44 protein-coding genes, 2 tRNA genes and 1 pseudogene (2 of these 47 running past the window's edge) are annotated in these 57,671 nt (G+C 39.3%); 16 read left to right on the top strand and 31 right to left on the bottom strand.

What is annotated here, in order from left to right:
* Window positions 1-1,374, top strand: the final stretch of a protein-coding gene (locus HG267_RS06925) for an NACHT domain-containing protein (protein WP_045874430.1). Its footprint begins 3,087 nt before the window's first position; the window shows 1,374 of its 4,461 coding nt (coding positions 3,088-4,461); its start codon lies beyond the left edge, outside the window; its stop codon occupies window positions 1,372-1,374.
* A gap of 214 nt (window positions 1,375-1,588) precedes the next feature.
* On the opposite strand, the gene HG267_RS06920 is transcribed toward HG267_RS06925, so the two are convergent.
* The 13 genes from HG267_RS06920 to HG267_RS06860 form a co-directional block, all read right to left on the bottom strand.
* The gene (locus HG267_RS06920; RefSeq protein WP_017653080.1) at window positions 1,589-1,807 is read right to left on the bottom strand and encodes a type II toxin-antitoxin system HicB family antitoxin; all 219 of its coding nucleotides are present in this window, start codon (window positions 1,805-1,807) and stop codon (window positions 1,589-1,591) included.
* Window positions 1,800-2,027, bottom strand: a complete 228-nt coding sequence (locus tag HG267_RS06915; protein WP_045874429.1) for a type II toxin-antitoxin system HicA family toxin — start codon at window positions 2,025-2,027, stop codon at window positions 1,800-1,802. The genes HG267_RS06920 and HG267_RS06915 overlap by 8 nt, the downstream gene beginning before the upstream one ends.
* A 149-nt stretch (window positions 2,028-2,176) precedes the next feature.
* Window positions 2,177-3,451, bottom strand: coding sequence for an IS1096 element passenger TnpR family protein (locus HG267_RS06910; RefSeq protein WP_045874428.1), 1,275 nt, complete (start codon window positions 3,449-3,451; stop codon window positions 2,177-2,179).
* Entirely contained in the window at window positions 3,444-3,752 is a 309-nt protein-coding gene (locus HG267_RS06905; protein WP_052335451.1) for a hypothetical protein, read from the bottom strand. Before HG267_RS06905 ends, HG267_RS06910 begins: the two co-directional genes overlap by 8 nt.
* A gap of 59 nt (window positions 3,753-3,811) precedes the next feature.
* Window positions 3,812-4,630 (bottom strand): TniQ family protein, encoded by an 819-nt coding sequence (locus tag HG267_RS06900; RefSeq protein ID WP_052335223.1) that lies wholly within the window; start codon window positions 4,628-4,630, stop codon window positions 3,812-3,814.
* Window positions 4,620-5,285 carry an AAA family ATPase gene (locus HG267_RS06895; protein WP_411863266.1) on the bottom strand — a complete coding sequence of 222 codons (666 nt, stop codon included), beginning with the start codon at window positions 5,283-5,285 and terminating at the stop codon, window positions 4,620-4,622. The genes HG267_RS06900 and HG267_RS06895 overlap by 11 nt, the downstream gene beginning before the upstream one ends.
* An 88-nt stretch (window positions 5,286-5,373) precedes the next feature.
* Complete coding sequence (locus HG267_RS06890) at window positions 5,374-5,748, bottom strand: hypothetical protein (protein WP_263420014.1); 375 nt, start codon at window positions 5,746-5,748, stop codon at window positions 5,374-5,376.
* Entirely contained in the window at window positions 5,739-8,468 is a 2,730-nt protein-coding gene (locus tag HG267_RS06885; protein WP_045871115.1) for a TnsA endonuclease N-terminal domain-containing protein, read from the bottom strand. Before HG267_RS06885 ends, HG267_RS06890 begins: the two co-directional genes overlap by 10 nt.
* A 134-nt stretch (window positions 8,469-8,602) precedes the next feature.
* Window positions 8,603-9,880: a restriction endonuclease subunit S gene (locus HG267_RS06880; protein ID WP_263420033.1), complete on the bottom strand. Its 1,278-nt coding sequence runs from the start codon at window positions 9,878-9,880 to the stop codon at window positions 8,603-8,605.
* A gap of 35 nt (window positions 9,881-9,915) precedes the next feature.
* Window positions 9,916-12,681, bottom strand: coding sequence for a type I restriction-modification enzyme R subunit C-terminal domain-containing protein (locus HG267_RS06875; protein WP_235623078.1), 2,766 nt, complete (start codon window positions 12,679-12,681; stop codon window positions 9,916-9,918).
* Window positions 12,682-12,995: 314 nt separating this feature from the next.
* Window positions 12,996-15,632, bottom strand: coding sequence for an AAA-like domain-containing protein (locus tag HG267_RS06870; RefSeq protein WP_063749837.1), 2,637 nt, complete (start codon window positions 15,630-15,632; stop codon window positions 12,996-12,998).
* Window positions 15,633-15,635: 3 nt separating this feature from the next.
* Complete coding sequence (locus tag HG267_RS06865; protein ID WP_045871741.1) at window positions 15,636-17,264, bottom strand: AAA-like domain-containing protein; 1,629 nt, start codon at window positions 17,262-17,264, stop codon at window positions 15,636-15,638.
* A 54-nt stretch (window positions 17,265-17,318) separates the two neighbouring features.
* Window positions 17,319-17,747 (bottom strand): MerR family transcriptional regulator, encoded by a 429-nt coding sequence (locus HG267_RS06860; protein ID WP_045871740.1) that lies wholly within the window; start codon window positions 17,745-17,747, stop codon window positions 17,319-17,321.
* 74 nt (window positions 17,748-17,821) lie between these two features.
* On the opposite strand from HG267_RS06860, the gene cas12k reads away from it, so the two are divergent.
* Window positions 17,822-19,960 carry a type V CRISPR-associated protein Cas12k gene (cas12k, locus tag HG267_RS06855; protein ID WP_045871798.1) on the top strand — a complete coding sequence of 713 codons (2,139 nt, stop codon included), beginning with the start codon at window positions 17,822-17,824 and terminating at the stop codon, window positions 19,958-19,960.
* A gap of 1,047 nt (window positions 19,961-21,007) precedes the next feature.
* On the opposite strand, the gene HG267_RS06850 is transcribed toward cas12k, so the two are convergent.
* From HG267_RS06850 to HG267_RS06840, 3 genes are all read right to left on the bottom strand, one after another.
* Window positions 21,008-21,080 (bottom strand) — tRNA-Arg (locus tag HG267_RS06850).
* Window positions 21,081-21,257 carry a hypothetical protein gene (locus tag HG267_RS06845; protein ID WP_155539395.1) on the bottom strand — a complete coding sequence of 59 codons (177 nt, stop codon included), beginning with the start codon at window positions 21,255-21,257 and terminating at the stop codon, window positions 21,081-21,083.
* A gap of 104 nt (window positions 21,258-21,361) precedes the next feature.
* Complete coding sequence (locus HG267_RS06840; RefSeq protein WP_045871739.1) at window positions 21,362-22,528, bottom strand: cysteine desulfurase family protein; 1,167 nt, start codon at window positions 22,526-22,528, stop codon at window positions 21,362-21,364.
* 282 nt (window positions 22,529-22,810) lie between these two features.
* Here HG267_RS06840 and HG267_RS06835 point away from each other — a divergent pair, with 282 nt between their 5' ends.
* Window positions 22,811-23,047 (top strand): hypothetical protein, encoded by a 237-nt coding sequence (locus HG267_RS06835; RefSeq protein ID WP_228045672.1) that lies wholly within the window; start codon window positions 22,811-22,813, stop codon window positions 23,045-23,047.
* 681 nt (window positions 23,048-23,728) lie between these two features.
* Here the strand turns inward: HG267_RS06835 and HG267_RS06830 are convergent.
* Entirely contained in the window at window positions 23,729-25,555 is a 1,827-nt protein-coding gene (locus HG267_RS06830) for an ATP-binding protein (protein WP_045871737.1), read from the bottom strand.
* Window positions 25,552-26,607: a DEAD/DEAH box helicase gene (locus tag HG267_RS06825; protein ID WP_235623081.1), complete on the bottom strand. Its 1,056-nt coding sequence runs from the start codon at window positions 26,605-26,607 to the stop codon at window positions 25,552-25,554. The genes HG267_RS06830 and HG267_RS06825 overlap by 4 nt, the downstream gene beginning before the upstream one ends.
* Before the next feature lie 250 nt (window positions 26,608-26,857).
* On the opposite strand from HG267_RS06825, the gene HG267_RS06820 reads away from it, so the two are divergent.
* Window positions 26,858-27,679: an ISH3 family transposase gene (locus HG267_RS06820; RefSeq protein WP_263420032.1), complete on the top strand. Its 822-nt coding sequence runs from the start codon at window positions 26,858-26,860 to the stop codon at window positions 27,677-27,679.
* A gap of 482 nt (window positions 27,680-28,161) precedes the next feature.
* On the opposite strand, the gene HG267_RS06815 is transcribed toward HG267_RS06820, so the two are convergent.
* Entirely contained in the window at window positions 28,162-29,535 is a 1,374-nt protein-coding gene (locus HG267_RS06815; protein ID WP_071989434.1) for an HNH endonuclease domain-containing protein, read from the bottom strand.
* A 114-nt stretch (window positions 29,536-29,649) separates the two neighbouring features.
* Between HG267_RS06815 and HG267_RS06810 the strand changes: the two genes are divergently transcribed.
* The 4 genes and pseudogenes from HG267_RS06810 (at window position 29,650) to HG267_RS06795 (ending at window position 31,689) form a co-directional block, all read left to right on the top strand.
* Window positions 29,650-29,871, top strand: a complete 222-nt coding sequence (locus HG267_RS06810; RefSeq protein WP_045871736.1) for a hypothetical protein — start codon at window positions 29,650-29,652, stop codon at window positions 29,869-29,871.
* Between the two features lie 147 nt (window positions 29,872-30,018).
* Window positions 30,019-30,435 (top strand): annotated as a pseudogene (locus HG267_RS06805) (XisH family protein).
* The gene (locus tag HG267_RS06800) at window positions 30,423-30,758 is read left to right on the top strand and encodes a XisI protein (RefSeq protein ID WP_045871735.1); all 336 of its coding nucleotides are present in this window, start codon (window positions 30,423-30,425) and stop codon (window positions 30,756-30,758) included. The pseudogene HG267_RS06805 and the gene HG267_RS06800 overlap by 13 nt, the downstream one beginning before the upstream one ends.
* Window positions 30,759-30,780: 22 nt before the next feature.
* Complete coding sequence (locus HG267_RS06795; protein ID WP_045871734.1) at window positions 30,781-31,689, top strand: DUF4351 domain-containing protein; 909 nt, start codon at window positions 30,781-30,783, stop codon at window positions 31,687-31,689.
* Between the two features lie 60 nt (window positions 31,690-31,749).
* Here HG267_RS06795 and HG267_RS06790 read toward each other — a convergent pair whose 3' ends face one another.
* The 4 genes from HG267_RS06790 to HG267_RS06775 form a co-directional block, all read right to left on the bottom strand.
* The gene (locus tag HG267_RS06790) at window positions 31,750-35,274 is read right to left on the bottom strand and encodes a hypothetical protein (protein WP_045871796.1); all 3,525 of its coding nucleotides are present in this window, start codon (window positions 35,272-35,274) and stop codon (window positions 31,750-31,752) included.
* 17 nt (window positions 35,275-35,291) lie between these two features.
* Window positions 35,292-36,203, bottom strand: a complete 912-nt coding sequence (locus HG267_RS06785; RefSeq protein ID WP_194007898.1) for a DUF4007 family protein — start codon at window positions 36,201-36,203, stop codon at window positions 35,292-35,294.
* A gap of 540 nt (window positions 36,204-36,743) precedes the next feature.
* Window positions 36,744-36,816 (bottom strand) — tRNA-Trp (locus tag HG267_RS06780).
* A 70-nt stretch (window positions 36,817-36,886) separates the two neighbouring features.
* Window positions 36,887-38,041 (bottom strand): murein hydrolase activator EnvC family protein, encoded by a 1,155-nt coding sequence (locus tag HG267_RS06775; protein WP_228045702.1) that lies wholly within the window; start codon window positions 38,039-38,041, stop codon window positions 36,887-36,889.
* 372 nt (window positions 38,042-38,413) lie between these two features.
* Here HG267_RS06775 and HG267_RS06770 point away from each other — a divergent pair, with 372 nt between their 5' ends.
* Window positions 38,414-38,737, top strand: a complete 324-nt coding sequence (locus HG267_RS06770) for a hypothetical protein (protein ID WP_045871733.1) — start codon at window positions 38,414-38,416, stop codon at window positions 38,735-38,737.
* Window positions 38,738-38,914: 177 nt separating this feature from the next.
* On the opposite strand, the gene hpnH is transcribed toward HG267_RS06770, so the two are convergent.
* The 3 genes from hpnH to HG267_RS06755 form a co-directional block, all read right to left on the bottom strand.
* A complete protein-coding gene (gene hpnH / locus HG267_RS06765; RefSeq protein WP_045871732.1) occupies window positions 38,915-39,931 on the bottom strand; it encodes an adenosyl-hopene transferase HpnH in 1,017 nt (338 codons plus the stop codon).
* A 238-nt stretch (window positions 39,932-40,169) separates the two neighbouring features.
* Window positions 40,170-41,159: a hopanoid-associated sugar epimerase gene (hpnA, locus tag HG267_RS06760; RefSeq protein ID WP_045871731.1), complete on the bottom strand. Its 990-nt coding sequence runs from the start codon at window positions 41,157-41,159 to the stop codon at window positions 40,170-40,172.
* Window positions 41,159-43,972 (bottom strand): efflux RND transporter permease subunit, encoded by a 2,814-nt coding sequence (locus tag HG267_RS06755; protein WP_263420031.1) that lies wholly within the window; start codon window positions 43,970-43,972, stop codon window positions 41,159-41,161. Before HG267_RS06755 ends, hpnA begins: the two co-directional genes overlap by 1 nt.
* A gap of 14 nt (window positions 43,973-43,986) precedes the next feature.
* On the opposite strand from HG267_RS06755, the gene HG267_RS06750 reads away from it, so the two are divergent.
* Both HG267_RS06750 and HG267_RS06745 read left to right on the top strand, forming a co-directional pair.
* The gene (locus tag HG267_RS06750; RefSeq protein WP_096622342.1) at window positions 43,987-44,358 is read left to right on the top strand and encodes a hypothetical protein; all 372 of its coding nucleotides are present in this window, start codon (window positions 43,987-43,989) and stop codon (window positions 44,356-44,358) included.
* A 129-nt stretch (window positions 44,359-44,487) separates the two neighbouring features.
* Window positions 44,488-45,204: a phosphorylase gene (locus tag HG267_RS06745; RefSeq protein ID WP_228045535.1), complete on the top strand. Its 717-nt coding sequence runs from the start codon at window positions 44,488-44,490 to the stop codon at window positions 45,202-45,204.
* A gap of 741 nt (window positions 45,205-45,945) precedes the next feature.
* On the opposite strand, the gene HG267_RS06740 is transcribed toward HG267_RS06745, so the two are convergent.
* Window positions 45,946-46,371, bottom strand: a complete 426-nt coding sequence (locus HG267_RS06740) for a hypothetical protein (RefSeq protein ID WP_339374046.1) — start codon at window positions 46,369-46,371, stop codon at window positions 45,946-45,948.
* 942 nt (window positions 46,372-47,313) lie between these two features.
* Between HG267_RS06740 and HG267_RS06735 the strand changes: the two genes are divergently transcribed.
* Both HG267_RS06735 and ggt read left to right on the top strand, forming a co-directional pair.
* On the top strand, window positions 47,314-48,612 hold the full coding sequence (locus HG267_RS06735; protein WP_235623077.1) for a tetratricopeptide repeat protein: 1,299 nt from the start codon (window positions 47,314-47,316) through the stop codon (window positions 48,610-48,612).
* A 120-nt stretch (window positions 48,613-48,732) separates the two neighbouring features.
* Window positions 48,733-50,532 carry a gamma-glutamyltransferase gene (gene ggt / locus HG267_RS06730; protein WP_194007835.1) on the top strand — a complete coding sequence of 600 codons (1,800 nt, stop codon included), beginning with the start codon at window positions 48,733-48,735 and terminating at the stop codon, window positions 50,530-50,532.
* Between the two features lie 44 nt (window positions 50,533-50,576).
* Here the strand turns inward: ggt and HG267_RS06725 are convergent, their stop codons facing one another.
* Together HG267_RS06725 and HG267_RS06720 are read right to left on the bottom strand one after the other, a co-directional pair.
* A complete protein-coding gene (locus HG267_RS06725) occupies window positions 50,577-50,837 on the bottom strand; it encodes a hypothetical protein (protein ID WP_045871792.1) in 261 nt (86 codons plus the stop codon).
* 486 nt (window positions 50,838-51,323) lie between these two features.
* Window positions 51,324-51,917: a DUF1802 family protein gene (locus tag HG267_RS06720; RefSeq protein WP_194007834.1), complete on the bottom strand. Its 594-nt coding sequence runs from the start codon at window positions 51,915-51,917 to the stop codon at window positions 51,324-51,326.
* An 81-nt stretch (window positions 51,918-51,998) separates the two neighbouring features.
* On the opposite strand from HG267_RS06720, the gene HG267_RS06715 reads away from it, so the two are divergent.
* The 3 genes from HG267_RS06715 (at window position 51,999) to HG267_RS06705 (ending at window position 56,703) form a co-directional block, all read left to right on the top strand.
* The gene (locus HG267_RS06715) at window positions 51,999-52,958 is read left to right on the top strand and encodes an aldo/keto reductase (RefSeq protein ID WP_045871724.1); all 960 of its coding nucleotides are present in this window, start codon (window positions 51,999-52,001) and stop codon (window positions 52,956-52,958) included.
* Window positions 52,959-53,711: 753 nt separating this feature from the next.
* Window positions 53,712-54,431 (top strand): hypothetical protein, encoded by a 720-nt coding sequence (locus HG267_RS06710; RefSeq protein WP_045871722.1) that lies wholly within the window; start codon window positions 53,712-53,714, stop codon window positions 54,429-54,431.
* Window positions 54,432-55,089: 658 nt separating this feature from the next.
* On the top strand, window positions 55,090-56,703 hold the full coding sequence (locus HG267_RS06705) for an NAD(P)H-quinone oxidoreductase subunit 4 (protein WP_045871721.1): 1,614 nt from the start codon (window positions 55,090-55,092) through the stop codon (window positions 56,701-56,703).
* Between the two features lie 213 nt (window positions 56,704-56,916).
* On the opposite strand, the gene HG267_RS06700 is transcribed toward HG267_RS06705, so the two are convergent.
* Entirely contained in the window at window positions 56,917-57,606 is a 690-nt protein-coding gene (locus tag HG267_RS06700; protein WP_045871720.1) for a hypothetical protein, read from the bottom strand.
* Window positions 57,607-57,621: 15 nt separating this feature from the next.
* Window positions 57,622-57,671, bottom strand: partial view of a hypothetical protein gene (locus tag HG267_RS06695; protein ID WP_045871719.1) — the 3' portion only. Its footprint extends 601 nt past the window's final position; 50 of the gene's 651 nt are visible here — the last part of the coding sequence; the start codon falls outside the window, past its right edge — the gene reads right to left on this strand; its stop codon occupies window positions 57,622-57,624.

Raw genomic sequence — 57,671 nt, 5'->3', positions numbered from 1 at the left:
TTACAAGGACATACTAGTTATGTAAGAGCGATTACTTTTAGCCCTAATGGAAAAATTATTGTAACTTGTAGTCATGACCGCACAATCAAACTATGGGATATCAACACTGGAGAATGTCTAAAAACTTTGCAGGGACACAAAGATGTAGTTAACTCAATTGCTTGTGATTCCAATGGTAAAATTTTGGCTAGTGGTAGCACCGACCGTACAATCAAGCTATGGGATATAAACACAGGTGAATGCCTTACAACTCTAAAAGAGCATGATAATTGGGTACAATCTGTTGCTTTTAGCCCTGATGGTCAAACTTTAGCTAGTGGAAGTCAAGACCATTCGGTAAAGCTATGGGATGTAAACACAGGCGAATGTATTTACCGTTTTCAAGGATATGCTAATTGGTTAAAGTCGGTTGTATTTCACCCTAACGGACAACTCATTGCTAGTGGTGGACAAGACCAAATAGTTAGATTGTGGGATATCAATACAGGTAAATGTACAAAAGAGTTACAGGGGCATAATGATTGGATACGATGTTTAGCCTTTAGCCCCGATGGTCAAATTCTCGCCAGTGGAAGTGGTGACTTTACAATTAGATTATGGGATGTTCAAACTGGAGAATGTACCAAAATTTTACAAGAAGATACTGGAAAATTATTTTCGATAGTATTTAGTCCTGATGGACTTAAACTAGCAATTGCTTCTGGTCGGACAATACAGCTTTGGGACTTTAATACAAAACAAAATATTTATGAAATAAGAGCGCATACTCGCTCTATAACAAAACTTTCTTTTAGTTGTGATGGTCAAATTATTGCCAGTCTTAGTTATGATGACACTGTAAAACTTTGGGATGTTTCAACGGGTAAATGCCTTAAAACTCTAACAGGAGAGAAAAAGAAAAATTGGTCAAGAGCGGGTGCTTTTAGCTCTGACATAAAAATTGTCGCTACCTGTAGTGATGACTATATAGCAAAGCTTTGGAATATTTATACTGGTCAATGTTTAATGACTTTGGAGGAACATACTGGACAAATCAAGGTATTTGCTTTTAGTTTTGATGGTCAGATTCTTGCTACTGGAAGTGATGATTTAAGTATAAAGCTTTGGAATGTACATACAGGTAAATGTTTAATCACATTGCAGGGACATACTAGAACAATATCATCAATTAGTTTTAGTCCCAAGGGTAAAGTTCTTAGCAGTTGTGCCGAAGATGGCATAATCAAAATTTGGAACATTGAAACTGGTGAGTGTTTAAAAACCTTGAGAAGCGATCGCCCTTATGAACGCATGAACATTACAGGCGTTAAAGGCTTAACTGAAGCTGAAAAAGGCACACTTAAAGCATTAGGTGCGGTGGAAGATGGAGAATAAATCTGGGAGATATGCAAGCGATGTTGAGGCGATCGCACTACCCGTCCCTTTACACTAATACAGTAATAGCGATCGCATTCCCAATTCTGGCACGTTTGTAATGTGCGATCGCACCCCCCATCCTTTTACACTAATACAGTAAGAGCGATGTCTGACGACAAGCCACTGCGTGTCTACGCTTCCCCAATTCTGATACGTATAGTAACAAACTCAATTACGCAACTTGATAAACTGTTGGCTGTGGAAGCGGTTCATTTGTGGCTTCGTAAGCCATAATTAAAGACTCTAACGCTTCAATACCGTTCGCCACAGCTTCCTCATAAGTATCGCCATGAGTGCGCCAACGCTGTCCGGGAAAATCAGGAAATCCAACTAAGAAGCAGTTATCTTCAACAGACCATTGAATTAACATTTGATACTTAAATTTACTCATCTTCCTGCTTCTCCTGCTGTTGTTTCTCCTCTACCTCTTTTATAGCTTGTTGCACATCCTTTTCTTGGTAGGGTTTAGCATCCGAACTGTCTTTCCCTGAAACCGTTAGCTTTCCAGCATATAAGGGATGTATCCAGTTAGTGTGGCTTCCTTTTCCTGGGAGTTCAGTAAAACCTACTTGGCGTAACCATTGTTTTAATTCCCTAATTTTCTTAGGCATTACTTAGATCGACTATCAACTACAGTATATTAACTTCAGTATGCGATCGCAGAAGATGTGCAAGCGATGTTAAGCTTTAAAGCGATCGCATTACCAATTCTGACACGTTTGTAATGTGCGATGCCTGCGGCGGGGCGTAGCCCATCGCATCAGTAAACCTCTTCCTCTTCGCTATACTGTGCTGGTGCTTCACCGTGAAACTCAAGAATTTTGGGCTTTTTCATTTTGGGATTAGCAGGTTCAATATTTTCTAGCTGCAAATCAAACTCCCACTCATCCAATAAATCAAAGATAAATTGCAGATGATTTCCTGTTTTCAGTGGTAATTCACCCAAGCGAAAATCGCTGGTATTTGGGGGAATATCAACAAAGGGATGGGAAAATTCAAAAGTACGTCCTAAATGGTCTTTGTAAATGAATCGGTAGAGGTGATCAAAGTCAAAATCAAATGCTTGAACAAATGCTGCGGCGACTTGATCGAGATTGAAGTTGCTAGGAATGGCTATGCGTCGCCAAGCATCCAGCAGGGTGACTTTAAAAGTATATATTGCCTCGGTAAACTCTCCTTTGGCAATGACTAAGGTTTGTTCCCATTCAGGAAAGTAGGTTTGGAGTGATGGTTTTAATTTTTCAAAAGCGATGTGGAAGTTAAGTGTAATTTCCGCATCTTCTGTGTCTGGTTCAATTTCATCATAAATTTCGGAGATTAAAGCTATCATTGCATCTCCCCAAGGACGGCGTTTTACAGTAGCTATTCGCCATCCTTTAGCAGGTTCGGGCTTTCCTGGGATGAGTTCGAGGAAGCCAAATAAATGAAACAGGCTAAGACTGTGCAAGCCAGGGTAATAGACTAATTTATCTTGTTCTGAGTAACTGTTAATATTTAAGCCTTCATCTGGAATTTCTCGCCAAAATTGCAAGCAGCGAAATAATAATCCAAAGGGGTCTCTGGATTCGCCTAAGATTTCGCTTTCTCCCCAAATTAACCAGGATTCTAAAAGTGTGAAATATTGTTCTGTTGGGTTGAAGCCTTGCCAAATTTTGAGGAGTTGTTCGTCTAATACTAATTTGTTTTTTTTGCCTTGGGAGATAACTTGAGATAGTCCAGAGGTGCGAAGGACGAAGTATAACCCGTAAATGTAGGGATATGATTTTTGTTGGGGACGCTTGAGGTTAGTTTCAATGGGGTAACTCAAGCGGGAATTGAGTTGCTGGAGGTATTTGAGAGAGAATTGATGATAAGTGCTGCTAACTTCAACGCCGTCAGGTTGCAGAAATTCTAGGATGGTTTGAAAGTCCCGCAGAATTGTTCCTGGGGAATCTTGGGTGATGGTTTGCTGTTGGAGAAGTTGCTTTTTGTCTTCCGTGAGGGTGGGGAGTTGTTCGCCCAGATGATTGGGGACGGGGAATAGTCGTTTAATCATCTAATTTCAACTCTAGTTGTGTGGCTGTAGTTTTAGATTTACGGGGTTGCTTGGATTTAATTGTAGATTGACGCTTTGGTTTTTTATCAGCTTCGCGGTTAGCTTTCTCTGCTTTGATGCGTTCTAGCAGTTTTTCGGCAGGTTCGTCGTTGGGATCTTGGGGTACGAGTTTGCCTTCAAATGCTTGTTTTAATATCGTTTGTCGGAGCTTTTCAGCACGTTTGAGGTTAGTTTCTATGGTTTTTTCAATTTCTTCAAGAACGGAGAAACAGAGTTCAACTTCTTCTGTGACTGTAACCATAAGTTTGCCGGAGCGGCAGGTTTATGGTTTCAAACCCCGGAGCAGGTAAGGATGGAAAATTAGTTCTCATTTATGGGTGGCAGGAAATCAGAGGGCGTATTGGCAGCCAAATCATCGACATCATCAAACCACATACACTGCCAGACAAGCTTGTTGCTTTGATGAGAGTGCATAGGAGTAATCAAAAGCTGTCGCCAAAAATCAACGCTGTGAGTTTGTTCATTGGCTAGTTGGTTGAGTTTCTGGCTACCTAACCACAGATGACAGATTGAGCAATACCCTGGACGAGAATACCTGGATAATGGTGGAAATTTTTCGTGACAGTGAGGGCATTCCTCAATCAAGGGCTGATGGTCATGCTCAGGGCATTCCTCAATTGTGTTAACTAACCATAACAGTGGATTGTAGATGACTCGATTGTTGACAAACCAGTGGTCATAACATACGGGACACCAAGCTTGATGCAAACGCAAAATGCTAAACTCGAAAAAAATGCTGGCCCATTTTAATGGCCATAAACAAGATAAATCTTGACGCCAGGTCAATTCTTTTAGAGCTTGAATTAGAGTGGTAGCAATGTCAATTCTTTTTTCGTTGGTAGAGGTGAAAAAATCTTGATCTCTAAATAAATGATTAATGATGTTTATAGAACTAACACTGCTTCTTTTATGCCTCATCAATGGAATAACTTTTGATAAAACTAGTTCTCCGGTAGTTATCGTGTGACAGTCGGCAAGGCGAGCAATATATCCACTCAAGCTTTCGACATAGAGCGTACCGACACCGATTGGTTCGAGTGGGAATAATTGAGAGCGTTCTGGAATTGTTGGTTTTTCTAGAGCCCAAAACTCATCTTCGGTATAATAATTAACTGACATCAAGATTAATTCCTACGGTATCTCTTTTAGCCTGACGTTTTCCCACACGACCTTTCGCTTGAGATGGTTGCTTCACATCTTCATTGGTCAAACTAAGTGCTACGGGAGCAACATCGTTGCGCCATCGCTTCTCTCCAGCTTGTGCTTCCTGTTCTATTTGCTGCCGCCGTGCTTTTGAGTATTCATTTTGTTGAATATACTTTATGTTGAGGGTTGTTGCATTCTCTGCCAAAGCATTTCGTAAAGCTTTTGTTAACCAAGTTTTAAGAAGACCAACACTACCAGATGAATAATCCAACAGATATTCATATTGTTCTACCAAGCAGGGCTCTTCAAGCAAAGGTAAATGCGCCTGAAATGTTCTGATAATCCGCATAAACTCAGCTATATCTTCTTTGTTATCTGTTGAGTAACGAGGTAAATGTATATCATCGCTGCGTCGGCTAACTTGACCACTGAGGTGACAACAGTTAAGTAAATCATAAGTACCAAATAAAATATGTACAACACCAGTGATGTTGGCAAGAGATTTTATCCAATTCATCTGATGTAACATTTGCTTTCCCCCAGCAACCATCAGCAAATGTTGGGCTTCGTCTATCATCAATGCTGTTAATTTATGGTGCCGCATAGATTTTTCTAAAGCACGACGCACCGTATCGGAACTTTTAGAAGCAAAGTATGTAGTAGAAAGAAACCCTGAATAATTTTGATAATTTAATGAACTATTTGTAGCAATTGAATCAAAAGAAATTTTTTTCTAAACATTCTAAAACGCGGAGGTAGTAATCTTTATAATTAAATTTTCCTCCTTCATTAGCAATTGCCTCAATACCTGCAACTGGAATTTGATAAATATGATTTTTCATAGATGCTAATGCACCTTCCATCAACAGTTTTTCAGCCCTTAGTCGTAAAGTGGTCTTACCTACTCCTGCTGGGCCAACAACAAAGAAAACACAAATATCTGTTGGTTGTTGAAGGTTGAGCAATAAAGTCTCTAAAGCTTGTTTTAATCGTAAGTGTCCAATTGTAATTCCTTGAAAATAGTTCAACCGTTCGGTTAATGATTGTTTCAGGAGTTCTTGTGGAAATGGACGGTTATGTTTTACTGCCATAACTCCTCTTGAGAGTAAGCTTGAATTTTTCCTAATTCTATTGCTGAAGTATTTAATTGATGTGTTTGTGATACTTCTTCTGTACTAATAGCTTCATCACTATCAACTGGACACTGAGTAAGAGTAGAGGATGTTTGTTTCCTACCATTTTTATATATTAAGTCTCGCAAATCAGTTGCAGCTAAATCATGAAGTCTTTGTGTCTGTAAAACTTCTTGAGCTTCTGCTGATTCTAAATACTGTGCAAGTTCTTTAGCTCTAATTGCTATTTTTTGATTATACTGATTTTTTTGCTGTCGTAATTCAATACTTATCAGTCGAATTTCTTTTTCAGAATGACCTTGTAAGGATGAATAATATTCAGATATACAGCGTACCCAATTACCTTTGACATACGCATAAGCAGTTCCTACATCAAATGGATCATATCTAACTTGTACTTGAGTACTTTCAACTTCAGGGTTAAGAAATGAATCATCAATTGACCAATAATAGATATAATTAATTTTTATCCCGAGTCTTGGTATTACTTTTGCACTTCCCTTTGCAGTTGAGGGCAAAGTAAAAATTTTAAAGTTTTCATCATCTAAAATTTTTTGTCCATAGCGCATCCCACTCTGATTCACACCTTTTGTAAATGCAGCATTGGGAGACATTCCCAGTGCCGGATGCTCTCTACTGTCATAAATTACATAAGCATATTTACAAAAATATTCATATAATTCTGGCAATGTCCAGACAGCTTGTACTTTTGGGTTATTTGTTTTATTTACCAAGCGTACTTGTTTAGTAATTTGAGTATTGCCTTTAAGGTTGTAAAAAAATTCTGTGTTACTTGTGCCGAAAAATCTTTCAATGAGTGAACCAAATCTAGGACTAGCAGATGGTCTTTGTTTTTTTGTGCAACTAAAGGCAGCTAGAAGTGTTTCAAAGTAAATACTGCCAAACTCTACACCATTATCCATTACTAATGTTTCTGGAAAGCGGCCAAATCTCTGCACACAAATTCGCAATACCATCATGCAGGAACGATACGATGGCGGGTCAAATGTTAAATAGATTGCGAAAATACGACGTGAGAAAGCATCAATGAGAATAGTTGCCCAAGGTCGGCCTAAAGGGCGCCCAGTGCGCGAACAAACTAACTCGATATCTAATTCTGTATGATCAATGTGGCAGATTTCAAATGGCCGACTCCCGTGAATAGGGGTGGAGAGCGTTAATTCGTGATAAAAAGGACTCTTTTGGTAAGCGGCTCTTGACCCTTGCCTATGGCGAGTTTGTCCTACTTTCTCTCGTTGATTAATGCGTTTACAGAAAGTGATCCGGCTAGGGCAAGGGTCTGTTTTTCCAGCTTTTTCCCATTCTCTAACCAGAATACCGTAAGTTGCTAGTTTTCCTCGCTGTTTGAGGTTCTCATAGTGCTGTTCAATAATTTGGTCAATAAACTCCCAAGTATCGGGTGAAAAGCGATCTACCCTGTTCCCTTTCTTGCCACGATTGGGTAGTAAGCCAATATAGCCCCAGCCATAATTATTCAGAGCCTGATGATATTTGGATTTCCAGCTACGAACTGTCCGCTCAGGTACAGAACTATTAATTGGCGGACTGCCATGTAAATATGGTTCAATAACTTTATAGCGGTAATTAGCTACTGCTAAATCCTCAGAACTAGCGCATTTGATCTGTTCCCAAATGTCTGTTGTTTTTGCAGATAATGGTTGAATATGAATGATTTCTTTTTGTGCAATTAGTGCATCAAAGTTTGCATGAGTTAACCCAATCAGTTCATTTTCGCTTTGAAGCGCAATCTTTGTGTCTCCGATTTGAATTACACACCAACTTTTACCATCCCAAACCAGCGTTGAACCAATTGCCACATCAATTCGTTGTCCACTGGCGATACGAGCAGAAGTCTTTTGAGCAATGATTAGATCATAAGTTGATGCCATTTCTTGGCTACTGAAAAGATGAACTTTTTCTGGCTCATTCAAAGCTACTGCTTTCAGGTCTACATATATTTGCTTTGTTCCAATCAAGGCATAGATATCATCTGCCCAATCGGTATTTGTTGATTCTAGTAGTTCTTTGAGGGTTACTCCAGGATTGGCATTAATACACTCAACAACTGTTTTTCTTACCTCTTTTTTAACTGTATTTTCTTGGTTGAAATAACCTTGAAGAAACTGATAGTTCTGGTAAGCAATCCAGTTGATTTCAAGATCTGTACGTAAATAATAGTACAGTCCCATTGCTTGAACTTTCATTTCTGCTGGTGGCGCGTGCCAACGACCTTCTTCGCTTTGCTGATAGCGTGTAGGTTGTTTTCTGGCTAGTATTTTGAGCCGCTCACTAGCTTTCCATTCTTCAAATCCCGCACTATTACGCCTCATTACCCAAAAATCCGGAGTATGAGATGTCACCACACAACGTCCGCTCAGGGAATGAAAAGATAAACTTAGACGAATTGGCTGGTCATAGTACTCTAATACATCTTCATCATTTTCGTACTCTACGATCGCCGGCAGTTCTACTTTATGAGATTCAAACTGAATCGTTTTCCCCATTTTGCGACTTGGATAACTGCCGCAAACATTTTTCGCTCCGCCACCTACCTTCCTCACAGGTTCTGAATTCCGGATTTTTTGCACTAGCTCTTTTGTCGTCTCTGGTAAACAAAGGCGGCGACACCAGTCTTCAAACTCTCGGTCGCTGAGCATAGGAAATACCGTAACTTTCGGCAGGTTTATGCTTGATTTTTATACTTTCGGCAAGCTTATCATTTCAAAACTCAACTTTTTCTATTTGGCTACTAAACGTAATAATCTACTTTTGGGCTATGTCTGCGGCAAGGTTATGGTTTCAAAAACGGCAAACTTTTGCTTACAGTGACATCTTCTATGACTTTCTGCTGTTCCTCAATTGGTAGTAGTGGAATTGCAGTATTACCTACATCTGTTTGATTAATACTAGCTTGGTTGACTGCCCATTTTGCATTACTTATCAAGCGAGATTTTCCAATAACAGAACGTAAGTAATAAGCGGCAAATAAAACCTTATAAAAACTAGATAAGTGAAGGCGCATCATATTTGATTCAAATAGCGATGGAATATGTTTATCGGTAACTACTAAACATTTTCCAAGATGGCTGGGGCTATTCACTCTATTAATAACTAAGTCATCCTCAGATAAGCTATATCTTTCAATATCATCTGTTGTAGCTCTTACCAAATTTAACTCACAAGAACTACGACTAAAATTATCTTGAAAGTCATCTATTCTGAGAATTGGAATACCTGAGCCATAATCTGATTTGGGAAGATATATCCCATTTTGTGGCCCCTGAATTGTCAGCATTTCCATAGTAACCCATACCCACTCATCAGGTAATTCAGGCAAATCTGAGGTATCTGGTGCAGTAGGTTCTTTATATTTCAGCTTCCAACTGTCATCTTTGGGAGTTTTACCCTGCGCTTTCATCTTCGCCAATTGTTCGGCTTCCCACTTCTCCCGTCGCTGATTGAGGATGCGTTCAAGTAACACTGAGGCGGGTTCTAATTCTCCTTGATTCGCTTCCCGCCATTCTTTAGTTAAATTTCCTTCGACTGCGGCTTTTAGCACCGCCTGACGGTAGCGTTTTAATTTGGCTTTTACTTTTTTGAGTAACTCTACCCCTGCATCAAGTTGGGTGAATAGTTCTTCAATTTTGGTAACGATGCGATGTTGTTCAGGAAGTGGAGGTAAGACATAAGGGGCTGAAATTAAAGCACTTTTTGTTAATTTTCTTCTGCCAGTTGTTCCAGTAGTTAAGGGAGTAAATGGATAATACCAAAGTGAGTAATTTAAATAATCTATATCAACACATCCATTACTACGTAAAATATGAGCATGATTATTAACCCATGTTTTACCTGTAATCTTATAACTGAATGGTTTTTCACGACCTACAAAAGTTTCATCCTCTACAACTAAAACAAGAGGTTCATCAAAAATATAATCATCAATATAATCAACTAAGCCATTAGCACCGTAATAGGGAATATTTCCCAACCGTTTTGCTCGTTCTTCTTTGCTAACTGGTACTCGCTGATAATCTAAACATTCAGTAGCTTCTCCAATAGTTGTCCACACCCAACCCTTCGGCAACTCATACAAATCCTTGCCCATTACGCAGCTAACGCCTCATTCAACTCATCCAAAATATCCATTAAATCATTCCCAAACAACTGATAACCCTGAAACGCCTCCTGTGGCATTTCCTGTAAATCCTCTGGCTCAATCCTCACACTGGTGGCTATATGCTCCTTAATTTTTTCCAACCACGCCACTTGCTGTGAGGTAAACTCTTTTCCTGCTAACCACTGCTGAAACTTCTCCTCAACTGTCACCGCGTAGGGTTCTAACGTCTCCGTTTCCCCCATCGCAAAGCGTACCAGAGAAATGATATCTGTCAACAGCTTTTGCACCCCAGCACCCCTGACTTTATCCGCTTGCAACTGGGCATAAGCTTGCCATAACTTCTCTGTTGTCAGGTTGCAGGGTGGACGTTCTAGGGCATTTGCTAACTGCTTAATCTGCTCGTAGGTTAACTGTCGCTGTCCGTAGGGCTGATTATAAAGGATTTGCAGCGCGGTAATTTTATCCTTATTCGCCTCAATACACTGGCGAAAAGTCTCCACTGTCCCCATCGCCTTATCCCTGGTGCTGGTATCAAATCCCGCTTCTAAAACTACATCCTGACTAACTGTATCAATTAGCTGCTCATTATTACTTTTAATATCTTTGAGCAAATTCCGAAACTGGGGATTATCAAAGGGTTGACAAGCAAGGTTGATTAATACCTCTGCCGCTTGCTGCTGTTGTGTTTCCGTGGGTGTTGGGGTTTGAAACTGGGCGATCGCCTGTTCAATTTGCTTGTCTGGATCGACGGCATCGAGTAACTCTCTGGTAATCTGTTGAATAGACTTGCCCCCAGCAGCAGTTTTTAATTCTGTGCGTTCATCAGGATTCAGTTGCTTTTCTAACTTTGCCAAGCGTCCCGCCAAGGACATCAGCGTGTCTTCATCTCGCTGATCCAATGCCACTGCTTGCACTAATTTATCAAAAGGTACACTGCGTTTGCGCTCCAAAGGTCGAGAATCAGTTTTATCCGACTCGCACACCCCCACCGCATCCACAATCACGAATTGTTCTTTAACTTGAGCATCCGGTGTCACTCCCTGAAAATCTGTGGGATTAATTGTGCGGGTTCCCCGTCCTTTCATCTGCTCAAAATAAATCCGCGATTTCACATCCCGCATAAATAGCAAGCATTCCAGAGGTTTGATATCCGTCCCCGTGGAAATCATATCAACGGTGACAGCAATGCGGGGATTATAGGAGTTGCGGAAACTGGCGATTAAATCTTCTGTCTTCTCCCCAGTGGTGCGATAGGTAATCTTTTTACAAAACTCATTCCCCTTGCCAAATTCTAGGCGCAGAATTCGCACAATATCTTCAGCGTGGGAGTCATCCTTGGCAAAAATCAGGGTTTTAGGAACTTCAGTTCTACCAGGGAATATCTCGGTAAATAATCGCTGTTTAAAGGTGCGAATCACCGTGCGAATTTGATCCATCGCCACAACAGAACGATCCAACTCCCTTTCCGCATAGCTGACATCTTCATCCAACCGCTGCCAACGGATCGCACGAGTTTGGCGATCGCGTCTATCAATGTAAAATCCTGCTTGGATATTGCTACCCTGTTCCGTAATCTGGGTGCGAATGCGATAAACCTCATACCCTACATTCACCCCATCAGCTACCGCCCGTTCGTGGGAATACTCCATCACCAAGTTCTGATCAAAAAAGCCAAAGGTTTGCAGAGATGGCGTTGCCGTCAATCCGATAATGAAAGCATCAAAATATTCCAAAACTTGCCGCCACACGTTGTAAATCGAGCGGTGACATTCATCGGTGATAATGAAATCAAAGGTTTCAATGGGAATTTTCGGGTTATAAACCACATCCTTGGGTTGCTGGTTTTCCTCCTCCCCATCGAACTGTGATGCTTCCTCATTTTCTGCCTCAAATTCAGCTTCACCCCGCAACATCGAATAAAGACGCTGAATTGTCGTGATACATACCTTATTCACCGGATCGATGGTATTGGAAGTCAACAACTGCACATTATAGAGTTCAGTAAACTTGCGCCCATCATCAGGGGTGACATACTGCTGAAACTCCTTCTGGGTTTGCTCTCCCAAATTCTTCCGATCCACCAAAAACAAAACCCGTTTCGCCCCAGCTAACTTAATCAGCCAGTAGATAAAACTTACAGCAGTATAGGTTTTGCCCACACCCGTCGCCATCTGAATCAACGCTCTAGGGCGATTTTCTTTGAGAGAATTAAATAAACCTGCGATCGCTTCTTGCTGACAGTCCCGTAAATCTTCAGTTTCAATTGTGGGTAACAGTTGCAAAAGCCCTCTGAGAGTGTCAGACTTGCCTAGCCATTCCTGTAGGGTTTCCGGTCTGTGGAAAGTAAACACCCGCCTAGAGCGATAATTAGGGTCACGGGAGTCTCGAAAAAATGTTTCTGTACCAGTGCTTTCGTAGATGAAAGGTAAAGGCTTTTGGTGACAAGGGAGACTTTTGGGCAAGTTAAAGGAATATTTGTCGGATTGGATTTCAACACCGCTTAAAGCAAATCCAGCAGGTTTCGCTTCAAGAACTCCAACAGCTTTGCGATTGATGAATAGCAGGTAATCAGCATAACCAGATTTCAAGGGATATTCCCGCACCGCAATTCCCAACCCTGCACCCAAGTTAACTTGCTCATAGTCTTGGATAACCCATCCTGCGACGGTGAGTAATTGGTCAATCTTTTGCCTTGCCTGTTCTTCCGGTTTCATCACTGAGCTTTCTACTCTTACCCGATATTTAAGCGTCACTGAGGACTCTTAAATGGCATTCATTTCAATATAGCTAGATAATAAGCAAAAAAGTGTTATTCTTCTTAAAAGAAACTTGCTCTAAGTAGATACCTGTTTGGGTAGCGATAGATATTTGCTCCCATATATGCCAATCCATGTTGATCGCATTTCGTAAGAATTAACCAACCTCTTTAGTGAACTCCAGAGAACTATTAAGTATAGAGTGGCTGAGGAAAAAGGCTATATTCTATATTCTATCTATGAGATTTTAGGTTTCAATATGCAATACACATAGAAACTACTATATATTTCTTCTTAAAATTTGCTCAATTTTATTTTATTTTACAAGCTGCAACGCGAGAAAATATTTGTTTTAATCCACTTCCCCCAAACTCATCGAATCCCGTATAACCAGAACACAGTGGAAAATATTTACAAGCTAAACGTTGACCACTTGTTTCTAGAGTTGGCAAAGAACCTTTGGGCAATTTTGTATTTAATGCAACTAATAATCTAATCAATTCATTGTAGTTTCTCCACTGTTTTTTTTGATTATCATACCATCCGACAGCAGCCCCAAAAATTATATTAGCCTTTTCATCATTCTGATCCTTCTCCGTAATATTTAATTTATTTCCTAAGTCTAACCATATATTTTTTTGCACACTAAAACCAAAATTTTCATGCGAGTACTTTAACCATAACGAGTTAATTTTGTTAAGGTTTTCGCAGGATAAATTCTTGATGTCTTCAATCTTGAGATAACTGGGGTAATATTGGAATTCAGGATTGACTATATAGACCATAAGCTTTTCTGTTTTTTCATTAGCTTCCTGCCACTTTTGGTTTGCCAGTAGGTTTTCTAGTTCATCATAATAGTGTTCTTGTAAAGATTTCTCTACTTCTTGTTTTAATTTTTTATTTTCATTATTTACTGAAAGTAAAGTAATGAATTCTCGATAAAAAGCCTCTATATTTTCTTTTGATATAATTTTGTTTTCTATGTTTGAGTTAAATGGTGGGCTAACTTCCTTATTATTTAATATACTCTTGTATTTTATAGTCTTAATAACCTCGAAAGCTTGACTATAATGAATAATCGCTACTTTAATATTTTCTTGAGATGTGTTTTCAAAAGAATCAGTTTGCTTTTGATAATTAGATAGCTTTATCTGTAATGGATATGATAAATTACCTTGAATTTTTAATTTTAATAACCGAATCTGTAAAGATTCTAAAGAGTTATTATTATTGCTTATTTTGACTTTGTCAAGATAATTCCGAACTTCTAACATATTTTTGCTTTTAAGTTTCGTATAAGCATAAGCTATTCCTGTATTAATAATATCTTTTTGTAAATTATAGTCTTTGATTTTAACTGATTGACCAGCCATTGAAAATAATTCTTTGGATTCTTGATCAGAACCCTCATCTTCAAGCTGTCCAGCTAATTCAGCTAATTTTTCAACAGTTATTAAATATTGTTGATTTTGCTGAACCTTTTTCCCTGAGATTACTGCTTGTCGTCCTAAAAATATAGCCCCTAACAAAGTAATAATTAAAATAAAGCTTCCAATACGAATTCGCTGAAAAGCTTGCTTATTAGCCTCAGACAGTACCAAATTCCTTTTTTCTACTGCTTCCTTATCTTTTCTCTCTCTTTCTAACTCAGCATCTTTTTCTTTAGCCGCAATTTCCTCTTCCCGTTCCTTCGCTTGACTAGCTGCTAAAAACTGTCTATCTTGGTAACTCAAACTTTTGTCTTTCGCCCATTCGACAGCATCCTGTAATGCTTTGCCACGTAATAGTCTAGACTCATCAGTAGATTTAGAAGCTAGCCAAAACTTGAAATTTTCTGAGTAGGGGCGCAGATTCTTTAATTGTGTTTCAATCCAATAGAAGTCAAAAACTTCTTTGTATATAGGATTGTAAACTCTTAACTTATTTTGTTGCTTAACAATTAATCCTGAAAGTTGTAACTCACTTTGTTCTAAAGTATTATCTGCCGTAATCTCGGCTTGTTCTTGCCTCAACGTAATTTGCTGATACAATTCCAGTAAATATCCAGCCCGTTGCTCATCCCTCAAAATTCTGGATTGAATAGTTCGCAAATGTTCAGGTTCGTCTTGAGATTCCCAATTTTCAATAATTCGTGATTTGACAACCTGTTCAACAGTGCGAAGGTTTTCTTGCTCTGACTCCTCAACCATCAACTGACACAACTTTTGCGTCAAAAACGGTTGCCCACCTGTCCAATATAAAATTTCCTCCATCAACGCTTGAGGGTTACTAAACTTCCCCTGTAAACCTAGCTGTAATTGCTCAACCTCATGCAGTTGGAAACCTTTGAGAGAGATCCCTTTACCAATATTAAACGGAGTGCGTTGTTTATCTTCTATTAAATTGCTAGGTGATGCGACTCCCAACAAACAAAAAGTAAGGCGATTATATTCAGAGTTATCAACACGCTGATTGTAACAGGAACGAATAAAAGCAAAAAAATCATCAGTAGAAAATTGCAGACTTAAAACACTATCAATCTCATCAATAAAGAGGACTATATTTTCTTTAATCTCCCTCAGTAATATTTTTTCTAGAAAGTTACCAAACTTCATCAAAGATGAGTTTAATTTATTCTTTTCCCACCACTTGTGAAAATCTATATTCAAATCAAAGCTATCAATTAGCTTCACAATCAAATCTGCGTACCAATTTTCTTGTGTAGCACTCTGAATACTGATAGAAGATAAATCAATCGATGCACACTCCACACCAGCTTCACTCAAGCGGCTCATTGTTCTCACCCGCAAGCTGGATTTTCCACTTTGTCTGGAATTCAGTACATAACAGAACTTCCCTTGGCGAAGCGCATTATATAATTCCTCATCGGCTTCCCGTGTTACATAGGTACTAGCATTCTCAGGTAAGCTTCCAGAAAAAATATATTCATTGATATATTCATCACCCATAACTTACCTCAATCGCACTGAAAAATACTGACGGTATAAATCGCAGTTAGAAACACAATCATTACGAACAATTTTTACCAACCCTAAACTATGCAGCTTGAACGTAATTTCAGGATTAAGTTGGACAGGTTCATTTGCACTTACTACTCTTTTATAAGCTGCTTCTAGCAGAGGAGCATCTTGTAAAGATTCGAGTTGTTCTCTCAAGTGGTAGCTAAAAATTCCTTGTTCCGTTGGAGCAAGTGCGACAATTTCTTCTAAAGTAATTTCTTGACTTTTAAGATTACCCAAAGTCTCTTGCAGCAAATAAGGATGTCCTCCCAGCAATCCCATTAGCTGATTTAAGCCTTGTTCTCCTAATTGTCCATCTAATTCATATTGCTTTAGCATTTCTTCTACCTGCTGCTGGTGAAACTCAGGTAACTCAATGGCTAATCCCACATTAAAAGGTGAGCGATTAGTATCTAAGGTAGGATAAGTTTCTGTAGAATTAACTACCACTAACCTCAGTTTTTTCCAAATTTTACCCATCCTGTCCCCTTGTTTGGCAGTTTCATACCAACTCCGCAGCAGTAAGCAAAATTCGGAGAAAATATTTTCACATTTAAACAACCGCTCAAAATTATCTATGGCAAGAACAACAGGACTATCAATTACTGATAGTAAATACTTTTGAAAGTAACGAGTACAGCTTGTATTCAGCCCCATATTATCTTGCCAGTATTCATCCAACTGAGCCTCCAGTTCCAGGCTGTCAGAAACATTGATGCACAACCACTGTAAGAAGGTCTTCAAGTCAGCAATCGCAGAACTATCAGCTAGTTTCAAATCTAATTTCGCTGTTTGATAACCTTGCTGCCTAGCATAGTCGAGCAATTTCTCTAATAGCAAGGTTTTACCCATCTTTTGCGGAGCTTTAATCCGAATCAGCGCTCCAGGTTGCAAAATAGCTTTATGGCATTTTTCTTCAATCGGTGGGCGTTCAATATATATATTTGTTGTTGGTTCTGAGTCAGAGTTTGTAGGTAATTCCTGTGAAGCAAGCTGAGAGAGTAAACTTTTTTTGGTAATAAGTTGGGGTATCAAATTCTGCGGTATCCCTGCCACTCGAATCACACTACAACCTAGTTTATAGGCAAACTCATAATCTTGACCTGCTCCCAGTGCATCATAAAAACCCACAGCAAATTCAACTGCTGCTTTATCACCAATTGCTTGACTCATACCCACCACATAATTAATGTGTCGGGCTATTTCTTCTGCCTGATACTTTGAATAGCAAGCATTAAGAACAACACACTCTATTTGATTAGCGAATAATTGAAATAATCCAGCTAAAGCTTCTGCATCAACTAACTTGATTTGACCCGTTTCATCCTCAAATAACAAACCTTCTTCTCCAGAACCATGCCCAGAAAAGTGAATTATGTGTGGTTCATATTCCAGAATAGCTCTGTGTATGTCTCTGTAGCGTACTGCTTCTGCTGTATCTATTGAATAATCATCACGCTTCTTTGCTCGTTTTAATCCCTCTCTAATTTCGCGCATCTCCTCACCCAGACGAAGCTGACTGGTGCCTTTAGGATTGGCTGATAACAGCAGGATCTTTCGAGCTTGATTATTAGTACTCATTAGAAACGTGCATTTTTATAGATTGATACCGCAGTTCCTCAAAATTATGTCAGATTAACCTGCCAACTTATTTATCAACTGCTGATAAATCACGTCTAGCCACACCGGAATCACAGGTTTACCTTCATCTAAAGATGCGATCGCTTGTTCTCGGTCATACACTATAAGATTTAGCGATCGCTTATGCCCCTGCCAAAGTAGCATCCATCGACTACCTTTACCAGATTCAAATAACTCCGGTTCCTTGTATTTGAGAGTTTTCAGCGTAGTACTGGCAATATCAAAACTTAGTCCCATCGACAAAAAATATAACATTGCTGCCAGTTCCATCAAATTTGGCTTTGAGTAATAAATACTACGTCCTGTTCCCGTCTCACCAATAACAGGAACAACCACACCCTTTTCACGCCAGTACTGGAGTTGGCGCAGGGTGCAGCCTGTGATTTCAGCCGCTTGTTTACTCGTAAAAAACGTTTCTTGCATGAAATCATTCTAGGCACAGCATTTTGTTAAACATTTATGCTATTATTAAACACATGTGTTTTATTGATGAACGTATGAGCCAGATTACTATTCAGTGTCGTTTAGTAGCAAGTGAATCTACCCGCCAACAGCTATGGAAGCTGATGGCAGAGAAAAACACGTCACTGATTAACGAACTATTGGTTCAAGTAGCTCAAAATCCTGAGTTTGAAACTTGGCGACAAAAAGGCAAACATCCGAGTAGTATTGTCAAAGAATTGTGCCAACCCTTGAAAACGGACCCTCGTTTCATCGGTCAGCCAGCACGGTTTTACACAAGTGCGATCGCCACAGTGAATTACATCTACAAATCTTGGTTTGCATTAATTAAGCGATCGCACTTCCAACTAGAAGGCAAAATTCGCTGGTGGGAAATGCTTAAAAGCGATACTGAATTAGTAGAACTCAGTGGTATGACTATAGAAAGCCTTCGTAGTAAAGCTGCTGAAATTCTAGCTCAATTCACTCTCAAATCCGATACAGTTGAAGCAAAACCAGCGACAGAAAACAAACGTAAAAAGACTAAAAAGTCAAAAGCCTCAGATAGCGATCGCAGTATGTCTAAAACTTTGTTTGAGGCTTACCACGACACAAAAGACATTTTGACTAGTTGTGCAATTAGCTATTTGCTCAAAAATGGTTGCAAAATCAATGATAAAGAGGAAGACACTCAAAAGTTTGCTAAACGCCGCCGTAAACTTGAGATTCAGATTGAACGTCTGAGAGAACAACTAGAAGCAAGAATACCCAAAGGTCGAGATTTAACTGATGCCAAGTGGCTAGAAACTCTTTTGCTTGCCACTCGTAATGTTCCTAAAAGTGAATTAGAGGCGAAATCTTGGCAAGACGACCTTTTAAAAAAATCTAGCAAATTACCTTTCCCTGTAGGTTATGAAAGTAACGAAGACATGACTTGGTTTTGGCAATTTAGCCTTTATAATATAGCGATTAATTTACGTTTTTTCTGGTTGTGGATTTATATAGATTATTTAATTGCTATTGTATTTTTACGTGATGTTCTTCAAATTGAAAAACAATGGTTGCATAATTTAGAAATTAATAACACTAGTTTACTAATCAAGCTTTGGAATCTAGCGCTTGAGCTAAATTGTTTAGCTAGTATTTTGTTTTTGCACGAATCTCTTCATAAATATAAAAGACGGCTCTGTGTGCAATTCAATGGATTAAGCAAACATACCTTTAAAGTTTACTGCGATTTTCGTGATTTGCATTGGTTTCAACGCTTTTTTGAAGATCAAAGAATCAAAAAAAATAGTAAAAATCAACACTCCAGTAGCCTTTTTACACTCCGTAGTGGTTGTATTTGTTGGCAAGAACATGAAGGTAAAGGCAAAGAGTGGATCGTTAACCGTTTAATCCTTTATTGTTGTGTAGATACTCGTTTGTGGACGGCTGAAGGCACAAACCAAGTTAGAGAAGAAAAAGCAGAAGAAATTGCTAAAGCTATCACTAGAACTATAGCCAGAGGTGAACTCAATGAAAAACAACTAGCTTTTATCAGAAGAAAAAACTCCACATTAGCTAGAATTAATAACCCCTTCCCTCGTCCCAGTCAGCTTTTATATAAAGGACAATCTCATATTCTTGTCGGTGTCAGCCTTGGTCTAGAAAAACTTGCAACAGTAGCAGTGGTTGATGGCTCTACAGGTAAAGTGCTTACTTACCGCAGTATTAAACAACTACTAGGTGATAATTACAAACTACTAAATCGACAGCGACAACAAAAACATACCTTATCCCACCAACGCCAGATAGCTCAAATACTGGCTGCACCAAATCAACTTGGAGAATCAGAGTTAGGACAGTATGTTGACAGATTACTGGCTAAAGAGATTGTAGCGATCGCTCAAACATATAAAGCTGGCAGTATTGTCCTCCCTAAGTTGGGCGATATGCGAGAACAAGTTCAAAGTGAGATTCAAGCCAAAGCCGAACAGAAATCAGACTTAATAGAAGTCCAACAAAAATATGCCAAAGAGTACCGAGTTAGCGTCCATCAATGGAGCTACGGGAGATTGATTGCTAATATTCAGACTCAGGCAGCTAAAGTTGGAATTGTAATTGAGGAGGCAAAACAACCAGTAAGAGTAAGTCCACAGGAGAAAGCGAAAGAATTAGCGATCGCTGCTTACAATTATCGCCAAAAAACCTGATTGACAAAACACCGAACCTTGAAAATAGAATAAATATCAATAAATAGCGCCGCAGTTCATGCTTGTATAAAGCCTCTGTACTGTGTAAATGTGGGTTAGTTTGACTGTTGGAAGACAGTCTTGCTTTCTGGCCCTGTAGTCGTTCTACCAACCTTGAAGCTGCTGTCCCTTAAAGACAGGAATAAGGTGCGCCCCCAGCAAAGAGGTGCGGGTTTACCGCAGTGGTAGCTACATAATCACCTCCAACCAAGGAGGAACCCACCTTAATTATTTTTTTGACGAATCGAAGCGGGGTCAATTTCCCTGGAGATCTGCCAAAACTTCAAATCGCTTATTGATTAAGGCTCGTAGCTTTTATGATGTCAGTTAATTTACTTTTTTAAGTGTTAACAGACAGGCGATTTTGGCAGATCTGACAAAAATGCTTCTGGAAGTCTTTGCTGGTGAAGGATTTGAGGCGCTGAGTTTCAATACCCCTCACGACTTGAGGCGGGTTGAAAGCGATTTTTTATAATCACAAACACATTTCTAGGGACAAGTTTCAATACCCCTCACGACTTGAGGCGGGTTGAAAGCAGCATGTTGCGATGAATTCTACACCTGCTTTGAAAGGTTTCAATACCCCTCACGACTTGAGGCGGGTTGAAAGACACAGTATGTGAGAGAAGATGAAGCGTTACTGGGTGTTTCAATACCCCTCACGGCTTGAGGCGGGTTGAAAGTCCTTTACTGAGTTGAGAGGTAATACAAACCGCAAATATGTAACGCCACAAGAGTGAGCAGTTGACTATTTTCAAGGGTTGGCACTGAGCAAAAAGTTTTTAGGTGGGTTGAAAGGATAGAGCAACAGATTCTTTGTTTCGAGAGATTGACTTTTGCTCTAAATATTAAATACTAATTAGTCGCTCCATATAAAGAAGAGTTCTGCCATACTTGATATACGGCAGAAAATTGCTGTCAAATATAATTTGTCAACGCGGACAGTAATTTGGCAATATGGACATTAATTTGTCAACACGGACAAATAATTTGGCAATCGACACAAAACGAGCGCGGAGGGATTTGAACCCCCGACCCACAGAACCGGAATCTGTTGCTCTATCCACTGAGCCACGCGCCCTTAATCTTTTCGATTATAACACGCCGAGGATAAAATTTGCAGATGAGTTGGCGATCGCACTTCTCTAGCTGAAATGGACTGCTTGCAGAAGTCGGTAACAGGAGAAGGGGAAAGGTCTTGGTATTTTCCCCTTTCCCACCCACCTCTTGCAAACAGCACTTCTGCAAGAGACTCCATGATCTGAGTTCACAAAGAACAATAAAAATCAATATCAAAAGCAATCAAAATGTATCAACTTTATCATCATTCCCCAAGAAAAAATCCGCAAAAGCTTGAGGTTTTTAGATATATTCAAGAAGCTGATGAATCTTATTGATTGCACCAATGATTATAGAAGATGCTATTTCGATGTCTTCTTTGGTTGTAAACTTACCAATACCAATTCTCAATGCGCCCTCAATGAGATTTTCTGCAAGGTTCATTGCTTGTAAAACATGAGAAGAAGCAACAACACCTGATGAACAAGCCGCACCTGTAGATATGGCTAACTGATGGCGCACTCTCGCAATCATGGCACTATTAGGAATACTGAGTATAGAAATATGTAAGTTACCTGATAAGCGGTTGTTTAAGTCTCCATTCACCGCTAAATCAGGAACTTGCGCTTGGAGGGAGTTTTGCAGATGATCTCGCAAAAGTGCGATCGCAGTTTCATCTACTTCCATCTCCAACTGTCTCAATTTACAAGCTTCCCCTAACCCAACTATTCCGGGTACATTCAGCGTACCCGATCGCATTTGGTGTTGATGTCCACCACCGTAAATCATTGGTTGCAGATGAACGCCGTTTCTCACTACTAATACACCAACGCCTTTAGGTGCATAAAGTTTATGTCCAGAAATTGCGAGATAAGTAATACCCCAATCATGGAAGTTGAGAGGAATTTTCCCGACTGCTTGGGAAGCATCACATAAAAAAGGGATATTGTGGGAGGATGCGATCGCACCAATTTTTTCTATGGGGTAAATTGTCCCTACTTCATTGTTAGCCGCCATCACACAAAGTAAGGAAGCACCATCAGCACAGACTTTTTCTAGATGTTCTAAATCAATCTGCGCTTGTTGATTGACTTTTAACCAAATAATTTCCGCCAGTCCTTTTTTAGCTAATGCTTTGCAGGTATCTAAAACGGCTTTGTGTTCTACTGGGGAAACAATTATTTTGGCAGTGCTATTTTGTTGTGCAATTTGTCCTTGAATTGCTAAGTTAATACTTTCTGTTGCACCAGATGTAAAGATAATTTCTTTGGGTGAGGCGTTGATTAATTCTGCTATTTGTTGACGGGCTTGTTTAACTGCTTTGCCTGCTTCATCTCCATATCCATGATCTACACTATTAGCATTACCAAAAGCAGTAGTCATATAGTACATGACTTTTTGGGCTACTCTTGGGTCAACAGGAGTAGTTGAGTGGTAATCGAGGTAAATAATCTTTTCTTGTGTAGTCATTGCTTGGGAACATTTTTAGATAAATTTTCGACTTTTTCTGGAAAACTTGATTTATTTTTGCATATCTTCTCACCAAGTCAGGTAATGTCAAACTAACAAACTGAAAAACCCGATAGATTTATATTGATTGCAATCATAGAAAACCGTTAACCTCCCCTTGAGTTACGTTTGATATACTGAGTTTATTAAAAATTTGTTAACTCCTTACTGAAAATGGGAATGAAAATAACTGTTACAAGTTTAGTGTTTCTCGGTTTTCTAGTCCTAGGAGATCTGCCTACGATGGCTGGAAATCAAAGTTCTTCCTTTTCTGGCCCTGTGCGCCAAGTTTGGGAAGATGGATTTAGGTTAAACAGCAATGGTCGTTCCATCACAGTTGATACATATGATATCTGTGGAGATAATACCAGCTCGCACATATCGGTGGGTGATCAAGTAACCGTAAGAGGGGAATTTGATGAAGGAGAGTTTGATGCTTTCTCAGTGACTAAGGCTAATGGTAAAAGAGCTTGTCAGTAGAGCTTGACTAAATTATTCACTGGCAACAAAATTGTAGGTTGGGTTGACGCAAATAAACCCAACATTAATCTAGATTTTGGTAAGACTTACGCAACATGTGGACGAAAATCTGATTATTGGGTAGGGGTAATTCATGAATTACCCCTACTTTCGTTTAACCTGAACTTCCCCCGGTGCAAATGTACTAAATAGCCCTTAAACCTTTACTCTGTAAGCAATCCGGGTTTGAGCGCAGATATTACTGTACCCATGTAAGCCCTGGAACTGTTGGTACAACTGCGGTAAGCTAAAAATTGGGGGCCAACGCCTCAAGTTCGCTCCGCAAGCCCCTTTGACAATTTGTACCCAGTAAGAGCGAAGCGAAAAACGTTAAAAGTCGCTCTGGATAACAGTTAGCTCTTTTTGCTTGGGGGGAAGTTCAGGCTAAAAATTGGGGGCCAACGCCTCAAGTTCGCTCCGCAAGCCCCTTTGACAATTTGTACCCAGTAAGAGCGAAGCGAAAAACGTTAAAAGTCGCTCTGGATAACAGTTAGCTCTTTTTGCTTGGGGGGAAGTTCAGTTTAACTGATGCGTAAGTCCTGTTTGGGTTTCGCTCTGCATTCACCAAATTATCCGCGCTGTGTGAGCAACTGTAGAGGCGGGTTTATTTGGCTTGTTGTTACCGTGGGCTTTGTGACTGTGCTACTCATGCTCTAAAAATCTTCTCGCTACTCTTCCCCAATCAATGCGAGTATCTTGAGCATTATCTTTACGTTTACCATCTGGCTGTTCGTCTTCATATCTTGCCCATGCCATTAATAGTAATTTTAAACCATCTAAAGAATTAACTAACCGAGAACGCAAGGTATCTATATCAGCTTTATCTACATCCTCTTCGAGAATTTCTACTAAGTTTTGATAAGCTGGATGGTTAGTATTTAAAGTAACAATAATTGCTCCGCCTCTGGGTTTAACAGAGAAGAAAGCCGGAGTATCAAGAGGTGCTTCCACAAAGGTATACTTCAAGCCATCATCTACTGTTGTTGCGGCTAATAATTCGGCTTTGGTTTCTGTAACGCCTTCTTCTTTTAAAGTTTCTTTAATAACTTGTTTACGTTCTTCTTTGGGTAATTGTTCATCTGCATCACTTTGACCTTTGTAACCTTGCGATTTACGTTCTTGAGTTACAGTAGTGGCTACTTTTTCAGGTTTATAAGGGTCGTGACGTTTTTCAGTGTTAGTACGAGTACCTTTTGTTTGTGCTTCCAGCAAACGACGAATAATTTTAAGTTGACTATCAATTTTATCCGCAATAATTAAAAGTGAACTCCTTGGATCTTCTTCAGCCTCAAGTTCTTCTTTTAGTTGAGTAATACTTTTTCCATCTTCTAGTAAAGACTTAATATCAAATTTTAAAAGTTCACCAAAATTACGTGCTGATTGTTTATTATTAGTGACTCCAAAAATCTCATCAAGAGAGGGCGGAAATTCTACTTCTACTCCCCACCATCTTTCTCTAGGATCAGAAGCACTGACGATTCCTGTATCTAATTCTAATTCTCTTCCTGCACGTACAACGGAAATTCCTACATTTTTCGCAGCGTGTTGTCCGTGGGGTAAATTACCAGGGCTTTTTCCTGGTTCAGCTTGACGGGCTTCTTCTTTAGCGTAAGAGAAACGCACTTTTACATCATGTTCTTTATCTTTAAAATTAATTTTATAAGTGGCTTCATAAGATGTATCTCCTTCCCAGGGACGAAACATAGCTTGATTATTAAATGGTGCGGGACAAGAGGTTTTTTCTATGAGATAACAAGGGTCATTTGGTTTGGCATCTTTATTGACAATCAAGTCATATAATGCTTCTAAATCAAAGGCTACCATGCGGATTTTGACATCGCCGCTATCAATGAATTTGCGATACATTCTACCAATCACAAATTCCGAATTATCAATAATTGCTTTGCCAGTCCTCCAAATACAACGGTCGATTTTTGACCATACTACTAATGTGCCACTTGCGCCAAATTGTTGACCAATTCTTGTCCAAGTTGTGGGAATTGCTTTAGGTGTTGGTTCTGGTACTTCTGTCAACCGTTGATTTTTAATTTCATCTAAATCTAAATAAGTATGCAGTGCATTTTCTATGCCATTTTGCCATGACCAGACATCAACTCTCTGACATTGGGAAATAGAAGACGAAGGTAAACCCATCCCAAAACGTCCAATTCCGGTGTGTTTGTCTTCATCTAAATATGTACCGTTACCAAATTGCAGGGCGAGACGTAACACATTCGCATCCATCCCACAACCATTATCTAACACGGCGATTTGTTCAATGCGCGATCGCCTCCTTCCCTCTACCTGTTGTTTACGTTCCCCACACAGCAGTTCTACTTGCGATGCACCAGCTTGAATGGCATTATCCATTAATTCGGCTAAAGCATAGGCGGCGTTTTTATAACCGTTGTCGCGCATGGCTTGAACTGCTAGGTGTGTGGGAACGATATCATGGGCGTTAGCATTCATGGGATTTTCCTCCAAACGTCTTCCCAATTGTGAAAAGCTGATGCGACTGAAGCAAAACCGGGGAGTTGGCTATCCACAACCGTGACAATTTCGGCTGTAGCATTACCCCCAGCTTTGAGTCCTCTGATGGCGCGTCCTACCATTTGGCTGTAGAGAACAAGGGATGTGGTAGGACGGGCGATAACTGCGGCGCTGGTTTTGGGTGCATCGAAGCCAGTGGTTAATACGCCGTAGTTACATAAAATTTTGGTTTGCGGCTGTTCGTCTTTAAAGCTGTAAATTATTCGTTCCCGTTCAGATTTGGGTGTTTCACCTGTCACCGCATCAGCATTTAATCCCCGCAAACGCAATATAGAAGCGATGAGTCGGGCGTGTTCAACGGAAGTATTAAAAACGATAATCCGTTGATGATGTTGGGCGAGTGCTTCTAGTTCTAGGATGATGCAGAGGTTGCGTTGTTCGTCGGCTGCTAACCGATTGAGGATATATTGGGGAATGTCTAATTCTGTATTAATCCGCTTTAAGTCTTGGGGAGTTAGTTGAATACCAGTTTCGTAAAATAAAGAGCGATAGTTAACTTTAGCTAGGTATTGTTGATCGACAAGATAATCAATTGGGTTGTCATAACCTGGGATTTCTAAAGTAACTTTCTGCTGGGCGAAGAATTTTGCTAGTTGTGCATCGGCGTTAATATCCGCCCAAGTGCGTCCGGGTGTGGCGGTTAAGCCTAATAAGGCGGTTTTTTCGTAGGGGACGACTAAAGCATCTAGTACGAGTTTATAGGTTTCGGCTACTGCTTGATGGGCTTCATCAATAATTACCAACGAACAACGCACACCCAGTTGATTGATGAAGCGAATACTCTTTTTAGCGGCGCTGTAGACTTTCGCTAATCCGGCTACGACTAAGCCATCTTGGGCTTGTTCTATATCTAAGTTGTGGCTACCCCAAAAGCGGTAAGTGGAGATGGTGCGATCGCCTAAACTGTCCCAGGCTTTTTGAAATTCTGTAACCGCTTGTTCGCAAAGTTCTTCGCTATAGGCTAACCATATTCAGTAGACCTAAAAGTTTTGCGATCGCGCATAGAGCGATACCTATAAAACCGACTATTGTCAAAAAAACCGTATTCTGAAATACATTTTTTAGAAAACTCCTTCAACAACTATAAATAAGTAAAACTAATTAATCACCGAAAAAGTTAAGAGTAACGCGCCCACCAAAAGATAGTTCTGGATCTGTAGTATGCAATTTTTGTAAAGTATGGAGGTAAACAAGCAAAATTGAGGATTATTTAGTTTGGCTATGAATGCAAGGGAGCCAGTTCTAACTGATAGTAAAACCTTAAACGAAGTAGTTAACTGTTTAACAGAACATATTCCAATTCAAACTCAAGGAAAGTGTGAACAAAAAAATATCTTTGAGATTTTAATTCGAGCAGCCACCCAAAGGGATAGTATCGAAAATACAACCAAAGTCTTAAAGAATGTTCCTACCAGCAACGATATTCGTTACCATTTAGATAAATATTCAGACATTAAATATTTAGAATCAGACTTAAATGCAGCAATTCAAAGCCGCTTACCAGATGGAATCCGACAAGGTAAACAAAAAATTGCTATCGATTTTAACTTAATTCCATATTATGGTGAACCCTCACCAACCGAAGCACCATATATTTATAGAAGTCAAGCTAAAAGTGGAACTTGTTCTTTTTATGCCTACGCTACTGTCTATGTAATTAAGAAGAATAAACGAGTAACTTTAGCTATCAAAGCTGTTCAACAACAAAATACGAAGGCAGCAATTATCACTTATCTTTTAGCACTGATTGAGCCTTTGAATCTTCAAATCGAAAGATTGTATTTAGACCGGGAATTTTTCTGTGTGCCAGTCATCAGATGGTTGCAAGCTTTGGATATTCCCTTTGAAATGCCAGTAATTATTCGAGGTAAAAATGGAGGTACTAGACAATTAATTAGAGGTCGGCGCAGTTATAAAACAACTTACACTTTAAACAGTGATAAATATGGCTCATGTACTTTCCCAGTTTGGATAGTTTGTACATATAAAAACGGTAAAAGACGAGCGCACGGGCGAGAATTTTTTTATTTATGCTGTTTATAAAGTTAAGTTGTCATTACATTCAATACATGACGACTATCGTCTCCGTTTTGGAATTGAAAGTAGCTATCGGATGAAAAATCAATGTCGGATTAAAACAACTATCAAAAAATCCAACAATTAGATTTCTATTTGTAGCTTTAGCTTTTTTTAATTATTAATGTTTGGATTTATCTAGTCTGGCATTATCTCAGCCGTTTAAAAAAAAGTTCAAGACAAGTTTTCTCCCATCTATTTACCCTTAAACAAATGCTTGAGTTTTTACGTCAAGCAGTAGACCGCAATTATGGAGTCGCCTGTGAAGTTTACTTGCCATCTGGCTGATTTTGATTGATTTTGGGGTTTATTCATAAATTAATCTTATCATTTAGCCAAGCAATCAGCTTTTGTATATTTCCCCCCAAAACTGTATCTTAAACTACCATTTTTTAGCGATCGCAAAACTTTTAGGTCTACTGATATTACTAAAGTGGGTTCATTGTTTCTCAGGTGTAAACCCAATCAGGGCTAAAACCTTGCATCGTTGCTAAAGAAATTAAAGGTAGGGTTGTTATTTGATAAGCATTTCTCAAAATTTCTAAATTTAATAAATCATTTGCTTGACTTACTTTTAATTCAGATACAAATGATTCACTATATTTTAACCATTGACTTTGAGTTATATTTTGATAGGCAACAGTCAAACCAATATGTTGCAATTCGACAAAACTATTAAAATATTTTTCAGATGGTAAATTATTAGATTTAGAAGAGTTAGCAGATTTTGTAGTCGGAATCAAATTCCATAGCTGATCGTGCGCTACAAATGACCAAGGCAAATAATGATCTAATGAAATGTAATCTTTATCTAATTTAACTTGAGAATAAATACATTCAATATCTTGATAATTTAAAATAGTTTTCCAATATTTAGTTTGATTCGTTAAGGAATCTCTTTGTTGTGGCATAAATAATTTATTAACCACATTAGGGGTACTGGGGTTTCTTTGTTGCATATAATTTAACCATTCCCAAGATGCCCAGCCCTTAACTATTGTGTAATTTTTTTCTAAATACTGAATCCAATCTGGGTGTAAAATAATGGCGTTACAATTTTTTTGGTCTTGAGCATCAAAACTGTATAACGGCTTTTTATTATCAAATTGGCTATTAGCTAAATTAATGATAGATGGATTAACATCATAATCTTTTATCCCTCTAGTTTCTTGAGAAAAGAAGGGACGAATTAAGCGATAGGAAACATAACGATTAATATCACTAATAATATCCTCGATATTTTGATTATTAATAGTATTACGTAAAAGTTTCTTATCTGTATCTATAAATTTTAAAATTGGTTCTGTAATTTCTAATTCAAGAGTATCTAATTTATTAGCGATTTGGTCTTGTTTCCCAAACGAGAGTTTAAAATAATTGTGAGGATACCAAGCATTTGCTAACATTTCTACAATAATTTCCCGAAAGCTGATACTTGATAAAGTATCAAAATTTCTTCTTTTAAGAATATCCAATAAAGATAAAAAATATAGGTATTTATAAGAATTAGTCGTATCAGAAAAAATTTGCGCTAAAACAGTAACATTAACTTGGTCTGATAATGGCAAACTTTGAGTCATTATTGGATTTTTAATTACTGTTAAATTGCCTAAATATACTTGAATAAAATCATTAGCGGCTGATTGATTAATCTTATTTAACGCCTTAACGATGTCTGCAACAGTTTCAGCAGTAGGGTCAATTTTTTCATGATACCAACGGAAGACAATCGGACGCTCAACACCTAAAGCTGTCGCCAGTTGGCTTTGGCTGATGTTGTAAGACTCTAAAACCTGCTTGAGTGCTTGTCCTGCTTTTCCCATGATTTCCATTATCACAGGATAGCGAACGGAATTTTGTTAACTTTTATGATAACTTATTTTCTGTTTTTGTTAGCATTTATGATAACAAAAGAGATAATGTTACATAGGTGCGTTATGGCGGAAGAATTTGTGAGATTAGAAGATAACAGCAGCAATCAAGTCCAGGTGAGGCGAGAAAAGGTAAAACACATATTAGTGGGTAGTCCTGAACTAGTCAGAAGGACAATCTATCAGTTGTATACTACAGGTTATGCAGAAATCGGTTCTTGGTCTAAACCTGTAAAAGCTGGTAACTTAGGTGAATCTGGCGATGTCTTGAGTGTCTTAATTAGATAGCAAGTTTAAGAAATCGAAGCTTGAGGGTGAAGTGCGATCGCCTTTTTTTAAAATCCCGCGCGATCGCACTAACTCTTACGCTTCAAAATATTCAAGAGTACATTTGATAGAATATACAGGTCTTCATATCAACAAAGTGATGCGCTGATGTCAGCTAGAGATTTATTTCATGAAGCGGTAAAAAATGCACTTCAAAAAGAAAATTGGATAGTTACCGATGATCCATTAGAAATAGAATTTGAGGAAGTAAAGCTTAAAATAGATCTAGGTGCAGAACAGTTGATAGCGGCAGAAAGAGAAGGAGAAAAAATAGCTGTAGAAATCAAAAGTTTTGCCAGTAATTCTGCGGTAAGTGACTTTCATACAGCTTTGGGGTAATTTCTCAATTATCAAATTGCACTCGAAGAGAATGAGCCAGAACGTAAATTATATTTAGCAATTCCGGTTGATGCTCATGAAACATTTTTTCAGACAAAACTTGCTAAAACTGCAGTGCAAAAACATCAATTAAAACTAATAGTATACGAACCAATAATGGAGGTAATTTTGGAATGGAAAAGCTAGAAAATTATCGTCAATATATCCAAAATATTTTAACTCAACACGGCAAATATAAATATAACCATGAAGAAATCGAAAATCAATTAATATTTGATACAATACACGACCATTATCAGTTAATGCGTATAGGTTGGAATGGTTTAAGCCGTGTGTATCACAGTATCATTCATTTTGATATTAAAAATGGCAAAATCTGGATTCAGCAGAATATGACAGATATAGATTTAGCACAGGAACTTTTGGAAATGGGAGTACCAAAGGAAGATATTGTATTCGGTTTACAACCACCATATAAACGTCCATATACAGGATATGGAGTGGCTTAAAAAAACTTAGACTATTAACTGAATGACACGCTTCATACATGACAAATTCGCTAAGGACTATCTAGAAGAGTTACTCAAAGATTACGGAGAAGTCAAAGCATCAGAAAAAATCTCAGGAGAGATAAAAGAAATAGATGTTTTCTTCACGCCTAACAAACAGCAAAACTCTAATTTACAAATCTTGGGTTTACTAGGAAAATTTGCCGAAAATCCCGCCATCATAGAACCATTCCGCAATCCAGCTTCTAGCGATGAAATATGCGACTGTATCCTCAAATTATTAGAAGTCAAAGCTTCATTACGACGCGAAGCTAAAGCCAACAAAATCAAACTTCAAGACTCAGAAATTCCCAAATTGTGGATTCTGACTCCCACAGTATCGGAAACGAGATTATCTAGCTTTGGCACTGTGCAAAAATCAGATTGGTTATCAGGAGTACATTTTCTCCCAGATGCACTACGGACAGCAATTGTCGCCATACATCAACTACCACAAACACCGGAAACATTATGGTTGAGGCTTTTAGGTAGAGGAAACGTACAGTCACAAGCGATTATCGAATTGCAAGAGTTACCATTAAATCATCCATACCAAAAAGCCACTCTTGAATTAGTTTACAACTTGCGCGAAAACTTGAGAATCAATCAAGAATTATCAGCAGATGATAGGGAGTTAGTTATGCGATTAGAACCGCTTTATCAAAGAGATAGAGAACAAGCCAAGTTAGAAGGAAAGCAAGAGGGAAGGAGAGAAGGAGAACAAGAATTAATATTACGGTTACTCAATCGCCGGATTGGGGAAATTAATCAATCATTAATTGATCGCATTCAAGAATTATCGATTGAACAATTAGAAAATTTAGGAGAAGCATTACTAGACTTTTCTAATGTGGCTGATTTAGAAAATTGGTTAAACCAACAACAAGGATAAATCATCACTAAATTTGAGAGGTTCAGATCCCCGACTTCTTCAAGAAGTCGGGGATCTTGTTTATCCTAACTTTTTCTTGTTCATTTCATCCGATCGCTTTTCCTCAATCTTTTTCACCCCTTCTCCCACATCGGGATTTAAAATCCGTTCACTCAACTTCGCTAAAATCGCTTGGCGTAACTGCTGATCGTCAGGTAATTCTGCCAAAATTTTGTCAACAATCTTTTCAACCTGCGATTCTCTACCATGATCTACCCATACCATTTGATGAATTTCCTGACCATCAGGACGAGTCATGGTAATCCGTCGCGCTTCAAAACCTTCTCCTTTGGCGGCGACTTCTTTTTGTAAAGCTTCCAGATTTTTAAACCGTCGCACCAAATCCGCTAACTTCATTTCAAATGCAGTCGCATCATCATCTGTCCAAGATTCAGCGGGTTTATCCGCCACAATCATCACCAAAGCTTCTAACCACTGAGAATCACTCTTGCTTTCATCCGATGCAGCACGAATAAAGCGTTTTAGTAGCGGCTCAATACATTTCCCTGCTAAATAATTCGCCCTGACTCGCAAATCTTCCCTGAGTTTTGTTTCCTGGCTTCTCACACCAAAGGCTTCATAAATGAGTTTCTGACAATCGCTTAATAAGCGATCGTAAGCTGTATGAATTTCTCTGAGGGCGTGAACTAATTTAGTCCGTAAAGTTTTCGCAGTTACACCATCATCGCCAGTTTCAATCCCTATTGAGGGTAAATTACAAGCTGCTGGTAAGGCCTTAAACAACAATTCATCTGGTTCGACAGTAGTTTGTAATGCTTTTAAAATTGCTCTTGGTTCTGCTGCCAAATTGCGGGTTTGTTGAGTATATTTAGGCAGTTTTTTAACAAATTGATAAAGCGGAGTCACAACTGTTAACAAGGTGGCGTTACGCACTTTACCTAATTTTTTTAACTGAGGATTGCGTAAAATTGCTTCTAATTCTTTGAAGACTTCTGCCCTTAATCCAACTACTGCAAAATATTTAACTGCAAATCGTTCAGGATATTTTACTAATAACTCAAAATGTTCAGTTCCTAATACAGGAATAAATGTCCCATCTTGATACAATCCCAAATCATCAGCATGGTGTAAAAGTACAGCCGCCAAAATTACCGGAACTGCACCCTGTTTCACACCGAATGGAGGTGTAGCTAAATGCTGATATAGCAAATCAAAGGTTTGGCTTTTTTCTGTAGCTGCTAAACAAAAATCCTCAACTGCTTCCCACAGAGAATTTAACCCTGAGTTTTCTGATGGGGGATAAAAATCCCAATATCCTTCTTCCTGACGATGAATCCCTGTTTCTTCTAACAGAGAATAATACATACTAACTTCCGGCCCATAACCTTCTAAGCCTAATTTCTCTTCATTTTGATGTTCCAACATTGCTTGAATCAATTCACGTCTAGCTTTCGCCCCTTGAGAGGTTAAATCACGACGGTTAATTAATTCATTCCACAAAATGGGACTGCGATGATAAACGCGATCGCAAATCTCAGAAAGCTTACTATTAAAATCGCTAATGTTGTTCAGCTTTTCAACTTGTCCTTGAATCCAACATTGCTGATTTCCCCCAATACTAAAGGACTGATTAAGGGTTTCATCTAAAAATTCTTCAGCTTCTTGTAGGCGATAATTTACCTCTTTGCGTGCTACCCCATCAGTTTGTAACTCTTTGGCTGTTTTTTTGATATTATTCAAAGCCACAAATTCTAGGGTACGAATTCGCAAAATATCTAAGTTAGCTGCACTCAAAATTACTAATGGTTTCCCATTGCTAGTTGTGGAAGGAACAGAGATAGGAAGTTCTTCATCTACCCAATACCCCACAAAACCATCAGCATCCAAACTATTACAGCTTAATTTGCTCAAATCTTGGGATTTATCTAAATAATGCCGTTCAAAATAACGCAAAGTCCCTGTTTGATAACTGTGACGTTGTGCGACTAAAGGCTTAAGAGGACGGTGAATAGATAAGAGTTTTACTAAAGGCGATCGCTCTTGTTCTATATATATACTTAACTCACTGTCAACATTAAAATCAGAACCTTGCCAAATTCGCAATTCATCTAACTGACGACGATGAGTAATAAGATTTTGTTTTAACAGTTTATCAATAATTTCCTGCCAATAATTAATCTCTGCTGCTGAGGGAATATTGCACATTGCTAAAGAGACTAAAGTTCTTGTCGCCCTCATCGAACCTGTAACTGTAATCAGGTTCAGAACACCAATAGTTTTTAGTACCCTGAGACTATCTTCTTCTAATCGTTTCGCATCATTAATTAAATCTTGAACTTCCACCCATCTTTGCAAATTAGGACGAGAAGCTAAACCCATTCCCGCAGATTCAATAAAATAATCATAAACTTGGTACAATTTCAGACAAGGCCATTCATGGTTTTTCAGTGTGACTGTTTCTAAGAAATTCCGAAACGATAATGGTTCGCTACTAGTTAAAAATGTGAACAAAGAACGGTCATTTTGAGCATATTTTTGACAAAGGCTTGGTAACACCAAAGCCGATAAAGGATGTAATGGATAAACTTTTTGGATAATTTGCTCCGTTACTTCTTCATCTGCCAGCATTGATTCTAAATTTTCAAACCATTCCAGAGCATAAGTATGGGTGGCAATCCTAATATTATCTGCTGCTGTTGACGAAGTCTCTCGAAGAGAAGAGTTAATTGCTTCACCAATCAAACTCATCATTTGTCCAGATGATTCAGTAAAAGAAATATCTTCAAATCTCCCCTGAATTTTCGCCCATTCGTTCTTTTGAATAGTTGCTAATCTTTGCCCATATTCTGCAAAAGCCTGGTGTAAAATTCCTAAAATATAAATAGGATTTTTTTGATTTTTTGGTAATTCAGCTAATTGTTGTAAAAGATATAAATCTTCATCACCTTGAGCATGAGCAGCATACTCTAAATTCTTTCCTAGTTCGTCAATTACCAGGAAAATTCCACTTTGAGATTCCGCAGCTAATGCCAACACTAAATTAGGAATTTCTCTACTATCAAGCTTACCACCCTCATTAATTTCCGCTTCTAAATCTACTAATTGACGCACAGTATTAATTTTGTTTCTTTGGCTAGGAGTCCAAAAACTATTAATGCCTGTTAATAAAGCTCTAATAATGGTGTGGCTAATCGGTTCTCTTTGTCCTGTAGCTACAGCCCTAATTAATCCTGTCGGGTGAATTTTTTCCTCAATTAATTGATAAATATCACTATCTTTACCTAATTTATTTTCAGCTATTGATAAAGCTTTAAGATGTATTTGACTTTGAGAATTAGCAGCCAGAGAAATTAAATAATGAGCAAAAGCAGATTTCCCAGTACCGTAAACACTGGTTAAAGTCCAAGCCCTATTTCCTTCATCAGAATTAAAACTATTTACAATACGTTTTAGAGAATCAATTGCTCTTTTAGTTAGCACATAACCCTCTAAAGCTTCCACACTATCTAAATCTCTTTCTAAATTAATTGAACGAGAATAGCGACGCTGGAGGCTAAAATAGTGGGATAGCTTTTTGTTAGTCATATTTTTACTCATTTTCATTAGGAATTATAATAATTATCTAAAATTTCCGCAGCTACAACATCTGGTTCATTAGGTAATGATAACTGAATGAGTCCAGCAGTATCTTCCAAAACTATCGTATTAAATTCTTTAGCAACTGTTTCAATAGCTGCACATAAAATATTTTCCGTCAGTTTAAATACCATCCCTGGACTACCTTCATCATAAAGTAACTTACGAATAGTAATTGTATTGCTATCTTGATTTGCCCAACTCGCATATTCTAAACAAGCTGCTACTATAATCGATTCTGGTAAGTTAGACTTTGAGCCAATTTTAAACTGATAACTTTTGCCGAAATTACGAATTAAACCTAATTCGTTAAACGGACAATCTATAGAATCTTCAATTGGGGTATTATCTCTAATCAAATCCTGTGCTGAATACATTCGTAAAATACAATTGACATCTTTGATAAAAGAAGAATCAGCAATGGTTTTATTGAAACTTTTAATATAATCCTTCAAACCTGCTAAAATATCTTCTTTGGTAAAATCTAAATCTCGAAAAACATTAAAAATATAATACCAAGCCGCCGCTTCACAAGTAGGCTTTAACAAATTCCAATGTAATAGCCATAAAGATGCCGGATCTTCTAAATAAGAGTCCCAACCATTGTTTCCTAACAGTTTTTCTCCAAATGTTGTTGGTAAGCTATTTTTATCAATAATTTTGAAAGCACTACACCAATAGCGAATAGCTCGTACCATATTTTTACCAACGCCCAGACGTACAGGTGCATCATCTTGTAAGAAAATACCTGGATTTCTCTGAGCTGCATCGAATCCTTTTTTCAACCAACCAAACCGAGGGTGAAAAGTTTCATGGTTGGCAAATACTGGATTGACTGGACTTTCCAGATTTTTTAAATTCAGAGTCGTTTGGATCACGATGAAATGGTTATAATAGCAACTATTTTATTTATTATGACTCAAAGTAGACACAATTTATTTACTATTATTAAAAATATTTTATTAATATCATTAAAACCTCAATATTTTGCATAATATATTGATTGAAAATAGTAACTAAACCGAATGTATACTCCATTGTTTACACGAAATTTTAAATATATATACAACTTATTTTTAACTAAAAAAATACGTTATTGCTAACTTGAAATCAAGGAATATTATTTAAGTTATGAGGTTAATTACCAATTGCATACAGACAAAATCAACCGTCATGAAATCATACTTACTCAACAATATTTTCTCTATTTAGTCAAGTAAGTTGAGTCAGCAAACTTCACCCTAGAGTTTGTCCATAGTCTATGCACTGCTCTAGTTCCTGATCAAAAGTTTTAAGTCTCGCTTCTACTATTGGTAACTACAAGGCTTTGTATCCTAAGAAGCTTGGTTTAATGTCTCTTATAATTCACCAAGGACATTAATCTGTCAACACGACAAGAAATGAGTGAATGTACAAAACGAGCGCGGAGGAATTTGAACCCCCGACCCACAGATCTGGAATCTGTTACTCTATTCCCTAAGCCACCCGCCCTTAATCTTTTCGATGAGAACAAGTTGAGGATAAAATTTGCAGATGAGAAGTGCGATCGCACTCCTCAAGCTTAAAGATAACTGGCGGGATCTACAGGTGTGCCATTACGCCTTACTTCAAAATGCAGGTGAGGCCCGGTAGATAAACCAGTGGAACCCACAGCCGCGATCGCTTGTCCGCGTTGTACTCCTTGTCCTTCGGAAACGAACAATTCGCTGGTATGACCGTAAAGTGTAGTAATACCGTTGCCATGGTCGATAATTACAGCTTTTCCATAACCGCCATACCAGCCAGCAAAAATTACTGTTCCCGAATCAGCGGCGCGAATTGTACTACCATAACTAGCGGCAAAGTCTAGCCCAGCGTGAAAGCGACGATAGCCGAGAATTGGGTGTATTCGCCAACCAAAAGGACTGCTAGTAGGTGCATCACTGGGATATGCGAACATCCCTGTGCCGCGAATAATCACGCTTTTACTGTTGCTGTTGGTTTTCGCTTGTGCTTCTGCAATCTTTTGTTGAATGAGAATTTCTATATTTTTGGAATCTTGTTCTAGTTGGTTTTGTGCTGCTTCTAAAGCCAAGCGATCGCTATTCAGGCGTTCAATTAACTCTGATTGTGACTGCGCTTGCGCTTGATAATCAGCTTTCTGCGCTAGTAATTGTAGACGAATCAGCGCTATTTCGTTTTTTTGCTGCTCTACTGCGGTTTTTTGTTGACTAATTAACTTGGCTTTTTGATTAAGTTTTGCCAAAATTTGCCGATCTGCTTGGTAGACCAACTTTAGCTGATGACGACGGCTGATAAAATCACTAATATTTTCACTTTGCAGTAAGATTCCCCATCCCTGGCTAGCAGGCGATCGCTGCAGAAAGCGCAATCGTGCAACTGTGGCTGCTTGTTGCTCTTCATAGGAAATTTCTGCTACATCTAAATCAGTCTCCAATTCTTGCAAGCGTTGATTAGCTTGGTTTAAGCGCAATTCCGTATCTTGAATGTGGCTATCAGTGGTTTGCAGATTTTGTTGTAACCCATTGAGGCGATTTTTTGCGGCTTCTTGCAGATTAGTTAAGCGATCGCGTTCTTGAACTACATTCTGACGTTGTTGCTGAACTTGTTGCTGCTGCTGCTTGAGGGTATTAATTGATGGTGTATCAGTTGCATAGATTGGCAAAGCTAGAATTAATGTCAAAAAAATGACACATAAAATCCCAGACAATACCATTTGCCACCAATACCAAAATCTCTTGTTCATGGTGTGAAATTGCCAAAAGCGATGACTCCAAGCCAACACCATGAGGATGATTTTCAAAATCCGGCCCACCTACTCAAACTTAATTTAATCTGTATCAACTTTTTCAGCCAAGTTTTAACACAGACTCATGGTAATGTCATTGGTGTTGAGGAGTAGGAGATGAGGGAGATGAGGGGGATGAGGGGGATGAGGGAGATGAGGGAGATGAGGGAGATGAGGAGGATCAGGGTAAAAGGAGACAAGGGGAAATAAACATTACCAATTACCCATTACCCATTACCCATTACCAATTACCCATTACCAAACACCAAACACCAAATACCAAACCCTAAATTAATTTATATGAATACTCGCAAAGCAATTCTTCTAATTACTTTAGTTATGCCTGGTTTAGCAGTGGTGGGAATATCGCTGTATTGGTTTATTTTGGATTATGACGCGCTAGGAAAAGCTGAAAACAATGTAGAAAGGCTAGCAAAAAATGCAAAACTTAGTTATGGGCAGTTAGATTACGCCTATCATCGGACTTTAGCGCATCGCATTAATGTATTTGCTGATGGGACATGGGGATTGCTGGGAGGAGTAATTACAGCAATAGGTATACATGGGCTAGCAACTGTTCGAGAGCAAAATGGGAGCAAAGAAAAATCAGTTTCAGATAAGTGATGAGTTGTGAGCAACCCAAACTCGATATTTGTCGGTTAAGGGGAAAAAGGGGAATGGTTCAAGGGAAAGAAAAAACCCTTTAACCTTTCCCCCTTAACCAATTTTCAGTTCAAAACGCTTAACTGAGTAGTTATTGATCCCACACTTCTGGCTGACTGAATTGTGGGAGTTTGTCAGTTATTTACCAAACACAGTACCGAGAGAACGGGCAATGTTTTGTGGTTGCATTGCATCCATTGCGGCTGTCGGTTCGTAGCCACAGTGCATCATGCAATCGGCACATTTGGGATTACCACTGGCGCGGCCGTATTGGCTCCAATCGGTTTCTTCTAGCAATTCCTTAAAGGTGGCGTAATAACCATCACCAAATAGGTAACAGGGTTTTTGCCAACCGAAAACGCTGTAACTAGGACTACCCCAAGGTGTACATTCATAGTCTTTCTCACCAGTGAGAAAGTCTAAATATAAGGGGTTGTGATTGAAGTTCCAGTTTTTCTTGCCTGCTTTCTGGGGAGCCAAGATTTCCCGGAATAAGGCGTGTGTTTGTTCACGCTGGAGAAAATGATTTTGATCTGGTGCTAATTCGTAGCTATAACCAGGAGAAATCATCATTCCATCTGTATTCAGAGTTTCTAGAAACTCAAAAAACTCATGCATTTCTTTGGGGTCAGTACCATCAAAGATGGTGGTGTTAGTTGTGACGCGAAAACCCCTAGCTTTAGCAGCACGAATGGCTTTAACAGCAATATCAAAAACGCCTTTGCGATCAACAGATTTGTCGTGTAAATCGCGCATTCCGTCTAAATGAACGCTGAAGGTGAGGTAAGGGGAAGGTTGAAATTTATCGAGGCTTTTTTCTAATAACAAACCATTGGTACACAAGTAAATATATTTCTTGCGTTCCACTAATCCCCGCACAATTTCATCAATTTGGGGATGCATTAGCGGTTCTCCCCCAGGAATGGAAACCACTGGTGCGCCGCATTCTTCCACAGCAGCAAAGCACTGTTCTGGGGTAAGATTTTGTTTTAATATTTCCGGTGGATGCTGGATTTTACCACAACCATTACAAGCTAAGTTACACCGAAAAAGCGGTTCTAACATTAATACTAAAGGAAAGCGTTTGCGTCCTTTCAACCGTTGTGTAACTAGATATTTCCCAATATCTATAGCTTGTTGTAGATTAATTGCCATTACTTCTGTTCACTCCTCTGTTGGTTAAAACACCACTAATAACAATTCGTAATTTGTAATTCGTAATTCGTAATTACGAAAATCCTAGAACATTTATTTGACCCTCCGAATTTTAGATTTTAAATTTGGGACTTCGTTGTGAGCGCTCAGTCGAACGATTTTGTATTGTTTTTGTTGCAAGCACAGCCTTGGGTGGAACAAATATCAAATTGTCAATCTAAAATCCAAAATCCAAAATCTAAAATTGGTTGACGTAGCCTTGGCTAACAAACCAATCAACAGCATCTTTGAGGGCTGTGGTGAGGGAAGATTGGCGTAAGCCTAATTCTCTGACTGCTTTGGATGCATCGTAGTACATGGGTTGTTGCGCCATGCGTACACCATCTAAGGGTACTGAGGGCGATTTACCAAATGGTGCGAGAATTTTTTCATCTATCCAAGCAGCAGTTAGGGGTAGCCAAGCAGGTACAGCCTTTTGCGGGGCTTTTAAACTTGTGATTTGGGCAAGTTGTTCTAAAAGTTGCTTCAGAGTAAGATTTTGATGCCCTAAGATATAGCGATCGCCTGATTTACCTTGCGTTAATGCTAGTAAATGACCCTTGGCTACATCTCGCACATCAATAAAATTCAAGCCAGTATCCATGTAAAAGGGCATTTGTTGCCGCAAAAACCGCAGGATAATATCCCCTGTGGGGGTAGGTTTAATATCCAAGGGCCCAATTGGGCTGCTAGGATTGACCACAACGATTTCCTGACCTTTACTAGCTGCTTGCATTGCTACCTGTTCCGCCAGAAATTTTGACTTTTTGTAGTGACCAACCAATTTCTCTAAGGGACTCTGATGAGTTTCATCTACGACTTTACCAGATTCCCCGACCCCAATTGCGGCGACAGAACTGGTATATACAGTGCGTTCAATTCCAGCTTGTTGGGCTGCGGTTAAAACGTTGCGCGTACCTTGGACGTTGTGGCGGTAAAGTAGCTCTTGGTCTGTTTGCCAAAGGGAATAATGGGCTGCAACATGAAACAAATATTGACAACCCTGCATTTTCTGCGCCAAATCGCCATCATTGAGATCGCCCTTGACAATTTCTACCTCTAGCCCTTGGAGGTTTTGCAGGTTGCTGCTAGGGCGTACCAGTGCTTTGACTGTATATCCTTCTTGTAACAGCAACCTTACCAAATGGGCACCAATAAAACCAGTACCCCCGGTTACAAAAACCCGCATCAATTGTTACCCCGCTTTTTGAACCGAGGAAACCAATCATCTAAGATGACGTAGACCACAGGCACAACAATTAAACTTAGGACAGTGGAACTAACTAAACCACCAGCGATCGCAACAGCCATAGGCGATCGCAATTCTGAACCTGCTCCCAACCCCAAGGCGATGGGTACCATGCCTAAAATTGTCGCCGCAGTGGTCATCATAATTGGTCTGAGGCGCACTGGCCCGGCTTTGAGGATAGCTTCTTTCCGTTCTAGTCCTGATTTCCGCAATTGATTGATGTAATCAACAATCAAAATGGCATTTTTATTGGCGATACCCAACAAAAATACAAAGCCAATCAGGGAAATCATGCCGAAGTCACTCTTAGTAATTAACAGTGCCAACATCGCCCCTACTATAGCTAAGGGCAAAGAAACGCCAATTACTAAGGGGTCTACCCAGCCTTTAAACAGCCAAATTAGTACTACTACAATACACAGTGCTGATAAAGCTAAGGTAGTGCCAAAGCTGCCAAACACTTCTCCTAAACGGGCAGAGTCGCCGCCTAAGTCTAAGGAAACACCTTTTGGTAACACTGCTTTAGCTACTGATACAACTTTGTCAGTAGCATCACCTAAAGACATATCCTTGCCCAGGTTGGCGCTAATATAAGCCACACGCTGATTATTGAGACGCTCAATTTGAAAAATCTGATCGCTTTGATTGTTATCACCTGTAACACTTATATCAGCGAATCCTGGCAATTTTACTAAGCGGTCTTTAATATCTTTAGCTGCCTTACCTAGTGCTTTGAGGTCATTCCCTCTTAAGGCTAATTGCAAAGGTTTTTGCCCACCAGTATCCACAAATTGAATATCTTCTACGCTGGTAGTCACCCCAGGCAGATTGGGCAAAGAGGAACGAAATTGATCCTGCAGTTCCGCAGTGGTGATTTTGCGGTCTTCCTTCAGTTTCACATACAGGGTACCTTTATTCGGCTCACCCTCCCGGGAACCCACGGTAGTAAATACAGTTGCCACAGCAGGCGATTTTCTCACCACCTCTTCCAACTTTCTCGCAACTTGCAAAGAATCGTCTAGGGGGTTGGGGATTGGGGATTGGGGAACTCGGGGCCCCCTCTGGGGATAAGGGGTAATGGGGACTGGGGACTGGGGACTGGGGACTGGGGACTGGGAATTGGGGATTGGGGATTGGGAATTTATATTTCCCCCTGCCCCCTGCCCCCTGCCCCCTGCCTCTTGTCCCCCCTGCTCCCTGCCCCCTGCCTCCTGCGCTGCTCTCAAATGCTCAGGTAAACTCAACAACGGGGCGGTGTAGGTAATGTTAAATTCGCCGCGATCGAGTTTGGGAATAAAGCCTTTGGGAATCATGGGAATGATGGCGATACCCCCAATGAAGCTGATTAAAGCTAACCCCATGACAATTCGCTTGTGATCCAAAGACCAACTCAGCAAATCGCGGTAACTTTGAGCAAAGCGAATCCATAGATGAGATTCGCGGCGACGGGAACGGGAAGAGGGAGGTTTGAGCCAATAAATCGACAGTACTGGCGATAAAGTTCTGGCGACTAGCAATGAAGCTAGCATGGCAGCAGAAACAGTAATTCCAAATGGCTTGAAAAACTGACCAATAACTCCCCCCATCAACCCAATGGGCAGAAATACTGCTACGGCGGTGAAGGTGGCGGCGGTAACTGTCAGCCCAATTTCATTGGTAGCAGCAAGTGCAGCTTGACGGGGAGTTTCGCCGTCCTCGACGTGCCGCATGATGTTTTCTACATCCACGATCGCATCATCGACAATACTACCAATTACCAAAGCTAGGGCTAACAGGGTGATGGTTTCTAAATTGAAGCCAAAAAACGCCATGACGATAAATGTCGCCAACAAAGATGTGGGAATCGCCAAGGCGGAAATTAACGTGGCTTGCCAGTTCCATAAAAATGGAAATATCACCACTACCGACAAGACTATAGCTTCAATCAAAGCATCGATTGTGGAATGGGTGGCGTTGCGGATATACTCAGCCTGCGTCGCAGCTAAGGTGAGTGTGACATCTTTCAGGGAAGTCCGCAGCTTTTGCACTTCTTTCTCAACGCGGCTCACCACCTCTAAAGTATTGGCGGTACCTTTTTTGATGACCTGAAATGCTAAAGCATCTTTACCATTAAAGTGAACTAAAGTAGCCCCGCCTGTAGGTAAATCCCCTGCATTCGCTGATAACTGGGGAGGTGATGTATGAGCGGTACCTAATAGTGCTACTTTTAACACCCCTGGCACCTTAGCGATCGCGGGAACTATTTGGTCTTTTGCCAATTTCGTCAAATCCGTAAGATTCCCTGAGGAACTCTCGATGGCGTAACTAATGGCAGCTGACTCATTCAAGTTCAGCGGAATAATTTTGTAATTTGCTCCCTGAGTCAGGGTTAACTTTTTCAGCGCTTTTTCTACTTGGCGAGTTGAAGAGTCGAGGTTTGTGCCAACTACAAAAGACAAACTCACAGCAGTTTGCCCTGGATAAGTCGATGAGCGGATATCCTCAAGTCCTTCCAGAGATTGCAAACCTTTTTCTATTGGTTGAGTCAGTTTTGTCTCCGTATCCAGAGCCGTTTCTATAGGGGCGGTAGCATTTACCACCACGACAGGAAAGGTAATATCTGGAAACAAAGCATACTTGAGGGAGCTGAAAGCTAACAGTCCAGCTACCGTCACAGCAATCCAAAAACCTACCGTCAACCACGAAAATTCAATCGCCAATCTAGAAATATTAAAACGCTCTCGTGCGGATTTTGAGCTAATAGGCTTGACCATCTTGGAAAATCATCGTGCGGGTGACACAATTATTAGTCATGCTACAGTACAACACCCAAAGTTTGCGAATTATATCTACCGTCAGACTGCAATATTGCTTAATTTCAATTACTGCCTTTGGCGATGCCGATCCCAGTGGTACTGGTTTCACCGCTACCGGGGCTAGTACTTTCACCGACGACCTCACCTTAGAAAAGTTTCTGAATGTACGTATCCAAGAAAATCATCTGCGTATGAGTAAGTATGATTCCCGATTGCTCAAGCCAGAATTAATCCCGAAGCTAGCTAGGATGGCGTTACGCACTTTGCAATTCATTCTCCGCAAGCGGGTTGAGGGGATTGGGGACTGGGGACTGGGGATTGGGGACTGGGGATTAGGGAGATGAGGGGGATGAGGAAGCTGGGGAGAAATTTTTATTACCAATTACCAATTACCAATTACCCATTACCAATTACCAATTACCCATTACCAATTACCAATTACCCATTACCAATTACCCATCACCAAAAACCCAATGCCCAATGCCCAATCCCCCATGCCCAATATAATTCTTGTTCCCCAAGGTGCAGAGTTTAAAGCTGTAATAAAAGGCTTTAAAACTAAAACAACTATTAGTAGCACGGCGCTGACGGTTACGCCTATACCTGTGGGGATGAAAGCTTTAACCACATATCTGCATCAATTGCAAGCTAATAGTACAGTTTTCAATTATTCAGAAGTGAGAGTGCTAATTATGGGTGTGTGCGGTAGTTTATCGCCCCGCTACCCTGTAGGCACAATTGTGCTGTATGAGAACTGTACTTATCAAGGAAATGTACAAGAGTGCGATCGCACTTTCACTGCACAATTACACTCAGCACTCAGCACTCAGCACTCAGCACTATCTTTAGTCAAAGGACTAACAAGCGATCGCGTCATTTGTACGGCTAGCGAAAAACGCCATCTCGCAGATACTTCAGGTGCAGATGTTGTAGATATGGAAGGATTTGCCGCGTTAGAGTTTTTCAATCCGTTGGACATTTCTGTAGCTATGTTGCGTGTAGTCAGCGACGACTGTCAACATGATATCCCTAACCTGACATCAGCAATTAGTGCTGATGGTTCGCTAAAACCCTTACCTTTAGCAATTACATTACTCCGACAGCCTATTGCTGCTACTAATTTAATTCGGGGTTCTTTAAAAGCACTAAAAGTGTTAGAACAAATTCCAGCCTTATTATTTTCCGCGTAATATTCCACTTCTGTAGGATGCGTTAGCAGCGACAGATGCGTAGGGGCACGGCATCCACAATCTTTTGGCATATCAAATATCTTACTGGTGCCGTGCCCCTACAAAGAATTTATCTGTCGCAAACATTATTTGAATTGGTATGAGATTTTTCAGAAATCAAATCGGATTATTATATGCTGCTGAATATTCAGAATTGTTGGGTAATTTTTTGCTGATTAATCTAAACTCCAGTCCTATAGGCTGTGTTCAAATTCATTAAAAGCTGATATTACAAAGCTATATATTTTTATTTAGATACAAAGCATAATAAAAGACGGGTATTATCCCGTCCAGATAGCTTGAAAGCGGTAATACACCTTGTACTCTGGAAAAATACACAAATAAGTTTAATAGGTCGTCAGGATTATTAGAGGGCAAACAACAATAAAGTCCATTGCTCCTATTTATGATGTTGCAACCTGGGTCAATCCTCAATGTATTTGACAATAACATGGCTAAAATTGCAAAAGTTGCCAAAATGCCGAATTTTTGGCCATAAAAAAACAGGTCGCCACCTGTCTTTAGAATAATATGTGAAAACATCTTGGTAATATATGCAATATATCTACTTATTCTCGTAGGTAGTTGCCAATGTGCCACATTGGGGATTGAGTAATGAGTAATGAGGAAAAGAAAGAAGTAACTTTTGACTCTTGTACAGACGCGATTAATCGTGTCTCTCCAACTCAGCACCCAGCACTTTCAACTGAACAAGGAATTTTCATAAAAAACTAGATAGCTACCCAGAGAATGTAAACCTAGATATACCGGAATGCAGAGATACATGGGATCGGAACCTGGAAGATACATCCCCGCCGCATCATAGTTCCACATCCGGTAGGTTTTACTTTGTTGCTGTTCATCTTTAGCAGCGCGCAAATTCAGCGTCGAAGCCCGTTCCCCTAAGACATAAATGCGTTCTTCTGTTCGCAGTTGGGCTTGATGAATCCACTCTTCACTTTTGCATTGGGGCGGTAGTTCGGCACGGATAATTTGCCCGAAGCGATCGCAAAATTTTAGGCTACCATCTATTTCAGCAATTACTTTGAGCGCATGGCTGGAAACAGAGTAGTTAGTCTCTGTTTGTTCCAAGTTGGTTGCTACTTCTGGCCATTCATGACGTTGAATTCCGTAAGGTATTGGGGATATTCCCGGTTATCAGTTAGCTCAAGCTGAATTGTAGAATTTTGCTTTCACAGGCGATCGCAATTTATAACCAACAGCAACTCTTGATTTTGAAACCTGAAAAATTCATCATCCTTTTAGCCTATGCAACTCTTCAATGATTTGCTAATTTCCAGCAAAAAGTTAATTAATCCTGGGTGGTATTTATATTTGATATTTAATTAAAAAAAGCAACCCTAAGATTCTGCATCTCTCTGAGGGTTGGAAGAAAAAACTCCAGATTAAAGTTGAAAATTGCAAAATATGTCGTCATATGCCTCAGCGTCGCTATACCATAGCGTCTTTTACGGTAGATAAGCCATTTAAAAATTAGCTTAAGCAAATATGACAGATATTATGCACTAATTTACTTGTTTAAGGCTTATTTTCCGGCTTAATTAACCTTTTAGCTTAAATTAGCTATAAAATAGCTCAGTATATAGTAAAAAATTGTAGCTATCACAAAAGCATCTATTTCCCAGAGACTCAGTAGATAAATTTGATAATTGCTATTTTATTACTACAATAATAAAAGTCTCAGTTTGTGCTTTTTTGCTATCTTATGGAACTTCTAAAGAATTTGTATGTCATAAGTAATGTGTGATTTAAAACTGGTATTTTACTGAGTAAATGCCAATATTTTAAGTATAAATACGATGGTTAAGTAATATTTTTCGTCCGAATATATACTTTAAATAGCATCTGCTATTAAAAGCTTTACTAAGAAAATTTAAAGTTTATATGAAAAATAGAAAATCTTTACCAAATCTATTTATCAAATGCTACCAGTAACATGTTACGTATTACTGTAATCACCTTTGGCTGGATATTTATACAGTCAAATTTTACCTAAGTTAAAAACTATACTTTCTACTCAATATGTTGGGAGAAGATGAACAACATCTCATGCACCTCCTGCGTAAGCGGCTTGCTTATTACTTGGAGAGGCTTTCAATTAGTCGCCGCAGTCACGCTTTACAGGAAGAACTAACTTGCTTGAGCCAGCTAGCAGCTATTTACGAAAAACTATTTAACTTTGCACAAGCTTTAGAGTATCATAAGCTGCTGCTTGCCTTATCTCAGAGGATGGGTACTAAAGAGTGGCAAGAAATAGCTTTATACAATATAGGTAATTGTTATTTTCAACTGCGACAAGACCATGATGCGATTAAGTATTTTACAAAATTAGTCAAAATTACCTGTGAGACTGAGAACAGAGTCTTACACATCGCCGGAATATCAGCTTTAGGAACTAGTTACCAAAATTTGGGACAGTTTGAAATAGCAATTGAGCATTTCAAAAATCAGTTAGCTATTAGTTACGAAATAAATCAACGCATTTGCCAGAAAAGTGCTTTGGATTCTCTAGCCAATGTTTATCAGTGTCTAGGTAATTACCAAGAATCCCTAAGATATAAACAGAAAGTTTTGATAATTGCTCAAGAAATGGAGGATATCAAAGCTATAGGCGATGCCCTAGGAAATATTGCTGGTATTTATCTCCAATTACAAGAGTGGCATCAAGCAATTAGTTATTGTAATAAATCACTCTTGCTGGCGAAAGCTATTGATAATCAAAGCCTAGTGATGATTAGTTTTAACATTCTAGGACAGGCATATAAAGGTCTGCATCATTATCATCAAGCAATAGATTGTTTGACAACTTCTCTAAATATTTCTGATGAACTAGGCGAGTCCAGAGTCCGCAGTGTAATTTTGCACGGATTAAATGATTTGTCCAAAAAAATGAATTTATCTGAGCCAGTAAGAGAATACAATATTGAATCTTTAAGTATTCATCGGCAACCTATAGAAGCAATTGGTGTTACACATCATCATTTAGTGAAACAGGATTGTGCTTCAGCACCTTATCAGCAATCTGTAAATCTTTTGCAAGATATAGGAAATCAGCAAAATCAGCAACAGCTATTATTTAATCTTGGTTATATATATTATTCATCAGCGCGATTCTCTCAAGCAATGGGATTTTTACAGTCTGCTTTTATCCTCGCTCAAGCCCAGAAAAATCATCGAGAAGTAGCTAAACTATCTCTGATTTTAGGGAATAATCTCCAGAGGCTACATCATTCTGAAGAAGCTATTTATTATTACCGTTATGCATATAAAATTTATCAGATTTTAGGAGATAAATATCAAATCCAAAAGATGTTAAAGTTTATGGATAAATTAGGATTGAAGTTATAACTATAGACGATGCGTTACGCCGCAGGCTAACGCATCCTACAAATATTACGAAAAATACTTTTCAATATAGATATTTTATGAGAGATTGCAAAGCATCACATTAAACTAAATGGTATAAAAGTGCGTAATCCTAAATTGCAGCGCGTTGCATTTACCATCTTTTCTCTGAGCGTTCTGCTTCCTAGCCAAGTTGTATCAGCTGCTTTTACTATACCCCTACGCAGTAAACAAGGGATGGTGGTATCAGCGCATCCCTTAGCCAGCGATGCAGGGATTTCGATGTTACGCAAAGGTGGGAATGCAGTTGATGCAGCAGTCGCCACAACCTTTGCAATTTCTGTGGTTGAGCCTTTTTCTGCAGGAATTGGTGGGGGTGGATTTTTGCTGATGCATTCCGAAAAAACTGGCGAAATGAAAGCGCTGGATTTTCGGGAACGCGCACCCATCAAGGCTACAAGAAATCTTTACTTAGATGCACAAGGTAAGGTACGTCCGAATGCAAGTATCAATGGTTATTTAGCAGTAGCGACACCAGGAACGGTGGCAGGAATGTATGAAGTGCATCGCCGTTATGGTAAGCTGCCTTGGCGAGAGGTAATAAAACCTGCGATCGCACTCGCCAAAGATGGCTTTATCCTGAATCCTTTGGTAACTTACCGTTCTTTACCAGCCTACGAAAATCGCAAGCCAGTAATTCTCAGCAACCCAGCAGCGCGAGAAATTTTTACGCGCAATGGTGAATATTATCAGCCAGGGGAAAGGTTAGTGCAGCGTGACTTAGCCAAAACTCTAGAAGCGATCGCTCAAAATCCCCAAAGTTTTTATACAGGTAATATTGCCCAAGCGATCGCTGCAGATATGGCTAAAAATGGTGGTTTAATTACTTTGGCAGACTTAAAAGCCTACAAACCGATTTGGCGGACTCCCATTTGTGGCAATTTTCATCAAGCTAAAATCTGCTCAATGCCACCACCTTCTTCGGGAGGAGTTCACCTATTGCAAATTTTAAACATTATTGGGGACAGCAATTTAAAATCTTGGGGCTGGCATCACCCCGATGCTTTACATCTCATGGTAGAGGCAATGAAAATAGCTTACGCAGATCGTTCCCAATATTTAGGCGATCCTGATTTTGTGAAAGTCCCTGTACAGCAACTTATTAGCACCGCCTATGCTAAAAAACGCCGTCAAGAAATTAACATGGAAGTTGCTAAACCTGCGACAGAGGTAAAACCAGTAGACCAAAAAACATTACAACAGTTTAGTCAGGCTTTACCATTAGGTTTAACGCAACGAAGTAATCCAAAATTTTCGGAATCGCCAGAAACTAGTCATTTAACAGTTGTAGATGCACAGCACAATGCCGTTAGTTTGACATTTACAATTAACCTTGGTTTTGGCGCAGGTGTAGTGACACCTGGAACAGGAATTGTGCTGAACAATGAGATGGATGATTTTGCTGCTGCACCTGGTGTACCTAATGCTTTTGGCTTGGTTGGTAACGAAGCGAACGCGTTAGCGCAGCTTGCCAACGGCATCGCACCTCGCAAAACGCCGTTATCTAGCATGACACCTACAATTGTCACTGAAAATGGTCATTTACGAATGGCTGTAGGTGCGCCTGGTGGTAGTACGATCATCACTCAAGTATTACAAGTTATCCTTAACGTGTTGGAATATGGCATGGATGCTGGTGCAGCAGTTTCTGCTCCACGCATACATCACCAGTGGCTTCCCGATGAGTTGCGAGTAGAACCTTGGGGTTTGGATGCTCTGACTTTACAAGAGTTGCGCCGACGTGGACATAACATCAAGCAAACAACTCCTTGGGGTAATGCTAATGCGATTGTAGTAACCGCAGATCGCAATTTAGAGGGAGCAGCCGATCCTCGCGGTGAAGGTGCCGCTATCGGTTATTGAATGTTCATAAATTTAAGTCCACAGTCTTCAGGATGAACTGTGGACTATTGATTTTGGATTATTGAATCGGAATAATTATTGACAAACTCGTTGGCACGAGCGCTTGGTACAAGTGTCCAGCCAGCCTTCAGCAATTTTTGATAAGTTGCCCAACCTTTAGAACCACCTGGTATTTTATAATCAGGAACAGCATATTCCCTACAAGCGTTGTATGGCCGCCAAGGCTGATTAGGTGAAGCTTGCAAATGCAAAATTTTCTCCCCATCAGCACCTAAACTAGATAACCAGCACATTTGTCCTTGCATGGTAAACTCCTTTGCTTTAAGCATATATTGCATATTTGCAGATTTTTGTCAATACCCACATCACCCTTTGGGATAATTTTTCTGCTTAATTGCGATAGCTGTAAATTTCCTATTGGTTGAGAACAGATAATTACCCACAAGCCGTTAACCCAACGGACTTTTTCCGCAGGCCCATAGTAACAGAGTCAACCAAGTCTTCTACTCTTCCTTGATATAGGGTGAAGTTTTTTTAATAGTACTTGCGGTTTTTGCTAGTGTATGTAGCAAGAGCTACTATTTGAAGTCACAAGTGATGGTTCACATATTTGTTTTTCTAGTCACACAAGTCGGAATTATTTATATTTGCTAATGTTAAAGCTGTGCAACCTTAGAGTTACGAGATAACTTTACTTGGCTGTATCCTTACCACATCTGCGATTCAGCCGAGAGGAACAGCGAATTTAGCAGCTAGGATACTTGCCAGAAGTGGAATTAAAAATCAGGGTATTACAAAGATGGGGCATATAATTTATCGCCCACAATAGTACGAATTTCCCCGACTAACTGCTGATAGCTAGACTCAGACAAAACTGGTTCTGCTGCGGAGATATCAATTGGTTGTGCTAAATCAATCCAAGACTTACAACCACCATATTGAGAAAGATAAGGAATTTCCTGTATTTTCGCGAGTTTATAAGTCCGCAGTAGGAGAATATACAAAGGTTGACGGGCTTTCCATTTTAAGCGATCGCTAATAAAATGCTCATTCCAAATATGGAAGGGAAGCAACTTGTTAACAGTTGACTCGTCCCTTACAGGTAAAATATCGGTAATTTCCGCCCAACTACCGATGCGAACCGTTTCCGGATGCCAGCCAGATGTAACTGGGCAAACAAGATTAGCATACTCAGATTTAAGCAGAAAAGTTTGTTGATGCTCAAATGTAGGGTAGAGTAAAACCTGATGATGAGCAACTTGAAAAAGTCCATTTTGTTCATGGATACCGCCTTTGCGAAGCAACATAATCGTGTTGCCATTTTCTAAGGCATCAATAGCAACTGCCCATTCTTTGAGTGCATGAAAAGTTGTGGTCAAGTTCATGGATATCTACTTTAACTCTGATTTAATTTCACGCTAATACCGTTACAGTTTGAAACTGTCCAGGGATATGAATTAGGAACTATGGAAAAGCGAACTCTCGGAACATCAGATGTCAAAATCACACCTATCTTAATGGGGACTTGGCAAGCTGGTAAAAGAATGTGGGTGGGTATTGAAGATGATGACTCTATTAAAACAATTCGAGTTGCATTTGAGGCTGGAATTACCACAATTGATACGGCTGAGGTCTATGGTGATGGACACTCTGAACGCATTGTAGCTGAAGCTTTATCCGATGTGCGATCGCAAGTTGAGTACGCCACAAAAGTTTTTGCGAACCATCTTAAGTATGACCAAGTAATCGCCGCTTGCGAACGGTCTTTAAAAAATTTAAAAACTGACTACATAGACCTATATCAAATTCATTGGCCATCTGGTGCTTTTAATACCGAAATAGTCCCAATTGAAGAGACTATGAAGGCTCTTAATTTCTTGAAAGAGCAAGGAAAAATTCGCGCCATTGGAGTTTCTAATTTTTCTTGCGAGCAATTAGCAGAGGCTGCCCAATATGGCAGCATTGATAGTTTACAACCACCCTATTCTCTATTTTGGCGACCAGTAGAAAAAGAGTTAATGCCCTATTGTGTCGAACATCAAATTTCTATTCTTGCTTATTCACCTTTAGCCCAAGGATTATTAACAGGTAAATTTTCTCCCGGACATCAATTTGACCCAGCCGATAATCGTGCTAAAAATAGGCTATTTCAAGGTGAAAACTTTGAACGCGCCCAACAAGCTTTAGATAAACTACGCCCCATAGCAGAAAGCCATAATGCTACCTTGGCTCAGTTAGCCCTAGCTTGGCTAATCGCTCAACCACAAACAAATGCGATCGCAGGTGCGCGTTATCCCCAACAAGCAAAAGATAACGCCGTGGCTGGAGAAATCAAACTTTCAGATGCAGAAATATCGGAAATCGATACTATTGGGCGCATCGTTACCGATCAACTCGATGAAAGTAAACTCATGTGGGAATGGTAACCCTTCCTAATACAAGGGTAGATGATTGCGATATACAAGGGTAGATGATTGCGATCGCTCCAAGCATGACTGTCTTAGCCATATTCAGCATATAACTCTTCGGAAAGTCCGCTAAATTAGACTGCTTACAGAAGTTGGGAACAAGAGAAGGGGAAAAGTTTGGTATTTTCCCTTTCCCCTTCGCCTTTCACCTTTTCCCTTTGCCCACCTGCTGTTTCTAGTACCTCACTCAGAAAAGATTCGCTACATATCAACCATAGTTGTATACAAACTTCAATCTGTATTGCAGAATTAAACAAAACATCAACTTTAGTTAACAACAGTTTTCTCCTAATGCGAGGAGTGATATCTTGATATTCATAAGACACCAGATAACAAACAACCAAACCCAAAGGGCAAATGACTCGGTGTCTCCTGTCAGCAGCCCAAGCAAGTTTCAGCATATTCATAGTTAAGTGGCGTAAAGTCTTTTAACAAAAGGCAAAGCCAAATCCCAAAGCGGAAAAACGAAAAGTGCTGAAGTTGTTAGTTGTTAAGTCCACCTTAGTTGTTGATTTCTCCACCTACTTATTAAAGTTAACGATTTGAAAACAGTGAATTCGAGCGAACCTGGTCACCAATGACCAGGTTTTTGAGTTTTATATCTAAATTAATCCGGCATATAAGCGCTTTTGAATGGTAATTTTCGTTAACTTAGGTAAAATTTCTCGCTAGGAATACAATAGACAAAAAATATCTAGCTGGGAGATTTGAATGAGTATTAATAGGTGTTGGCAGAAAATTACTACAGCAATATTTATAACTTTACTCGCTGCATCATGTGTGCCAACTTCTAATAGAAGAATAGAGCAGACACAAGCCAATACGACTCAAGAAAAAAAGGCACAACAAAATATTACCTATGGCGATTTAATTATAAAAGAGCAATCAGATTATCTGATGATTCCTGTAACTCTCCCCGGAGAATATTTAGAAAAAGACAGCGATTATAGTATTTCGCGTTCTTCAGGTAGAGAAAACCAATTGTATAATTTTATTTTTTATCATAAACAAGATGGAGAAAGCCATCTGTTATTAAATAAAAAAGCGCTGATTAATAGCTACGAGTTTTTGGAAACCAAAATACCAGGTAAAACACCTACGCGATTTTGGTTATATAGAATTGTCGAGCAAGATACCAACGCTGATAAAAAACTCAACAGTACAGATGCGATCGCAGGTTATCTATCTGATTTATCAGGCAAAAATTTGCTGCAAATCACCCCGAATAATACTCAAATTTTGAATTGGGTAATTGTCCCCAGCCAAAATGCTTTATTTATTAAAGTTATTAAAGACTCTGATAAGGATAAAAAATTTACAGCAAATGATCAAACCAATTTTATGAGAGTCAATCTTGACAAACCAGCTATGGGCACGGAGATTATTAGCGATGCCATAGAGCAAGAAATAAAATCGCAGATTTTGAAGTAAGCTCAACAATACCTATTAGGGTTCATATTTGATTGCTGAAATGCGTGTAGGGTGGAATACGACTTAACTTAAGCAAAGTTGCGTTTCAGATCCCCGACTTTTCCAAAAAGTCGGGGATCTAAATCTCGCGAAAGTCAGCCAAATTTACCTTTAAGGCGTATTAATTCCTATATCTATATATAAACTGGAAAATTATCTCCTCTATTCCCCTAGTTCTTCTGCTTTCTTCTTCTACACTTCATCACTCACGTTGAATTCTGAATCAAAAACCTTGGAGGGAAGAATCAGCTAGCTTCATAATGAAGCGAGTACACACTCCTTAGTAATTAATACTTATTTATTTCCTGTATTCTGCTTCGTTACAAGATATCTCACCTTGGACATAATCACGAATCTAACCAAAAAGGTGGCACAGCCGCCTTTTTTATGGAATTTTCACATTCCCTATAAATATTTAAATCAAATAAATAGAAAGATTCACCCCACATTGACGTTGCAAAACTTTACAATTAGAATGGTGGACGGCAAAACGAATGAGTATTTATCTCTACCAAAATCTAAAGATTTGCTAGTATAGGGATAAATTACGTTTACAAAAGTACAAATTGGTTCATATACTGCAATTAAAAGCAAAAACGCAAAACGATTGTCATAAGTGATGAGTCCTATTCAAGTTCCTTGGCTAACCGCCATAATTCTCTTGCCCCTGATGGCATCAATAGCCATCCCCTTTATCCCCGATAAAGAAGGTAAAACAGTCCGCTGGTATGGTTTAGGAGTAGCGCTAGCAGACTTTGCACTAATGATTTATGCCTTTTGGCATAACTATGACTTTCAAAATTCAAGTTTCCAACTAGTAGAAAAATATTCTTGGGTACCACAGTTAGGTTTGAATTGGTCTGTAGCAGTTGATGGCTTGTCAATGCCTTTAGTGTTACTTACCGGTTTAATTAATACCCTAGCGATTTTCGCGGCTTGGAAAGTAACCAACAAGCCGCGTTTATTTTATGGATTAATGCTGGTGATGTACAGCGCCCAGCTGGGTGTGTTTGTCGCTCAAGATTTACTATTGTTCTTCTTAATGTGGGAAATCGAGTTGGTACCTGTGTACCTGCTGATTTCTATTTGGGGTGGACAAAACCGCCGCTATGCTGCAACTAAGTTTATTCTCTACACTGCTGCTGCATCAATATTTATATTAGTAGCTGGTTTTGCAATGGCATTCTCTGGAGATACCGTCAGCTTTGATATGGCGACTCTGGGAATGAAGAATTATTCTCAAGCTTTGGAATTATTAGTTTACGCAGGTTTTTTAATTGCCTTTGGTGTCAAACTACCAATTTTCCCTCTACATACTTGGCTACCTGATGCACATGGTGAAGCATCTGCACCTGGTTCCATGATTTTGGCTGGTGTGCTGCTGAAGATGGGTGGTTATGCATTAATTCGCTTCAACATTGAAATGCTACCTAATGCCCATGTTATTTTTGCACCAGTGTTAGCAATCTTAGGTGTAGTAAATATTGTTTACGGTGCTTGTTGCGCCTTTGCTCAAACTAACCTCAAACGTCGATTGGCTTACTCTTCAATTGCTCATATGGGGTTTGTGTTAATTGGGATTGCTTCCTATACAGAAATTGGGATCAGCGGCGCTGTTCTCCAGATGATTTCTCACGGTTTAATTGCTGCTAGCTTGTTCTTCTTGTCTGGTGTGACTTACGAACGTACCCACACCTTGATGATGGACAAAATGGGCGGTATGGGTAAAGTAATGCCCCGCACCTTCGCTTTATTTACAGCCGGTTCAATGGCTTCTCTAGCTTTACCTGGAATGAGTGGCTTTGTCGGTGAATTGATGGTGTTCTTGGGTATTGCTAGCAGCGATGTTTACAGTTCTAGCTTTAAAGTTGTAGTTGTACTACTGTCAGCAGTAGGCGTAATTTTAACTCCGATTTACTTACTGTCGATGTTGCGTCAAGTGTTCTACGGTAAGCAAACCGAAGAGTTACATTTAGATAACTTCATCCCTGATGTTAAACCCCGCGAACTGTTTATCACCGCTTGTCTTTTAGTTCCCATCATCGGCATTGGTTTGTATCCCAAATTAATCACTCAAACTTATGATGTGAAGACAGTAGAAGTAGCTGCTCATGCACGCCAAGTTCTACCAGTTGTGGCTCATCAACAACCATCTAATCTCTACTCACGTCTGTTTAAAGCTCCAACATTAGCTGCTTCTCAAGTAGAAAGTTTGGTTAATATTACTGAGTAATTATATTTTTCTCTAAGGGTGCTGCAAGTAAATTCTAAATATGAGGGGATTAGAGGGGTGGTTGCGAAACTGCCCCTCTAATGTTTATTAGCCTACTATTAGCTAGAAAATGAAGGTTAGGGATTAGGGGCTTGAGAAAAAAAGATTCTCATGTTTAGTTGTAGGTTTTTATTATGAAGAGCTAATTTGTAATAGCGCTAAAAAATTAATTTACTATGTGTACCGCACTTGAATATCTGGTATTTTAATACGACCGCCAAAATTAACTGTAACTTTAATAATTCCATAACCCCCTGGACGTGGATTAATAGAATCGTATCTCACAAGTACTCCATTATCTGATGCTGTATTTGCGTAAGTTGTCAAGCTAGTTTCCTCAGACCAGTTATGCCAATTGTCATATTCTTTGTATCTTGGTAGAACCACTGACTGAACTTCGCTTGGGGTCATTTTCTCGTGTTCTCGAAGATAACGAGCAGTAACAGCCATACCAATACTTACTGGCCCTGCAAACGCCGAACTTCTACCTCCATCTTTTTTAGGAAAACAAAAACCGACATTGTAGCCTAATTTTTCTTGTTGTTGTGCCGCAAAAATGTAATTGTACTCAGATTCATTCACTGTTGCAACTACAACATTAGTAAAACTTCTTGATAAGAACTTACGCTGTGCCAGTTGTGCATCTAGTCTTTCATCATACCATTTTTGAGTATGTCCTCCCCAAACATTGCGAACATAACCAAAAGCTCCTCGCATCAAAAAGCTAAAAGCTGTATCCATGAGTGCAGATCTTAAAAGAATACCTAAAAAAGCATCTGCTTTTTGAGAATTTATTAATCCTAAATTCACCAAAAAACATGAACCACCAAGTGCAGTATACCTGATTATTTCTCTACGCTTCATATCTATAATCTACAGTTATTCCAAAACATCTTCAAAGATATATAATCCAGGGCATTTAGCATTTT

Origin of the sequence: Tolypothrix sp. PCC 7601 (genome assembly GCF_025677855.1) — a bacterium.
GTDB classification, from domain to species: domain Bacteria; phylum Cyanobacteriota; class Cyanobacteriia; order Cyanobacteriales; family Nostocaceae; genus Aulosira; species Aulosira diplosiphon.
Note: the sequence above shows the minus strand (reverse complement) of the source record. Positions and strands in the feature narration are given on the sequence as shown.

Bases quoted from the DNA above. Each gene is read 5' to 3' on its own strand.
- hpnA (WP_045871731.1), bottom strand. From the start codon at position 41,159: ATGCGGGTTTTTGTAACCGGGGGTACTGGTTTTATTGGTGCCCATTTG.
- HG267_RS06755 (WP_263420031.1), bottom strand. From the start codon at position 43,972: ATGGTCAAGCCTATTAGCTCAAAATCCGCACGAGAGCGTTTTAATATT.
- HG267_RS06800 (WP_045871735.1), top strand. From the start codon at position 30,423: ATGGAAAAGCTAGAAAATTATCGTCAATATATCCAAAATATTTTAACT.
- HG267_RS06915 (WP_045874429.1), bottom strand. From the start codon at position 2,027: ATGCCTAAGAAAATTAGGGAATTAAAACAATGGTTACGCCAAGTAGGT.
- HG267_RS06885 (WP_045871115.1), bottom strand. From the start codon at position 8,468: ATGCTCAGCGACCGAGAGTTTGAAGACTGGTGTCGCCGCCTTTGTTTA.
- HG267_RS06865 (WP_045871741.1), bottom strand. From the start codon at position 17,264: ATGAGTACTAATAATCAAGCTCGAAAGATCCTGCTGTTATCAGCCAAT.
- HG267_RS06870 (WP_063749837.1), bottom strand. From the start codon at position 15,632: ATGGGTGATGAATATATCAATGAATATATTTTTTCTGGAAGCTTACCT.
- HG267_RS06845 (WP_155539395.1), bottom strand. From the start codon at position 21,257: ATGGAGTCTCTTGCAGAAGTGCTGTTTGCAAGAGGTGGGTGGGAAAGG.
- HG267_RS06905 (WP_052335451.1), bottom strand. From the start codon at position 3,752: ATGGTTACAGTCACAGAAGAAGTTGAACTCTGTTTCTCCGTTCTTGAA.
- HG267_RS06900 (WP_052335223.1), bottom strand. From the start codon at position 4,630: ATGTCAGTTAATTATTATACCGAAGATGAGTTTTGGGCTCTAGAAAAA.
- HG267_RS06745 (WP_228045535.1), top strand. From the start codon at position 44,488: ATGCCCAATGCCCAATCCCCCATGCCCAATATAATTCTTGTTCCCCAA.
- HG267_RS06795 (WP_045871734.1), top strand. From the start codon at position 30,781: ATGACACGCTTCATACATGACAAATTCGCTAAGGACTATCTAGAAGAG.
- HG267_RS06820 (WP_263420032.1), top strand. From the start codon at position 26,858: ATGAATGCAAGGGAGCCAGTTCTAACTGATAGTAAAACCTTAAACGAA.
- HG267_RS06775 (WP_228045702.1), bottom strand. From the start codon at position 38,041: ATGGTATTGTCTGGGATTTTATGTGTCATTTTTTTGACATTAATTCTA.
- HG267_RS06715 (WP_045871724.1), top strand. From the start codon at position 51,999: ATGGAAAAGCGAACTCTCGGAACATCAGATGTCAAAATCACACCTATC.
- HG267_RS06920 (WP_017653080.1), bottom strand. From the start codon at position 1,807: ATGAGTAAATTTAAGTATCAAATGTTAATTCAATGGTCTGTTGAAGAT.
- HG267_RS06770 (WP_045871733.1), top strand. From the start codon at position 38,414: ATGAATACTCGCAAAGCAATTCTTCTAATTACTTTAGTTATGCCTGGT.
- HG267_RS06710 (WP_045871722.1), top strand. From the start codon at position 53,712: ATGAGTATTAATAGGTGTTGGCAGAAAATTACTACAGCAATATTTATA.
- HG267_RS06840 (WP_045871739.1), bottom strand. From the start codon at position 22,528: ATGACTACACAAGAAAAGATTATTTACCTCGATTACCACTCAACTACT.
- HG267_RS06735 (WP_235623077.1), top strand. From the start codon at position 47,314: ATGCACCTCCTGCGTAAGCGGCTTGCTTATTACTTGGAGAGGCTTTCA.
- HG267_RS06830 (WP_045871737.1), bottom strand. From the start codon at position 25,555: ATGAATGCTAACGCCCATGATATCGTTCCCACACACCTAGCAGTTCAA.
- HG267_RS06890 (WP_263420014.1), bottom strand. From the start codon at position 5,748: ATGGCAGTAAAACATAACCGTCCATTTCCACAAGAACTCCTGAAACAA.
- HG267_RS06700 (WP_045871720.1), bottom strand. From the start codon at position 57,606: ATGAAGCGTAGAGAAATAATCAGGTATACTGCACTTGGTGGTTCATGT.
- HG267_RS06790 (WP_045871796.1), bottom strand. From the start codon at position 35,274: ATGACTAACAAAAAGCTATCCCACTATTTTAGCCTCCAGCGTCGCTAT.
- HG267_RS06835 (WP_228045672.1), top strand. From the start codon at position 22,811: ATGGCTGGAAATCAAAGTTCTTCCTTTTCTGGCCCTGTGCGCCAAGTT.
- HG267_RS06720 (WP_194007834.1), bottom strand. From the start codon at position 51,917: ATGAACTTGACCACAACTTTTCATGCACTCAAAGAATGGGCAGTTGCT.
- HG267_RS06725 (WP_045871792.1), bottom strand. From the start codon at position 50,837: ATGCAAGGACAAATGTGCTGGTTATCTAGTTTAGGTGCTGATGGGGAG.
- HG267_RS06910 (WP_045874428.1), bottom strand. From the start codon at position 3,451: ATGATTAAACGACTATTCCCCGTCCCCAATCATCTGGGCGAACAACTC.
- HG267_RS06860 (WP_045871740.1), bottom strand. From the start codon at position 17,747: ATGCAAGAAACGTTTTTTACGAGTAAACAAGCGGCTGAAATCACAGGC.
- HG267_RS06815 (WP_071989434.1), bottom strand. From the start codon at position 29,535: ATGGGAAAAGCAGGACAAGCACTCAAGCAGGTTTTAGAGTCTTACAAC.
- HG267_RS06810 (WP_045871736.1), top strand. From the start codon at position 29,650: ATGGCGGAAGAATTTGTGAGATTAGAAGATAACAGCAGCAATCAAGTC.
- cas12k (WP_045871798.1), top strand. From the start codon at position 17,822: ATGAGCCAGATTACTATTCAGTGTCGTTTAGTAGCAAGTGAATCTACC.
- HG267_RS06705 (WP_045871721.1), top strand. From the start codon at position 55,090: ATGAGTCCTATTCAAGTTCCTTGGCTAACCGCCATAATTCTCTTGCCC.
- hpnH (WP_045871732.1), bottom strand. From the start codon at position 39,931: ATGGCAATTAATCTACAACAAGCTATAGATATTGGGAAATATCTAGTT.